Source organism: Accumulibacter sp., from assembly GCF_023806635.1.
In the GTDB taxonomy this organism is placed as follows: Bacteria; Pseudomonadota; Gammaproteobacteria; order Burkholderiales; family Rhodocyclaceae; genus Accumulibacter.
This window is the reverse complement of the sequence record NZ_JAMTDQ010000105.1, coordinates 1-54,227: the sequence shown is the minus strand read 5'-3', so window position 1 is coordinate 54,227 and position 54,227 is coordinate 1. Positions and strand designations below refer to the sequence as shown.

Annotated in this window: 53 protein-coding genes, 1 pseudogene, 1 CRISPR repeat array and 2 riboswitches; of the genes and pseudogenes, 39 read left to right on the top strand and 15 right to left on the bottom strand. The window is 66.2% G+C overall.

What is annotated here, in order from left to right:
* Positions 1-2 precede the first annotated feature (2 nt).
* Positions 3-4,721: a CRISPR direct-repeat array (repeat unit 36 nt; unit sequence GTCAGTAGCCAGCCCTGAAATCAAAGGGATTAAGAC).
* Positions 4,722-4,825: 104 nt separating this feature from the next.
* Positions 4,826-5,257: an IS200/IS605 family transposase gene (gene tnpA / locus NFW30_RS18315; RefSeq protein WP_295350698.1), complete on the bottom strand. Its 432-nt coding sequence runs from the start codon at positions 5,255-5,257 to the stop codon at positions 4,826-4,828.
* Positions 5,258-5,701: 444 nt separating this feature from the next.
* Between tnpA and NFW30_RS18310 the strand changes: the two genes are divergently transcribed.
* The 13 genes from NFW30_RS18310 to NFW30_RS18250 all read left to right on the top strand — a co-directional run bounded on the left by NFW30_RS18310 (position 5,702) and on the right by NFW30_RS18250 (position 18,096).
* Entirely contained in the window at positions 5,702-6,835 is a 1,134-nt protein-coding gene (locus tag NFW30_RS18310; RefSeq protein ID WP_295350701.1) for a hypothetical protein, read from the top strand.
* 259 nt (positions 6,836-7,094) lie between these two features.
* Complete coding sequence (locus tag NFW30_RS18305; RefSeq protein WP_295350704.1) at positions 7,095-8,237, top strand: hypothetical protein; 1,143 nt, start codon at positions 7,095-7,097, stop codon at positions 8,235-8,237.
* A gap of 189 nt (positions 8,238-8,426) precedes the next feature.
* Positions 8,427-11,336 (top strand): type III-B CRISPR-associated protein Cas10/Cmr2, encoded by a 2,910-nt coding sequence (gene cas10 / locus NFW30_RS18300; RefSeq protein WP_295350706.1) that lies wholly within the window; start codon positions 8,427-8,429, stop codon positions 11,334-11,336.
* A complete protein-coding gene (locus tag NFW30_RS18295; RefSeq protein ID WP_295350710.1) occupies positions 11,333-12,538 on the top strand; it encodes a type III-B CRISPR module-associated Cmr3 family protein in 1,206 nt (401 codons plus the stop codon). Before cas10 ends, NFW30_RS18295 begins: the two co-directional genes overlap by 4 nt.
* 57 nt (positions 12,539-12,595) lie before the next feature.
* Positions 12,596-12,721 (top strand): hypothetical protein, encoded by a 126-nt coding sequence (locus NFW30_RS18290; protein ID WP_295350712.1) that lies wholly within the window; start codon positions 12,596-12,598, stop codon positions 12,719-12,721.
* 14 nt (positions 12,722-12,735) lie between these two features.
* Positions 12,736-13,662 (top strand): type III-B CRISPR module RAMP protein Cmr4, encoded by a 927-nt coding sequence (gene cmr4, locus NFW30_RS18285; RefSeq protein WP_295350715.1) that lies wholly within the window; start codon positions 12,736-12,738, stop codon positions 13,660-13,662.
* Between the two features lie 2 nt (positions 13,663-13,664).
* Positions 13,665-14,018, top strand: a complete 354-nt coding sequence (gene cmr5, locus NFW30_RS18280; protein ID WP_295350718.1) for a type III-B CRISPR module-associated protein Cmr5 — start codon at positions 13,665-13,667, stop codon at positions 14,016-14,018.
* A 1-nt stretch (position 14,019) separates the two neighbouring features.
* Positions 14,020-15,294, top strand: coding sequence for a type III-B CRISPR module RAMP protein Cmr6 (gene cmr6, locus NFW30_RS18275; protein WP_295350721.1), 1,275 nt, complete (start codon positions 14,020-14,022; stop codon positions 15,292-15,294).
* A gap of 15 nt (positions 15,295-15,309) precedes the next feature.
* Positions 15,310-15,621, top strand: a complete 312-nt coding sequence (csx16, locus tag NFW30_RS18270; protein WP_295350724.1) for a CRISPR-associated protein Csx16 — start codon at positions 15,310-15,312, stop codon at positions 15,619-15,621.
* A gap of 203 nt (positions 15,622-15,824) precedes the next feature.
* Positions 15,825-16,190, top strand: coding sequence for a CRISPR-associated endonuclease Cas2 (gene cas2, locus NFW30_RS18265; RefSeq protein WP_295350727.1), 366 nt, complete (start codon positions 15,825-15,827; stop codon positions 16,188-16,190).
* 16 nt (positions 16,191-16,206) lie between these two features.
* Positions 16,207-17,226, top strand: coding sequence for a CRISPR-associated endonuclease Cas1 (cas1, locus tag NFW30_RS18260; protein ID WP_295350730.1), 1,020 nt, complete (start codon positions 16,207-16,209; stop codon positions 17,224-17,226).
* Positions 17,216-17,512 (top strand): CRISPR-associated endonuclease Cas2, encoded by a 297-nt coding sequence (locus NFW30_RS18255; protein ID WP_295350734.1) that lies wholly within the window; start codon positions 17,216-17,218, stop codon positions 17,510-17,512. Before cas1 ends, NFW30_RS18255 begins: the two co-directional genes overlap by 11 nt.
* A 428-nt stretch (positions 17,513-17,940) precedes the next feature.
* A complete protein-coding gene (locus NFW30_RS18250) occupies positions 17,941-18,096 on the top strand; it encodes a hypothetical protein (protein WP_295350737.1) in 156 nt (51 codons plus the stop codon).
* A gap of 229 nt (positions 18,097-18,325) precedes the next feature.
* Here NFW30_RS18250 and NFW30_RS18245 read toward each other — a convergent pair whose 3' ends face one another.
* The 3 genes from NFW30_RS18245 to NFW30_RS18235 form a co-directional block, all read right to left on the bottom strand.
* Positions 18,326-18,748: a putative toxin-antitoxin system toxin component, PIN family gene (locus tag NFW30_RS18245; RefSeq protein ID WP_295350740.1), complete on the bottom strand. Its 423-nt coding sequence runs from the start codon at positions 18,746-18,748 to the stop codon at positions 18,326-18,328.
* Positions 18,749-18,753: 5 nt separating this feature from the next.
* On the bottom strand, positions 18,754-19,026 hold the full coding sequence (locus tag NFW30_RS18240; RefSeq protein WP_295350742.1) for a ribbon-helix-helix domain-containing protein: 273 nt from the start codon (positions 19,024-19,026) through the stop codon (positions 18,754-18,756).
* A 190-nt stretch (positions 19,027-19,216) separates the two neighbouring features.
* Positions 19,217-19,936, bottom strand: coding sequence for a DUF4143 domain-containing protein (locus NFW30_RS18235; RefSeq protein ID WP_295350744.1), 720 nt, complete (start codon positions 19,934-19,936; stop codon positions 19,217-19,219).
* 427 nt (positions 19,937-20,363) lie between these two features.
* On the opposite strand from NFW30_RS18235, the gene NFW30_RS18230 reads away from it, so the two are divergent.
* The 11 genes from NFW30_RS18230 to NFW30_RS18180 all read left to right on the top strand — a co-directional run bounded on the left by NFW30_RS18230 (position 20,364) and on the right by NFW30_RS18180 (position 30,658).
* Positions 20,364-20,981, top strand: a complete 618-nt coding sequence (locus NFW30_RS18230) for a peroxiredoxin (protein WP_295350746.1) — start codon at positions 20,364-20,366, stop codon at positions 20,979-20,981.
* 15 nt (positions 20,982-20,996) lie between these two features.
* Positions 20,997-21,629, top strand: a complete 633-nt coding sequence (yfcF, locus tag NFW30_RS18225) for a glutathione transferase (RefSeq protein ID WP_295350749.1) — start codon at positions 20,997-20,999, stop codon at positions 21,627-21,629.
* A 49-nt stretch (positions 21,630-21,678) separates the two neighbouring features.
* Positions 21,679-22,080, top strand: a complete 402-nt coding sequence (locus NFW30_RS18220; RefSeq protein ID WP_295350752.1) for an MAPEG family protein — start codon at positions 21,679-21,681, stop codon at positions 22,078-22,080.
* 222 nt (positions 22,081-22,302) lie between these two features.
* A riboswitch (glycine riboswitch) is annotated at positions 22,303-22,389 on the top strand.
* A 3-nt stretch (positions 22,390-22,392) separates the two neighbouring features.
* A riboswitch (glycine riboswitch) is annotated at positions 22,393-22,495 on the top strand.
* 77 nt (positions 22,496-22,572) lie between these two features.
* Positions 22,573-23,661, top strand: a complete 1,089-nt coding sequence (gene gcvT / locus NFW30_RS18215) for a glycine cleavage system aminomethyltransferase GcvT (RefSeq protein WP_295350755.1) — start codon at positions 22,573-22,575, stop codon at positions 23,659-23,661.
* A gap of 48 nt (positions 23,662-23,709) precedes the next feature.
* The gene (gene gcvH / locus NFW30_RS18210) at positions 23,710-24,093 is read left to right on the top strand and encodes a glycine cleavage system protein GcvH (RefSeq protein ID WP_295350757.1); all 384 of its coding nucleotides are present in this window, start codon (positions 23,710-23,712) and stop codon (positions 24,091-24,093) included.
* A 27-nt stretch (positions 24,094-24,120) separates the two neighbouring features.
* Entirely contained in the window at positions 24,121-27,057 is a 2,937-nt protein-coding gene (gene gcvP / locus NFW30_RS18205) for an aminomethyl-transferring glycine dehydrogenase (protein WP_295350760.1), read from the top strand.
* A complete protein-coding gene (locus NFW30_RS18200) occupies positions 27,054-27,536 on the top strand; it encodes a glutathione peroxidase (protein ID WP_295350763.1) in 483 nt (160 codons plus the stop codon). Before gcvP ends, NFW30_RS18200 begins: the two co-directional genes overlap by 4 nt.
* Positions 27,537-27,617: 81 nt before the next feature.
* Entirely contained in the window at positions 27,618-28,244 is a 627-nt protein-coding gene (locus NFW30_RS18195; RefSeq protein WP_295350766.1) for a DUF2946 family protein, read from the top strand.
* Positions 28,241-29,032 (top strand): ferritin-like domain-containing protein, encoded by a 792-nt coding sequence (locus NFW30_RS18190; protein ID WP_295350770.1) that lies wholly within the window; start codon positions 28,241-28,243, stop codon positions 29,030-29,032. The genes NFW30_RS18195 and NFW30_RS18190 overlap by 4 nt, the downstream gene beginning before the upstream one ends.
* Before the next feature lie 125 nt (positions 29,033-29,157).
* Complete coding sequence (locus tag NFW30_RS18185; protein ID WP_034936959.1) at positions 29,158-29,430, top strand: hypothetical protein; 273 nt, start codon at positions 29,158-29,160, stop codon at positions 29,428-29,430.
* A 70-nt stretch (positions 29,431-29,500) separates the two neighbouring features.
* Positions 29,501-30,658, top strand: coding sequence for a multidrug effflux MFS transporter (locus NFW30_RS18180; protein ID WP_295350776.1), 1,158 nt, complete (start codon positions 29,501-29,503; stop codon positions 30,656-30,658).
* A gap of 140 nt (positions 30,659-30,798) precedes the next feature.
* Here NFW30_RS18180 and NFW30_RS18175 read toward each other — a convergent pair whose 3' ends face one another.
* The 3 genes from NFW30_RS18175 to NFW30_RS18165 are packed head-to-tail and all read right to left on the bottom strand — an operon-like array spanning position 30,799 to position 33,157.
* Positions 30,799-32,178, bottom strand: a complete 1,380-nt coding sequence (locus NFW30_RS18175; protein ID WP_363322125.1) for a sensor histidine kinase — start codon at positions 32,176-32,178, stop codon at positions 30,799-30,801.
* Positions 32,175-32,846 (bottom strand): response regulator transcription factor, encoded by a 672-nt coding sequence (locus NFW30_RS18170; protein WP_295350778.1) that lies wholly within the window; start codon positions 32,844-32,846, stop codon positions 32,175-32,177. The genes NFW30_RS18175 and NFW30_RS18170 overlap by 4 nt, the downstream gene beginning before the upstream one ends.
* Positions 32,846-33,157: a PepSY domain-containing protein gene (locus NFW30_RS18165; protein WP_295350781.1), complete on the bottom strand. Its 312-nt coding sequence runs from the start codon at positions 33,155-33,157 to the stop codon at positions 32,846-32,848. Before NFW30_RS18165 ends, NFW30_RS18170 begins: the two co-directional genes overlap by 1 nt.
* A gap of 214 nt (positions 33,158-33,371) precedes the next feature.
* On the opposite strand from NFW30_RS18165, the gene NFW30_RS18160 reads away from it, so the two are divergent.
* The 5 genes from NFW30_RS18160 to NFW30_RS18140 all read left to right on the top strand — a co-directional run bounded on the left by NFW30_RS18160 (position 33,372) and on the right by NFW30_RS18140 (position 36,822).
* The gene (locus NFW30_RS18160) at positions 33,372-33,746 is read left to right on the top strand and encodes a DUF1924 domain-containing protein (RefSeq protein WP_295350846.1); all 375 of its coding nucleotides are present in this window, start codon (positions 33,372-33,374) and stop codon (positions 33,744-33,746) included.
* Between the two features lie 42 nt (positions 33,747-33,788).
* Positions 33,789-34,319, top strand: coding sequence for a diheme cytochrome c (locus NFW30_RS18155; RefSeq protein WP_295350784.1), 531 nt, complete (start codon positions 33,789-33,791; stop codon positions 34,317-34,319).
* Between the two features lie 218 nt (positions 34,320-34,537).
* The gene (locus NFW30_RS18150) at positions 34,538-35,845 is read left to right on the top strand and encodes a ferric reductase-like transmembrane domain-containing protein (RefSeq protein ID WP_295350787.1); all 1,308 of its coding nucleotides are present in this window, start codon (positions 34,538-34,540) and stop codon (positions 35,843-35,845) included.
* A 306-nt stretch (positions 35,846-36,151) separates the two neighbouring features.
* A complete protein-coding gene (locus NFW30_RS18145; RefSeq protein WP_295350790.1) occupies positions 36,152-36,421 on the top strand; it encodes an AbrB/MazE/SpoVT family DNA-binding domain-containing protein in 270 nt (89 codons plus the stop codon).
* On the top strand, positions 36,418-36,822 hold the full coding sequence (locus NFW30_RS18140) for a type II toxin-antitoxin system VapC family toxin (protein ID WP_295350792.1): 405 nt from the start codon (positions 36,418-36,420) through the stop codon (positions 36,820-36,822). Before NFW30_RS18145 ends, NFW30_RS18140 begins: the two co-directional genes overlap by 4 nt.
* Here NFW30_RS18140 and NFW30_RS20125 read toward each other — a convergent pair.
* Genes NFW30_RS20125 through NFW30_RS20115 form a run of 3 tightly spaced genes read right to left on the bottom strand, consistent with a single transcriptional unit; the run spans position 36,797 to position 39,794 of the window.
* Positions 36,797-38,395, bottom strand: coding sequence for a DUF559 domain-containing protein (locus NFW30_RS20125; protein ID WP_363322124.1), 1,599 nt, complete (start codon positions 38,393-38,395; stop codon positions 36,797-36,799). The two genes, NFW30_RS18140 and NFW30_RS20125, sit on opposite strands and share 26 nt — an antisense overlap.
* On the bottom strand, positions 38,323-38,889 hold the full coding sequence (locus NFW30_RS20120; RefSeq protein ID WP_363322123.1) for a DEAD/DEAH box helicase family protein: 567 nt from the start codon (positions 38,887-38,889) through the stop codon (positions 38,323-38,325). Before NFW30_RS20120 ends, NFW30_RS20125 begins: the two co-directional genes overlap by 73 nt.
* Positions 38,886-39,794 carry a hypothetical protein gene (locus tag NFW30_RS20115; RefSeq protein ID WP_363322122.1) on the bottom strand — a complete coding sequence of 303 codons (909 nt, stop codon included), beginning with the start codon at positions 39,792-39,794 and terminating at the stop codon, positions 38,886-38,888. The genes NFW30_RS20120 and NFW30_RS20115 overlap by 4 nt, the downstream gene beginning before the upstream one ends.
* 723 nt (positions 39,795-40,517) lie before the next feature.
* Here NFW30_RS20115 and NFW30_RS18130 point away from each other — a divergent pair.
* Together NFW30_RS18130 and NFW30_RS18125 are read left to right on the top strand one after the other, a co-directional pair.
* Positions 40,518-41,519 carry an AAA family ATPase gene (locus NFW30_RS18130; protein ID WP_295350795.1) on the top strand — a complete coding sequence of 334 codons (1,002 nt, stop codon included), beginning with the start codon at positions 40,518-40,520 and terminating at the stop codon, positions 41,517-41,519.
* 40 nt (positions 41,520-41,559) lie between these two features.
* On the top strand, positions 41,560-42,348 hold the full coding sequence (locus tag NFW30_RS18125) for an alpha/beta hydrolase (protein ID WP_295350798.1): 789 nt from the start codon (positions 41,560-41,562) through the stop codon (positions 42,346-42,348).
* Between the two features lie 76 nt (positions 42,349-42,424).
* Here NFW30_RS18125 and NFW30_RS18120 read toward each other — a convergent pair whose 3' ends face one another.
* From NFW30_RS18120 to NFW30_RS18110, 3 genes are read right to left on the bottom strand one after another with little or no spacing between them, the layout of a single operon-like run.
* Complete coding sequence (locus tag NFW30_RS18120) at positions 42,425-43,864, bottom strand: LutB/LldF family L-lactate oxidation iron-sulfur protein (RefSeq protein ID WP_295350801.1); 1,440 nt, start codon at positions 43,862-43,864, stop codon at positions 42,425-42,427.
* The gene (locus tag NFW30_RS18115) at positions 43,861-44,529 is read right to left on the bottom strand and encodes an LUD domain-containing protein (RefSeq protein ID WP_295350804.1); all 669 of its coding nucleotides are present in this window, start codon (positions 44,527-44,529) and stop codon (positions 43,861-43,863) included. Before NFW30_RS18115 ends, NFW30_RS18120 begins: the two co-directional genes overlap by 4 nt.
* Positions 44,526-45,311, bottom strand: coding sequence for a (Fe-S)-binding protein (locus tag NFW30_RS18110; protein ID WP_295350807.1), 786 nt, complete (start codon positions 45,309-45,311; stop codon positions 44,526-44,528). The genes NFW30_RS18115 and NFW30_RS18110 overlap by 4 nt, the downstream gene beginning before the upstream one ends.
* A 269-nt stretch (positions 45,312-45,580) precedes the next feature.
* Here NFW30_RS18110 and NFW30_RS18105 point away from each other — a divergent pair, with 269 nt between their 5' ends.
* Positions 45,581-46,333: a GntR family transcriptional regulator gene (locus NFW30_RS18105; RefSeq protein ID WP_295350809.1), complete on the top strand. Its 753-nt coding sequence runs from the start codon at positions 45,581-45,583 to the stop codon at positions 46,331-46,333.
* A 22-nt stretch (positions 46,334-46,355) separates the two neighbouring features.
* Here the strand turns inward: NFW30_RS18105 and smpB are convergent, their stop codons facing one another.
* A complete protein-coding gene (gene smpB, locus NFW30_RS18100) occupies positions 46,356-46,802 on the bottom strand; it encodes an SsrA-binding protein SmpB (RefSeq protein WP_295350812.1) in 447 nt (148 codons plus the stop codon).
* A gap of 77 nt (positions 46,803-46,879) precedes the next feature.
* Here smpB and NFW30_RS18095 point away from each other — a divergent pair, with 77 nt between their 5' ends.
* Both NFW30_RS18095 and NFW30_RS18090 read left to right on the top strand, forming a co-directional pair.
* The gene (locus NFW30_RS18095; protein ID WP_295350848.1) at positions 46,880-47,323 is read left to right on the top strand and encodes a type II toxin-antitoxin system RatA family toxin; all 444 of its coding nucleotides are present in this window, start codon (positions 46,880-46,882) and stop codon (positions 47,321-47,323) included.
* Positions 47,316-47,630, top strand: a complete 315-nt coding sequence (locus NFW30_RS18090) for an RnfH family protein (RefSeq protein WP_295350815.1) — start codon at positions 47,316-47,318, stop codon at positions 47,628-47,630. The genes NFW30_RS18095 and NFW30_RS18090 overlap by 8 nt, the downstream gene beginning before the upstream one ends.
* A 10-nt stretch (positions 47,631-47,640) precedes the next feature.
* Here the strand turns inward: NFW30_RS18090 and NFW30_RS18085 are convergent, their stop codons facing one another.
* Positions 47,641-48,099, bottom strand: a complete 459-nt coding sequence (locus NFW30_RS18085; RefSeq protein WP_295350819.1) for a DUF4124 domain-containing protein — start codon at positions 48,097-48,099, stop codon at positions 47,641-47,643.
* 62 nt (positions 48,100-48,161) lie between these two features.
* On the opposite strand from NFW30_RS18085, the gene guaB reads away from it, so the two are divergent.
* From guaB to NFW30_RS18060, 5 genes and pseudogenes are all read left to right on the top strand, one after another.
* The gene (gene guaB, locus NFW30_RS18080; protein ID WP_295350823.1) at positions 48,162-49,619 is read left to right on the top strand and encodes an IMP dehydrogenase; all 1,458 of its coding nucleotides are present in this window, start codon (positions 48,162-48,164) and stop codon (positions 49,617-49,619) included.
* A gap of 58 nt (positions 49,620-49,677) precedes the next feature.
* Positions 49,678-51,243, top strand: a complete 1,566-nt coding sequence (guaA, locus tag NFW30_RS18075) for a glutamine-hydrolyzing GMP synthase (protein ID WP_295350826.1) — start codon at positions 49,678-49,680, stop codon at positions 51,241-51,243.
* A 393-nt stretch (positions 51,244-51,636) separates the two neighbouring features.
* Positions 51,637-52,197 carry a hypothetical protein gene (locus NFW30_RS18070; RefSeq protein WP_363322121.1) on the top strand — a complete coding sequence of 187 codons (561 nt, stop codon included), beginning with the start codon at positions 51,637-51,639 and terminating at the stop codon, positions 52,195-52,197.
* 790 nt (positions 52,198-52,987) lie between these two features.
* Positions 52,988-53,613, top strand: a pseudogene (gene ycaC, locus NFW30_RS18065) (isochorismate family cysteine hydrolase YcaC).
* A gap of 79 nt (positions 53,614-53,692) precedes the next feature.
* A partial coding sequence (locus NFW30_RS18060; protein WP_295350829.1) for an antibiotic biosynthesis monooxygenase occupies positions 53,693-54,227 on the top strand: 535 nt, incomplete at its 3' end.

Sequence of the window (54,227 nt, the reverse complement as noted above, 5' to 3'; positions counted from 1 at the left end):
GGGTCAGTAGCCAGCCCTGAAATCAAAGGGATTAAGACCATGCCGCCACCAGCCGGGTAACGGCAATAATCTGTCAGTAGCCAGCCCTGAAATCAAAGGGATTAAGACAGTTTAATCTTCGTTGCCATATTTCAATCCTCCGTCAGTAGCCAGCCCTGAAATCAAAGGGATTAAGACACTGCGGCCACTCTTGCGCCTGCGCGTAAATGCGGTCAGTAGCCAGCCCTGAAATCAAAGGGATTAAGACCGGCACAGATCCAAACTGCTCATTCCATTCCCCTCAGTCAGTAGCCAGCCCTGAAATCAAAGGGATTAAGACACGGTGTCGATGAGCGCGTACACCAGCACGGTGACGTCAGTAGCCAGCCCTGAAATCAAAGGGATTAAGACGTGCGTTTTCCCGATACCGCAAATATCAGTCAGTAGCCAGCCCTGAAATCAAAGGGATTAAGACAAAATGCGCACCGCGGTTGCGACGCTCATCTGGGTCAGTAGCCAGCCCTGAAATCAAAGGGATTAAGACCCTCATCGCAGACCGCATACTCGCGGTCGAACTGTCAGTAGCCAGCCCTGAAATCAAAGGGATTAAGACCATTACGCTCGCGACCGCCATACCGACGGCGGCAATGTCAGTAGCCAGCCCTGAAATCAAAGGGATTAAGACGCCGGTGAAGTAGTTCATGTTGCTCCTTTCTCTGTCAGTAGCCAGCCCTGAAATCAAAGGGATTAAGACCGGTTACGTTGTCCGGCATAAGGATTTTGCCCGTCAGTAGCCAGCCCTGAAATCAAAGGGATTAAGACGAAACAAAAACTTTGACCAAACCTCGCGCTGTCAGTAGCCAGCCCTGAAATCAAAGGGATTAAGACAACCCTTTTCCGTTTCGTGAACATGAAACTACCCGGTCAGTAGCCAGCCCTGAAATCAAAGGGATTAAGACCCGTCACCAGACCCTCTCAGCTACATTAGCCGTCAGTAGCCAGCCCTGAAATCAAAGGGATTAAGACCTCTTTTCTTTCCCCTCTCAGCGCCGTCAAACCTTGTCAGTAGCCAGCCCTGAAATCAAAGGGATTAAGACTCGCCGACACGATGCATGGAGTGCCGGCCTCGGGGTCAGTAGCCAGCCCTGAAATCAAAGGGATTAAGACTTAGGTTAAGCATTGTCGTCTCCTTGCTCGAAGTGTCAGTAGCCAGCCCTGAAATCAAAGGGATTAAGACATTGCGGCCATTCCTGCGCCTGCGCAAAAATGCGCAGTCAGTAGCCAGCCCTGAAATCAAAGGGATTAAGACTAGTGGTCTCGAATCTCATCTCAATCTCCTTGGTGTCAGTAGCCAGCCCTGAAATCAAAGGGATTAAGACGTATCAACGATCGACCCAACGCACGGCAGCCGTCAGTAGCCAGCCCTGAAATCAAAGGGATTAAGACAAAGGAAACGCTGTCAGGTGATTGACATGCGCGAGGTCAGTAGCCAGCCCTGAAATCAAAGGGATTAAGACTAACCTAACCCCTCACATGATCGCCGTGCATTCGTCAGTAGCCAGCCCTGAAATCAAAGGGATTAAGACGCCCCTTTCTTTCCCGTTGCCAGCGGTTCCTTTCTGTCAGTAGCCAGCCCTGAAATCAAAGGGATTAAGACGCCGACACGATGCACGGCACGCCTGCTTCTGGCAGTCAGTAGCCAGCCCTGAAATCAAAGGGATTAAGACCCGTCTTGCCTCGGCTGATTGCGCCGCTCGGGCGGTCAGTAGCCAGCCCTGAAATCAAAGGGATTAAGACCGGTGCTACACGGGCAATATCGCCCATGTTGTACGTCAGTAGCCAGCCCTGAAATCAAAGGGATTAAGACGCGATCAACGAGGTCGCTGTGGTTGAGTTCGCTGCTGTCAGTAGCCAGCCCTGAAATCAAAGGGATTAAGACTGTTGTACTGCTCCGCCAAAATGGCGGCATCTGTCAGTAGCCAGCCCTGAAATCAAAGGGATTAAGACGAGCTGTGCGGGTACGCCTTCGGCTTTCTCCTTTCGTCAGTAGCCAGCCCTGAAATCAAAGGGATTAAGACCGGGTCAGAACGCCGTCGCTCACGCTGCCACCAGGTCAGTAGCCAGCCCTGAAATCAAAGGGATTAAGACCGATCAACGAGGTCGCTGTGGTTGATCATTTCCTGTCAGTAGCCAGCCCTGAAATCAAAGGGATTAAGACGTGCTGATCCCCGGCTTGCTGGTCGGCGCTTTTTCGTCAGTAGCCAGCCCTGAAATCAAAGGGATTAAGACCATCGCCGACACGATGCACGGGGAGCCATCCTCGGGTCAGTAGCCAGCCCTGAAATCAAAGGGATTAAGACCGGTCAAACTTTGTCGCTGTGAATGGTGCGCTCACAGGTCAGTAGCCAGCCCTGAAATCAAAGGGATTAAGACCCAAAAGCCCTGTTCCACTCCGGTTGCAGTTCGCGGTCAGTAGCCAGCCCTGAAATCAAAGGGATTAAGACAATAGGATTTTGTCCCAAATCTCGCGTGTCTCGCGGTCAGTAGCCAGCCCTGAAATCAAAGGGATTAAGACACGCCGTGAGATGGCGAGCAACAGCAGCTTTGTGTCAGTAGCCAGCCCTGAAATCAAAGGGATTAAGACGTGCCTTTCGGTTCCGTGACTTTGTGTTGGAAGTCAGTAGCCAGCCCTGAAATCAAAGGGATTAAGACGCTTTCTGCTGCGCGATTTGCTCGGCGGTTTTCGTCAGTAGCCAGCCCTGAAATCAAAGGGATTAAGACGTCTGACCCGCTGACCTTGCCCGGTTCAACCGGGTCAGTAGCCAGCCCTGAAATCAAAGGGATTAAGACTCGCAAGGAACTTGATCGTTCGCTCGCGTGGATTGTCAGTAGCCAGCCCTGAAATCAAAGGGATTAAGACCGTAACCGCAGGAGCCTTCTTCAGACCGGTAATGTGTCAGTAGCCAGCCCTGAAATCAAAGGGATTAAGACTCGGGGCGTACTCCCATACTGTTAAATCTCGTCAGTAGCCAGCCCTGAAATCAAAGGGATTAAGACGCTCGCGAAGGCGCATTGCTGTACGCTGTCGCGTCAGTAGCCAGCCCTGAAATCAAAGGGATTAAGACTTTGCGCGCCATTGCCGCCCAAAAGCATGGGCGTCGTCAGTAGCCAGCCCTGAAATCAAAGGGATTAAGACTCGCCGGCGCCGGCGAATGTCGGAAGGGCAACGGGTCAGTAGCCAGCCCTGAAATCAAAGGGATTAAGACAGGTGAATTTGCCACGTCGTCGGCGTGACGACGTAGTCAGTAGCCAGCCCTGAAATCAAAGGGATTAAGACCTCGTCGAACTGCTCGATGTACAGCGTCCTGATGTCAGTAGCCAGCCCTGAAATCAAAGGGATTAAGACCTTCTGGCCGGGGTTGAGGCCGTCGTACTTGGCGGGTCAGTAGCCAGCCCTGAAATCAAAGGCATTAAGACAATCAAACTGGTCATCAATAAACTGCAGGGTTGGGTCAGTAGCCAGCCCTGAAATCAAAGGGATTAAGACCGATATTTCGCAAGCGGGGAATCATACTCCAGCACGTCAGTAGCCAGCCCTGAAATCAAAGGGATTAAGACCTGCCAGATCGCGCTGATGCGGGAAAAGCTGGGTCAGTAGCCAGCCCTGAAATCAAAGGGATTAAGACAACGTCGCGCACACCTGCCGCGCGCTCGGCGGCCGTCAGTAGCCAGCCCTGAAATCAAAGGGATTAAGACCCGGGAGCGAGTAACCTTACCTGCGATTACAGCCTGTCAGTAGCCAGCCCTGAAATCAAAGGGATTAAGACGCTTCCCTTGGACCCGTCCGGCATTCGCGACCGTCAGTAGCCAGCCCTGAAATCAAAGGGATTAAGACGAGATGAAGCTGTCGCGTGCAGCATCTCTGTCTAGTCAGTAGCCAGCCCTGAAATCAAAGGGATTAAGACGAGTGTTCTTTGATTGCCTTGAGAGTTGTGTAGATGTCAGTAGCCAGCCCTGAAATCAAAGGGATTAAGACTCGCCTTCCAACTACGCCCAAACGCTGCGGCGTCGTCAGTAGCCAGCCCTGAAATCAAAGGGATTAAGACTGGTCATTGTGTTTTCTCCTAAAAGGACCCGCAAAGGTCAGTAGCCAGCCCTGAAATCAAAGGGATTAAGACCCGAAGGCGGTGACTTCCTTGTTCGCCTTCATGACGTCAGTAGCCAGCCCTGAAATCAAAGGGATTAAGACCCATGTAGATAAGCCCTTGCACGAAGCTCTGCGGTCAGTAGCCAGCCCTGAAATCAAAGGGATTAAGACTTATCCTTGACGCCCCATTTCTGGCGTGCGCAAAGTCAGTAGCCAGCCCTGAAATCAAAGGGATTAAGGCGCCAGCGGCGCGAGGATCAACACGTCTCCGCCGGTTTCGTCAGTAGCCAGCCCTGAAATCAAAGGGATTAAGACGCTATCGTGTATGCTAGGTCTTTTGGATCTCCGTCAGTAGCCAGCCCTGAAATCAAAGGGATTAAGACTTCAGCCCGGTGATGTAGCTTGCCCATGCTGCCGGGGTCAGTAGCCAGCCCTGAAATCAAAGGGATTAAGACTGCGCGCTGCCCACGCGGCATCACAGCGGGCGAGCGGTCAGTAGCCAGCCCTGAAATCAAAGGGATTAAGACGCTATCGTGTATGCTAGGTCTTTTGGATCTCCGTCAGTAGCCAGCCCTGAAATCAAAGGGAGTAACCATCCCCCGGCAAAGCCGGGGGCTTTTATTATGTGAGCCGCTCAAAGCGGCTAGACAGGGTCGCTAACGCGACCCTGACTCTCTTCCGCCACCTAAAGGTGGCAACTCAGCGCCACAGGCTCAGTTGATCCAGTCGCTTGTCCTCCTGCTCCTGGTCTCGGATGTACTCCCGGATCAACGTCTCGTCTCGACCAACGGTCGAGACGAAGTACCCTCTTGCCCAGAAGCTCTGGCCGACGAAGCTTCTCTTCTGCTCACCGTACACTCGGGCCAAGTGAATCGCGCTCTTGCCCTTGATGTACCCCACCACATGCGACACCGCGTACTTCGGGGGAATCGAAATCAGCATGTGTACGTGATCCTGCATCAGATGCCCCTCTTCGATCCGACTCTCCCTCTGCTCTGCCAGTTTGCGGAACACTTCCCCGAGGTGGCGACGCAGCTGCTCATACAGCGTACGCCGTCGGCACTTCGGGATGAACACTACGTGATATTTGCACTCCCACTTCGAGTGGCTTAGGCTTTCAGACTCGTCCATCGGGATTCTCCATAGTCGTGTGCTTGGCGGCTCACGGCTTGAAGTTTCCTGATGGACTCCCTGAAATCTCAAACTTCTCCAGTCCCCCGGCAGAGCCGGGGGATTTCCCATTCTTGGTTAAGACTTCGGACCTGTCTGCTTCACTTGGGAAAGGAGCGCCAAACGATCAGCGGGAGGGCGAGAGTACCCAGGCCGAATGTCTGCTGGGAATCGGCGCCCGACATGTTTCGGCACAGACGGGCGTCAGAGTCCGGTCAAGTCAGCTATGGAGCCGGTGTGAATTCACCGTCCCCGATTCCAGACTGCAGGCTGCCGTCTGGAAGTTCAGCGACTGCCGCTTGAGGGAAACGCGGCAGTGGCTCGCTCGATCGCAAGCTTGCCGCGGCGGACAGTTTCGTCGCTTCGTGGTGTCATGTCGTCTCTCGAAATCAACCGGAGACTCCTATGCACCTCGATCTCGGTCTCATCGCCAAGTCCTTTGCCGACGCGTCACAGTTCTGCGGTCACGAAGAGGTCATTCACGCCATCGTGCACCACCGCCTGAGCCAGTCCGGCATTCCGGCGACGCAGCTCATGCGCGAGTTCCCCCTGGAAGCCGGAAAGACGGATCTGGTCGTCCTGGGTCCGCACGGCCATTCCGCCGACAAGACGGCGCTGGTGCCGCGCGTCGCGATCGAAGTGAAAGGCGGCGCCTACGGCGACCGCAACGCGCTCCGGGATCGCATCGATGCCCGCGGTCACTGCGACGACATGGCCAAGCTGCAACCCGCGGCCGCCCGAGGTGTGGAATGTTGGTTCATGTGTGTGGACATGCCCGAGCTTGGCCGGGCCGTCGGCTCGATGAAGGCGAGGCTGATCGCCGAGCGCTGCATCGCGCATGGGTTGAACTTCGCCTACCACTGCCAGGGCGAGCCCTCCTGGCTCGCTGCCGGGCCTGCCACGCCGCTCGCACACTTTCCGCTTCCACCGGTTCCACCGACGTCGCGCCGCGCCGGTATCGACTTCCTGCTGAACGCAGGCGAGACGCGCCTGCGTCCGCTCGCGAAGGCTCTGCTCGCCGCAGGTGGTCACGAAGCCAACCTCGCCACCGTACTCTACGGCTTCCTGCGCGAAGCCGGCTTCGGCGTGCACCAGCTCTCGCTCGAGACCTACTTCTCGTTCGCCGCCGAAGCCGGCAACCGCATGCAGCGGCGACCGGATCTGGCCGTCTTCGACGCCGGTTTCGACGGGCGCTTCAACCTGTACCGGGGCGGCGACCGGCACCGGTCGAACGATGGGCACAAGCTGGCGCACCTGGAAGCCATCGTCGAGGTCAAGGGCGGTGCGGCAATCGACCGCAAGTCCAGCAACGCTGTGCTTGCCGATTACCGCAAGGACATCGACAAGCTGGCAGCCTGGCGTGACAGAATCTCGGCGATCGGCGGCGTGCGCCCGCTGGCGCTCTTCCTCGGCGTGGACGGCAGGCCGGGTGGCCTGCCCGAATCCGCCCACGCCGAGCTGAACGAACGTTGCCAACGCGGCGGTGTGTCGCTGCTGCTGATCAGCGGCCGGTCCATCAGGGTCGGCGGAGTCGCGTGAAACCGCCAGGAAGCTTTGCCGCCATCGAAGATCCGGAGCGTGTGCGCCGTGCGCCATCCTTCTCCCGGCGTGACTTCCTCTACCGGAAGATCGCCCGCTTCAACGGCCTGCCGGAGCTCCCGGGCGGCCACGCGGGCGATTGCCAAAGGCTCATGCAGGTGCCGGCAACGGCTGCAACCACTGCTTGCGACGGAAATGGCAAACAGCACATCGTGTCGTCCTGGCAGCAGTCCTGGGGACCTGCAGCAAGCTTGCGAAGATGAACGGCCACGCCCGATTCATGCATAATGCTGATATGGACGGGAGACAGACCATGAAGACGCTCGAATACAGCCTCCGCTTCAACACCCCCGCCTTCCTCGGCAACGCCGAGCAGCAGGGGCAATGGCGCACGCCGCCGATCAAGGCGCTCCTGCGGCAGTGGTGGCGGGTGGCGTGGGCCGCGGACCACGGGTTTCGTGTCGATGTGGCCGCGATGCGGCGCGAGGAAGGGCAACTGTTCGGCGTCGCCAGCGATGGCGATGGAAACAGCAGGCGCAGCCTGGTGCGGATGCGGCTGGGCGACTGGAGGATGGGCCAACTGCGCGTCTGGGCAGGCCCGGACTCGCCCGTTTCCCATCCGGAGGTAAAGAACCGGGACGGCCGCCAGACCCCGGTGGGCTCCCAGCTCTATCTCGGCTACGGTCCCCTGGTGTTCCGTCAGGGAACCGCGCTCAAGGCCAACGCCGCGATCCAGGCCGGCGAGGCAGCCACGCTTGCCATCGCCTTCCCGACGACGCACAGCGGCGCCGAGTTGCGGCGCCTGCTCGAAGCGAACGCGCCTCGTCTCCAGCATGCCCTCCGCCTGATGGATCGTTATGGCACCCTGGGCGGCCGCAGCCGCAACGGCTGGGGATCCTTGGCCCTGCTCGCCGCTCCCACCGGGAGCGACGGAGCAACGCAGGCCGCGCCGGCTCCGCTTCGCCCGTGGCGAGACTGCCTCGGTACAGACTGGCCGCACGCCATCGGCCGCGACGAACGCCCGCTGATCTGGCAGACGCCGCCGTTCAGTGACTGGAAGGCACTGATGAGGCGGCTGGCGGAGATCAAGATCGGCTTGCGCACCCAGTTCGCCTTCACCACCGGCAGGAACGCCCGGCAGGTCGAGCCTCGTCACTGGCTGAGCTACCCCGTTACCAACCACTCGGTGGTGGCCTGGGGCAACAACGCCCGCCTGCCCAACACCCTGCGTTTCAAGGTGCGCGCCACCGCCGACCAGAGACTGGTCGGCGTGATCTTCCACGTCCCGCATCTGCCGCCCGCTGCATTCCGCCCGGATCCGCGGGCCATCGAGAACGTCTGGGCCCAGGTGCATCGTTTCCTCGACGCCCCGGCCCAACAGCTCACCCGCATCCCGGAGTAAGCCATGACCTGCAACGACTTTCTCTGGCAAGCCAAACTCGCCGCGCGGCTGCACGATCCGGCGGAAAAGGCCCTCGTCCTGCTGCGCGACCCGGCGGGGCACGAGAACGGCACTTCGAAGGCGCTCAGCCGGCTGCTCGCCATCGGTGCAGAAGCGCTGCCCGAGACCATCGACCCCGACAACGACGAAGTGCTCGCGCGCGTCATCTTCAAACGAGGTCTCAAGTCCGCCATTTACCGCCATGTGCAGCGCGCCGACTGGTGGGCCGCCGCCGCCGACCGGCCGCAGTGGCCGATGCAGGAACTGACCGTCGAGACCCGAACCGGCGAGCTGAAGACGATCAGGGTCGCCGCAGGCGCCCAGGTGCGCTGGACCAACCAGCCAGTGCTGATCCACCCGCTCACCGGCACACAGTTCGACCTCGGCAGACACGGCGGGCTTTCCGACACCGACTTCCACGACATCAAGCAACGCAGCTTCGATCACTTCTCCAGGCTGCTGGCCAGGCTCGGCGGCAAGGATGGCGAGGAAGACCTGCGCAAGACCCTGCTCACCTTCTGGCGCTTCGGCCCGGAACTCGTCGAGGACGAGGACTTCGGCAAGCTGGGCGCCCTCTGGGGACTGTTGCCGGCCGACACCCGCATCCCCGACCATTCGATCTGGGATCATCTGGATCTCACCTCCGCCTTTGCCGGCGCCTTTGCGGCCGATCCGAAGGGTGAGGCGGCGCTGCTGGCGCTGTCGATCGGCCCGGTGCAGGGCTTCATCGCCGCTGCGCGCAAGATGGACGATCTCTGGGCGGGGTCGCACCTGCTCTCGCGGCTGGCCTGGGAGGCCATGCGCCCGCTGTGCGAAGAATTCGGGCCGGACGCCATCCTCTTCCCCCGCCTGCGCGGCATTCCGCAGGTGGATCTGTGGCTGCGCGACGCCATGGACCTGCCCGATTCCCTATTCACCGGCTGCGAGTGGATGCAGGGCGGAACCGACGCCAATCCGCTGTTTTCGGCGGCACTGCCGAACCGCTTCGTGGCCGTGGTGCCGGCAGTCCGGGCACGGGAGATCGCCGGGATGGCTGGCAGCGCCTTGCACGAGTGGATGCAGAAGCTGGGCGCGGACGTCGTTTCGCGCCTGCTGCACGAGGCCGGGCTCGATGCCGAAACCGCCACGCCTTACGCGCAGATGACGGAGCAGCTCGCAGGCTTCCCCGAGGTGCACTGGGCGGCCGTGCCCTTCTCCCTGATCCAGCCGAGGAACGCCGCCAGGCAGACCGACCTGGACCTGAGCGCCCTGTCCGCCAGCATGGCGCCGTTCTTCGGCGCCCGGACGGGAGACGACTGCGGCTTTCTCGCTACCCCCGCCTGGCAGGCGCTGCAGAAGGAGATCGACTGGGGCGACGGCACCAGCTTCTTCGCTCCCAACCCCGGCGTCCTCTACCCGGCGGTGTATGACCTCGCCGAGCGGGTCCTGGCCGCCGCCAAGGCCACACGCACCTTTGCGCCGACCGAACAGCGGGGTTGGCGCTGCTCGATGACCGGCGAAGCCGAATGGCTGACGGACGATCCCGACCTTCTGCGGATGCCCGCAGGCCAGCGCAAGAGCCGCAAGGACAAGGCGTTCCAGGATGGGAAACACGCCGCAACGCTGTGGACCCGGATCGCCGAACAAAGGCCGGCCTGGGCCAGAAAGGGTGAACACCTCTCCGCCCTGCCCGCCATCAAGCGCCTGTGGCCGACAATCTTCGCCGAAGAGGTGGGCCAGGCGCTGGCGGCCGGGGAACGCGGCGAGCGGGCGCGCGTCGACCGCTTCGTCGTCTCCACCCACACCATGGCACTGGCGCATCAGATCGACCAGTGGCTGGAAAAGGGCGGCCTGACTGCCGGCGGGCTGGATACGGGCGGAACGGACCCCGTCGCCCTGCCGCGCCGCCTGATGCGCCGCCACCGGGCCAACCCGCGGGCGCTGGAGGACGCCAAGCGCATCCCCGGCCTGCTCGAAGCGGCGCGCGACGCCGAGGACGACGCGGCCCAGGAACAGGCGCAGCGGCTGGTGCGGCGGACGCTGGCGCAGGGCACCGCCACCGCCGGCCCCTCGCCCAAGGGGGGCGGAGAACAGGAAATCCGTCTGGAAACCTACTACGCCCTTCTGATGCTGGACGGTGACCGCATGGGCGCCATCCTCGCCGGCGACGACCGGACCCGTTGCGCCATCCCCTACCGCGAGAGCTTCCACCCGCAGGTGCGCAAGGGGTTCGACGAACACGCCGCGAAACAGCCCCTGATCCGCCGCTACGGCCAGCAGAAGCGCCCCGTCTCGCCCAACCGGCACTTGGCCATTTCCGTCGCCCTCAACGATTTCTCGCAAGTCGTGGCGCGCCACGTGCTGGAGGAGGAGCGCCTCGGCCGGGTAATCTACGCCGGCGGCGACGACGTGCTGGCGATGCTGCCGGTGGCCGATCTGCTGCCGGCCATGCAGCGGCTGCGCCAGGCCTATTCCGGCCATGACCCGGACCACGAAGGCGGCGTCTGCGAGGGCCTGACCCTGCATCAGGGCTTCGCCGCCCTGCGGTCGAAACGCGGCCTGCAGGTCATGCGCATGATGGGCGAGCGCGCCACCGCCTCCTGCGGCGCGGTCATCGCCCACCATCAGGCACCGCTGTCGGCTGTCATGCGCGAACTGCGGGCGGCGGAAAGGCGGGCCAAGGCCGAGGGCGGACGGGATGCCTTCTGCGTCACCGTCATCAAGCGTTCCGGCGGAGCGCTGCAACTCACCGGCAAGTGGGGCGAGCCGCTCAAGCTGCTCAACGAACTGATCGACTTCCTGCGCGACGAAGGGACTTCCCGCCGCGCCGTGTACCACAGCCTGGAATGGCTCAAGGGGCTGCCCGATCCCGGCGGCCGTACCGACATGCTGGAGAGCCTGCTGGCCTATCAGCTCGCCCGGCAGTCAAGCGGAACGGCCGGTGCCGCGGCGCCCGGCCTGGCCAGACGGCTGGCCGATCTGACCGGCAAGCAAGCCGGCGACGGCCTGAACTGGCTGGCAAACTTCATGACCGTGGCCGAATTCCTGGCCCGCGAAAGCCGCGCCGGAGGTGAGGCATGAAACCCGTGGAGACCCGTTTCCTGGAACCGCTGGATGTGCTTTTCCTGCGTGGCAACAAGCTGTTCGGCGACCCCGGCAGCTTCGGCGAATCGCTGGTGCCGCCCTGGCCCTCGGTGGCGGCGGGAGCGATCCGCTCGCGCATGCTGGCGGACGCCGGCGTCGACCTGGCGGCCTTCGCCCGCGGCGAGATCGACCATCCGGCGCTGGGTACGCCGCAACGGCCCGGCGATTTCGCCGTCACCGCCTTCCACCTCGCCCGCCGCCATGCCGACGGCAGCGTGGAGGCGCTCGTTCAGCCACCGGCCGACCTGGTCATCGGCGAAGCGGATGCTGGTTCGACGACAATCCGCTCGCTCACCCCAATCCCGCTCCTGCAGGCAGGGGGGTTGCAGTGCTCCGCCCCCCTGCCCCTGCTGCCCGTGCTGGCCGAAGCCGAGCGGAGCAAGCCGGCCGGCGGCTGGTGGCTGACCGAGGCCGGCTGGCGCAGATACCTGGCGGGTGGAACCCCGAACGCCAGCGATCTCGCCAGATCCTCCGAGCTGTGGGCGCTCGACCACCGGGTTGGCGTCGGCCTCGACGCGGCCACCCGCCGCGCCGCCGACGGACGGCTGTTCTCGCTGCAGGCGGTGGCGATGACCAAGCGCGGGCACCGCATCGGAACGGAAAAAGGAACGCGGAAGGCGATTCTTGCCGACTACGACGTGGGTTTTCTCGCCACCATCAGCGGCGCCACGCCACCGGCGGACGGCCCCGTGCGCCTCGGCGGCGATGGTCGCGCGGCGGCCATCCGTTCGGCGACGGCCACCCTGCCCGAGCCGGACTTCGATGCCATCGCCGGCGCCGGCCGCTGCCGCATGATCCTGGCCACCCCCGGCCTGTTCACCGGTGGCTGGCTGCCGACCGGCAGCACGCAGCAGGCTGACGGCAGTCACCGCTTCGAGCTGTACGGTGTCCGGGGCCGCCTGGTCTGCGCCGCCGTGCCACGCGCCGAAGTCATCTCCGGCTGGGATCTGGCGCAATGGCAGCCGAAGGCGGCCCAGCGGGCGGCCCCGGCCGGCAGCGTCTGGTGGCTGGATGAGCTGGAGGCGACGACCACGGCCCTGCGCAAGCTTGCTGCCAAGGGCTTGTGGGGCGATCCCTGCGAAGATGCCGCGCGTCGCGCCGAAGGCTTCAACCGCATCGCCCTGGCCGCCTGGAAATGAATGAGGGGAGGACATGGGCGCGCTGCCGCTCCTGAAAGCGGCGGCCAGGGAATGCCCATGAAGTTCAACACCAGCGCGCGCACCGCCCAGGCCCTGCTCTTGGTCGAAAGTGCGCCGCATCACAAGGATCCGCTGATCCGCCTCGTCGTCAACCTGCTGCCCGCCAGCGACCCGAGTTCCTGAAGGGAGACCCCGCCATGTTCGAAAAACACGCCGCCATATTTCTCTACGCCGTCAGCCCCGTCCACATGGGCGCTGGCCAGGCCGTGGGAGTCATCGACAACCCGATCCAGCGCGAGCGCCACATCGGCCACCCCTGTTTCGCCGGCTCCGGCATCAAGGGAGCGGTGCGACATGGCTTCGAGGCTCTGGCCAGGGGGACGAAGCAGGACAAGCCGCTGAACGAAGTCATCAAGGTGCTGTTCGGGCCGGATGCCGGCAGTTCGGATCTGCACGCCGGCGCCGTCAGCTTCGGCGACGCCCAGCTCGTCGCCCTGCCGGTGCGCAGCCTCAGGGGCGGTTACGTCTACGCCACCTGCCCGCAGGCGCTGGCCCGCGCCCGCAGGCTCCTGGGGCTGATCGGCATCAAGGCCGACTGGCCGCCGCTGGCCGTGAGCGAAGGACAATGCCTGCTGGCCAACCCGGCGCTGTTGTCCGGCGACAGGCTGCATCTCGAGGCCTTCGAGTACGCCGCCCGGGAAAAGGACTCTGCCGGCGCCAGGACCATCGCCGCCGACCTGGCAGCCCGGGCCTTGCCCGATGGCGAGGGCTACACCTTCTTCCGCGACAAGCTCAGGACCGATCTGGTGGTGCTTTCCGACACCGACTTCGCCTATTTCGCCGGCAACGCCATGCTCGTCGAGCCGCACGTGCGCATCGACGCCGACACCGGCACCGCCAGCGAAGGCGGGCTGTTCTACAGCGAAAACCTGCCGCCGGAGTCGCTGCTCGTCGCCCCGATGCTGGCGAGCCGGACGCGCACCGGCAAGGGCAAGGATTCCGAATCTCCTGCCGAAGTGGTGATGAGCCAGATCAGGGCCGTCATCGACGGCAAGCTGCTGCAGATCGGCGGCGACGTCACCACCGGACGCGGCCTGGTGGTGGCGAAAGTGGTGGAGGGCTGATCATGGCGACACTGGAACAGCAACGCGCCCAGGACGCCTGGGAGAAATGTGCCGGCTACACGAAGGAACACGTCAATGTCGCCAAGGGGCTGCCCGCGCTGATCATGAACAGCGGGCTGATGCAGGTTCTCGCTTTCTGTCACGACAAGGGCGGTGCGAACGAGGCGGTGGCGCAGCATTTGCGGGCCTGGCTCGGGCAGCGATTCAAAGGGGTGATCCGCGACCCCGGTTTCGAGCCGCTGATGCAGGCGCTGATGAACGCGAGCCCTGCCGACTACCAGGCCATCACCGCCGAAGCCTTCGCCTGGCTCAAGTGGATGCGCCAGATGGCGGCCGCCCGCCGGGGAGGAAACTGAGATGCCGATCGCCGCTGTGCCCGCCTATCTGGGCAGTGACTTCAGCGAAGCCTCGCCGGCAATGCGCTTCGGCATGTATCTCAAGCTCTGGGGCATAAACCGGCGCACCCATGCCACACTCTGGTCCACTCAGGACCTCGACTACGAAGTCCGGGGGCAGAACCGCGAGGAGCGTGAAGTCCCGAAGGAGAACAAGGTCGCCGCCCTGGCGGAGGCCAGGGGCTTGCGGCAGCGCGACCGACAGGCCATGACCGCACTGGCCACCCGCCAGTCGCTCGTCGCCGCAACGCTTCCCGCCGCCAGCCTGCTGCGCCTCGACGCCTTCGCACAGGCACCGTTCACCACCGGCCTGGGCAACGAGCACCCGCTGGAAAACGGCTTCGCCTTTCTCAGCCCCTACGGCCTGCCCTACCTGCCGGGCTCCGGCGTCAAGGGCGTCCTGCGCCAGGCGGCGCGGGAACTGGCTTCCGGCGAATGGGGAGAGCCGCACGGGTGGAGTGAAGACCAGACCTTCGTCCTCAACGCCGGCAAGCAGCGCATCCGGCTTTCCCTGCTCGACGCCCTGTTCGGCCTGGAGTCCGGCGACGGCGACAGCGAGCACGTGCGCGGCGCGCTCGCCTTCTGGGACGTCATCCCGCAGATCAAGGGCGACAGTCTGATGGTCGAGATCATGACCCCACACCAGTCGCACTACTATCAGCAGAAGCGCGATCGCAGAACCGGCGACAGCACCACTCCCCACGACTCCGGGCAGCCCACCCCGATCAGCTTCCTGACCGTGCCGCCCGGTTCCACCTTCACCTTCTTCGTCACCTGCGACCAGTCGCATCTGCAGCAGATGGCCCCGCAACTGACGGCAGCCGACCCGGACAGCGGCAAGCCGCGCTGGCACGAGCTGATGACCAAAGCCTTCGAGCATGCCTTTGCCTGGCTGGGCTTCGGCGCCAAGACGGCGGTCGGATACGGTGCGATGGCGAGCGAAGCCATGCGCCAGGCCCGGCGTCCTCCGGCGGAGCCGCGCCCGGAAGGGGACCAGGACTCGATCGGAGAGGCCGAAACCGTTCCTTGGTCAGGCGCCCGGCTGAAGTACAACCAGCGGAATGGCACGCTCAGCGCCGAGAAGGACGGCAAGGCGGCCCATGCGCACGGCGAAAAGGGCAAGGCGCTGCTGGCCAGCCTGCCCAGTGAGCTTCGCAGAAAGGTCGAGGGCAACCAGTTCTGCAAGGTGACGGCCCATGTCTCGGGAAGCGTCCTCGTCCGTGCCGAGAGCGGCTGACCATCCTGGGCGGCCATGACCACCCTCTTCATCACCCGCCACCCCGGTGCCGTCGTCTGGGCGGCCCGCCGCGGCCTGAACGTCGGCCGGCAGATCGCCCACCTCGACCCGGCCAACATCCACCCCGGTGATGTCGTCATCGGCACCCTGCCGGTCAACCTGGCGGCCGAGGTCTGCGCGCGCGGGGGGCGTTTCTTCAACCTTTCGCTGGATGCACCGCCCGAGGCACGGGGACAGGAACTGTCGGCCGACGACCTCGAGCGCTACGGCGCGCGGCTGGAAGAATACATCGTCGCGAAACCGGGCCGCCCGCAGGGTCCGTCCTGAACGGCAGCCGCGGCACGCCACCGGCACGCGTCTGGCCCACCGCGCTGCCGGCGCACGGAGCCGAGGTGCGAAGCCTGCCCGTGACGATGCCAGCCGCGCGGCCATGGTCGCCGCGGCGTCGCGCGCCGCCCGCAAACGGTGCGTCGGCGTGCCGACCCTGAACGCCATCGGCTGACCACCGATCATCAGGCGGGCGCGCGCAGGTGCCGCGTTGCACCGGTGCCCCTGCCGGCAAGCTTGCGGCAGCGGACAGCCGCGGCTGCGGCGAATATCGTGGCGCCATGAGCGATGCGGCGCGAACCCTCTACCTGGTCTGCTACGACGTCTGCGACTCGGCCCTGCGCCGGCGCGTGCAGAAGTACCTGACGGGCTACAAGGTGGGTGGTCAGAAGTCGTTCTTCGAGTGCTGGCTGACCGCTGCGGAGTTGCGCGAGGTGCGGGCGACGCTGGCGAACCTGCTCGACCTGGCGGAGGACCGGGCCCATATCTTCCAGCTTGATCCGCGCATGCAGCGCGACCTGCTTGGTCTCGCGACCGAACCGGTCACCGACTGCATCCTGATCGTCTGAGCGAGGGAACGAAGCGATGTCAAGCCTGTATGTAGACCGGCGCGGAGTGACGCTGAAAGCCGATGGCGAGGCACTCGTCTTCTACGAAAACGGCGAGCGTGTCGGCACGGTGCCACTGGCGCCGCTGTCGCGCGTCTTCCTTCGTGGCGACGTGACGGTATCGTCGTCGCTCCTCGGCAAGCTCGGCGAACGGGGCATTGGAGTGGTGGTCCTCTCCGGGCGTAAGGCTGTGCCGACGATGCTTCTGGGGCGCCCGCACAACGATGCCGCCCGGCGAGTGGCACAGTATCGCCTGTCCCTCGATGCTCACTTCTGCCTGCGTTTCGCGCGTGCCATCGTCGAAGCGAAACTGCGGGCGCAGGCAGCTTTCCTCGGGGAACGCCGGGATAGCGAGCCGCGCTCGCGCTACCTGCTGACCCTTTCGCTGAAGCGCCTGACCAGCAGCATCGCGGCCGTCGACCAGCAGGCGACGATCGGATCGCTGCGCGGACTCGAAGGCGCCGGGGCAGCGGCTTACTTCGAGGGTTTCGCCGACCTCCTCCCCGAGCGGCTGCACTTCAGCGGCCGTAACCGGCGGCCGCCGCGCGACCCGGTCAACGCAGTCCTCTCTCTCGGCTACACGCTGCTGCACGCGGAAGCCGTTCTCGCCCTCTACGGATCGGGACTCGACCCCTTCGTCGGCTTTTACCACACGCTCGACTTCGCACGCGAATCGCTGGCTTGCGATCTGGTCGAGCCGCTGCGCGTCGAGATCGACCAGCATGCACTGATGCTGTTTCGCTCAGAAAAGCTGCGGCCCGAGGACTTCACCCACAGCGATGCCGGCTGCCTGCTCGGCAAGGCTGGCAGGGCACGCTTCTACGGCGAATGGGAGGCGCTCGCGGCGCGCCTGCGCAAACTGCTGGCGGAGAGCGTCAGCGATGTGACGGCGGCGATCGGCGAGGCGGCGGCTGGCGCGACGACCGCGGTCGCCAGCAGCGGGGCGCACCCGCCTGCGGCAACCGCTGCGCCGGCCGGCGACGGCGATGGCTTCTGAACTCGCCTTCGTCATCGGCTACGACATCAGCGACCCACGGCGATTGCTGCGCGTGCATCGCGAGATGTGCAAGCACGCGACGCCGCTCGAGTACAGCATCTTCCTCTTGATCGGCAGCGAGAACGACAAGAAGCGCTGCCTGCTCGAGATCGAGTCGCTGATCGCGCCGCAGGAGGACGACGTCCGCTGCTACGCGCTGCCGGCGCGCGGCTTCCAGGGCCGTATCGGCCGCGCGAGCCTGCCTGAAGGGATCGTCTGGACGGGGCTGCCGGCGGCGATCGCGTGAGCGGTCCCGGCTGTGGCGGCGAACATGGCCGGAGCGCGCCGCAGCCGGCGGCAAGGCGAACGTCCCGCCGCCCCGAAGGCCATCCCCCGCGACCCGGGGCAACCGGATGGCGCCGCACGCAAGGGCCGACCCCAGGGCCGCTTGCCGGCCAACCCGGGCGACATGCGCTATCCTGTCGCGGTCGGTCAGCGCCGCGAGTGCCTGGATCCGGCAGCGGACACCAGGCGCGGCCGCGCGTCGTCGAAAGGCCTCCAGTCTGAAAGTCGCGTATGCAACTCACGAACCTCCCCCTTCCCCTCGCGAGGGAGGGGAAGGGGGAGAGCGAAACGGTCATGACTTCCATGATCGGGGTGCCTGGACAAATCATGACCGTTTGCCTGGCTATCGACGCCCCTGCAAAGTGAGTCGACCAGGGCACGCGCCGCGGCATGGTCGTTCAGGGCAACCGACTGAATCTGCCGGGCGCCGCCGTGCACATGCCCGTCGAAATCGGCCAGTGCGCGCTGTTCGAGCGCGGCATCGATCTGTCCAGCAGGCAGCGGAATTCGACCGGCGTCAGGGCTGCGGTTGCCGGTGCCCACTGAAGATCAGCCCAGTCGACAACCTGCAGCGACCAGGGCTCGCGCACATGGCATTTCGCCAGGGCGCTGGTATCGATATGAGCGGTCAACAGCGATCTTCCCGGTCTTCGGCGAGCAGGGCTTCACTGGGGATCGTCTGCAACGGCTGGCTGGCCAGAAAGTCGCGCAGCGACCCCAGGCCTGGTTTGGGCGGGTGGATCGGCAAGAGTTGCTCTTGTGATAACGGAGCGCGTCATAGGCTTGATGCCCGCAGCAGATCAAGAGCGCCGCGCGCTGTCAGGATGCGTATTCCCTGGTGACGGCCGAGCGCAAGCAGGTCGCGCTTGTCGCCTGTAACGAGGATGTCGGCCTGCGCGGATTGCGCCATCGCCAACAGGAAGTTGTCGTAGGGGTCAGGAGAGACGTCCACTGTCGGCAGGTTGCCCACGACGGTCGCCAATCGCCGGAGATCGTTGACCAGTCGCCCCGCCTCGGCCGGGTGAATGCGGAAGCGGATGCCTTCGCGGCGAGTGACGCGGCGGATTTCCTCGACTTGCAGTTCAGATGTGATGAGCGCGAAGCGCCCGTCGCGCCACGCCTCATAAAGCTGGTCCGGGGGTGTTCCTCGCGTGATCAGCGCTGCAACCAGAATGTTGGTGTCAAGGATGAAACGCATCCCAACTACGACGCCTTTGGCGCGGTCGGCCACATTTCGTTGCGCACGGCCGCACAGGCCTCGTCGATCGCCGCCTGCAGGTCGCCGACATCGACATCGGCGTTGCGGGCTTTCACACCCTGAACCGCCTGGTCGAGCATCCGCCAGCGAACGGCGTCCTCGATGAACTTCGACAGATCACCCTTGCGCATCCCTTGGGCACCAAGGAAGGCGCGCAATGCCATGTCAGTCTCGCGAGAGAACGTGACGGTCAGCCGGGTAGTTTCTTCGTTGGACATGTTTCTGCCTCACCGCTTAAGCATCTATACGTCCAGGAACATAGCATCTTGACAACATGAGCGCAATAATGCTTGTGTGCCCTGCCCCACCCTGAACAGTCTGCCGGCACACGCTTCCGTCCGGCCGTGCCCGTCATCTGCGGGATACCGGTTTCGATGAAGTATGGGCTCTTCAAGAACGGTCTGTTCGTCACTGATCGAAGCGCTGCCCGGAGGCGACTTGCTGCTCTTGGCGATCAACCTGGCGGAACTCGAATTCGGCGTCATCGCGCCAGAAGTGAAGCTCCTCCGGGTGCAGCCCGTTGCGGCGACGCTTGAGGAATTCGCTCACCACCCAGGTTTCGAAGAGCGGCCCGAGCAGGCTGCCGACCGCCAGTTCCGGGGCGCCGCGCACACCCGCCAGCCAGGCGGCGAGACCCGGGTCGAGGAGGTAGAGTCTTGGCGTCCTGGTCAGACGCTTGCCGAGATTGCGATGAAAGGGTGTGAGCCGGGTCGCGATGTAGCTCGCTTCCAGCACGCCGATCCAGGCATGTGCGGTGTTATGCGTGATGCCGCAGTCGGCGGCAAGCGCGGAGAGGTTGAGCAGCTGGCCGCTGCGCGCGGCGCACATGAGCACGAAGCGGTGAAAGTGGTCACGCTCGCGCACCTGCAACAGACTGCGCAGGTCGCGTTCGACATAGGTGGCGAGGTAGTCGGAAAACCAGACGTGCGGTGGGATGGCGCGGTCGTGCAGCGGTGGATAAAAGCCGCGCGGGTCGGTGGCGGCGAGCGCGCGCACGTCGGGGTCTTCCAGGCTGGCGTAGGGCTTGTCCGGAAATGTCGCACGGGCGAGCGTGGTCTTGCCGGAGTGACGCGGTCCGGTAATGGCGACGATGGGATAGTAGCCTGCCAGGTCGATGAGAATTGACAATCTGCAGGATGGCACGTGTCCCCCAGCCCAAGCGGCGACGCTCGCTCGCACGAGCATGCCTCGGAGCCTTTCTCGCCCTCCACGGATCGGGACTCGACCCCTTCGTCGGCTTCCACCATCCCCTCGGTTTCACCCGCGGGTCTCGAGTACAGCATCTCCCCGTTCCAGCGTTCGCGGCTGCGCCACGCGCGCGGCGCCGTGGTCGGCTCGACGCGCGGGCCGTCACGACGCCGGCTGCCGGCAGCGATCCGGTACTCCGACCCGCGCCGGCAACAATGCGGTATCCTGCCGTGGTGGGTCGGCCACCCGGTTGGGTCCGACCGACCGCCATGCGGACGCGCTCGAGGCTTTCCCGGCTCATCGCAGCGCCGGCCGACGCGCGTGGCGTCGAGCGAGCGAGGAAGAACCGGCACGACAGAGATGCCCGATGAACACGAACCCGTTTCCCCTGCCCGACAACCTGCCGGTACCGACTGATGACGGTGCTGCGGCCCATCTCGCGGGTTCGCCGTTGCCGGAGCTGAGCCTGGCCGCCACCGACGGCGCGCTGCTCAACCTGGCGCAACGGGCGGGGCGCTGGGTGCTCTACGTCTACCCGATGACCGGTCGCCCGGGCGTCGCGCTGCCCGACGGCTGGGACGCGATCCCCGGCGCGCGCGGCTGCACGCCGCAGTCCTGCGGTTTCCGCGATCACTTCGCCGAGTTGCAGGCGCTGCACACCGGCGTCTACGGCCTCAGCACGCAGGACAGCGCCTACCAGCGCGAGGCGCGCGACCGGCTGCACCTGCCTTTCGAGCTGCTCAGCGACAACGGGCTGCGCTTGAAATCGGCGCTGCGGCTGCCCACCTTCCGCGTTGCCGGCATGGAGCTGTACCGGCGTCTGACGCTGGTGGTCGACGACGGACGCGTCAGCACGGTGTTCTATCCGGTCTTTCCGCCGGATCGCAATGCGGACGACGTGCTGGACTGGCTGCGGGCGAACCCGCGCAGCGCCCCGTCGCCGTCGGCGGCCGCTGCCGCCAGCGCCCGAACCCTCTCCTCCTGACCGGAGTCGCCGACCATGCTCCTCTACGTCGATGTCCAGTTTGCCTCACCCTATGCCTTGTCGGCCTTCGTCGCCCTGCACGAGAAGGGACTGCCGTTCACCATCGAGACCCTCGACCTCGCCGCCGGCGACCAGCAGCGGCCGGAGTTCGCCCGCCTGTCGATCAGCGCGCGCGTGCCGACGCTCGTCGATGGCGACTTTGCCCTGTCCGAATCGTCGGCGATCGCCGAATACCTGGACGAGATCCATCCGGGACCGGCGCTCTATCCTTCTGCGCCACGCGCCCGCGCCCGCGCGCGGCAGGTGCAGGCGTGGCTGCGCAGCGATTTCCTGCCACTCCGGCAGGAACGCTCGACCGAGGTGATCTTCTACGGCCCGACACCGCAGCCGCTTTCCGCCGCCGCCGAGCGCTCGGCTGCGCGGCTGTTCGCCGGCGCCGGCGAGCTGCTGGCGCACGGCGGCGACCATCTCTGCGGCGACGACTGGTGCATCGCCGACGTCGACCTCGCGCTGATGCTCAACCGGCTGCTGCTGAACGGCGATGCCGTCCCCGACGCCCTCGCCCGCTACGCGACGCGGCAATGGCAGCGGCCGAGCGTACAGTCGTGGGTGCTGAGGGAGCGGCCGGCGCCCCCGGTGACGACGTGAGCGGCGCCGGACGGCGCCATCGGCAGGCAATTCGTTCCAGGAGGCCCCATTGAACGCGAACATCGTTCCGACCTATGCCGCGCTGCTGGCGCTCTTCTTCATCGCCCTCAGCATCCGCACGCTGCGCCTGCGGCGCCAGCTCCGCATCGCCATCGGCGACGGCAGCAACCCGGCGATGTTGCGGGCGATGCGCGTGCATGCCAACTTCGCCGAGTACGTACCGCTCGCGCTGGTCCTGCTCCATTTCGTCGAGGCGCAGGGGGCGCAGGCGATGCTGCTGCACGGCCTGTGCCTCTGCCTGCTGCTCGGACGCGTCGCGCATGCCTTCGGCGTCAGCCGGACGGCCGAGAACTTCAGCTTCCGCGTCACCGGAATGGCGCTGACCTTCACGACGATCTTCTTTTCATCGGCCTGGCTGCTGCTCGCCTCGGTTCGCCAGCATCTGGCCTGAGAGCGGGGAATGACGAGGGCCTCCCCAGCTTTCCCCGCGCCGGGCGGTCGGCGGACATCCCATGCTGGCAGAGGTTCGCCAGCCCTCCCGGCTCCCAGGGCGTCGCGGCTTCCCACAGCGTTTGCTGCCGCCCGGCCGGCCGGCGCACCCGGGGCAGGCCAACGCCGCAGGTCTTCGGCGCCGGCGATGGCTTGCAGCCGGGGTTGGTCGCGCGCTATAGTCTCGCCGCGAATGGGAGAGCACGGCACTGCCGTCGCCGAAGGCGCAATCCACCCGGAAACGCTCAGGCAAGAGGACCGTTCGTGCAATGAACTCTGGAGAGCGGCGCCCGCTTCTGCAGGACGCCCACCGATGGGGCCAGGACGACCGTGCAGCAGCGTGTCGGCCAGACAATCTCTCAGGTACATGGACAGAGGGGTGGACTCGAAGCGGGTTCGCCCCTTTCCCGTTTCTGGAATCCACTTCAACACATTCCTGTCAGAGATTGATACGATGCAGAAAACTGTCCTGAACGAGGAGCACCGCCGGGCTGGTGCGCGAATGGTCGATTTCGCTGGCTGGGACATGCCGCTCCACTATGGTTCGCAGATCGAGGAGCATCATGCCGTGCGCCGCGATGTCGGCATGTTCGACGTCTCGCACATGTGCGCCGTCGACATCCGGGGCAGCGACGCACGCGCCTTCCTGCGGCGGCTGCTGGCGAACAACGTCGACCGCCTGCAGCTTCCTGGCAGGGCCCTCTACAGCACGATGCTCAACGAGGCCGGCGGCGTCATCGACGACCTCATCGTCTACCATCTCGCCGAAGACGACTTCCGCGTCGTCATCAACGCCGCGACCGCCGCCAACGATCTGCGCTGGATGACGGCCCGCCGCGACGAGTGGGGCCAGGCGGTGACGATCAGAGCGCGCCGGGAAGGCGCGGACGGGCTCGCGATGATTGCCGTGCAGGGCCCGCAGGCGAGGCAGAAGGTCTGGCAGGCGCTGCCCGAATGCCAGCCGGCCAGCGCTGCCCTGAAGCCTTTCTTCGCCGCCACCGTCGGTGAGCACCTGATCGCCCGCACCGGTTACACCGGCGAGGACGGCTACGAGATCACGCTGCCGGCGGCGCAGGCCGTCGGGCTCTGGAAGCGCCTTGCCGAAGCGGGCGCCCGGCCCTGTGGTCTCGGTGCGCGGGACACGCTGCGCCTCGAGGCGGGAATGAATCTCTATGGCCAGGACATGGACGAGAGCGTGTCGCCGCTCGACGCCGGGCTAGCGTGGACCGTCGACCTCGCTTCGCCGCGCGACTTCGTCGGCAAGGCGGCGTTGCTGGCGAAACCGCAGCAGCACCGCTTCCTCGGCCTGCTGCTCCTCGAGCGCGGCGTCCTGCGTGCCCACCAGCGCGTCGACAGCGCGCATGGCCCGGGGGAAACCACCAGCGGCAGCTTCTCGCCGACGCTGCAGCAGTCGATCGCCCTCGCCCGCCTGCCGCTGGCCGCCGCGGTCGGCGACGTCGTCCACGTCAGCGTGCGCGACAAGCCGTTGCAGGCACGTGTCGTCAAACCCTGCTTCGTCCGGAACGGCAGCGTCCTCGTTTGATCCCGACCTGGCAAACGCCAGCCCTGCTTCCACTCATCAGGAGAAACAGTGAACATCCCCACCGACCTCAGGTACACCCGCAGCCACGAATGGGTCCGCGTCGAAGCCGACGGAGCGATCAGCGTCGGCATCACCGATCATGCACAGGAACTGCTCGGCGACCTCGTCTTCATCGAGTTGCCCGAGCCGGGACGCGAACTGGCCGCCGGGCAGGAAGCCGCCGTCGTCGAATCGGTCAAGGCGGCGGCCGACGTCTACGCGCCGCTGACGGGAACCGTCATCGAGAACAACGCGGTGCTGGCGGATTCGCCCGAACTGGTCAATCAGGACGCCTACGCGGCGTGGCTGTTCAGGATGCGTCCGGCGAGCATCGCCGAACTCGACGGCCTGCTCGACGCGGCCGCGTACCAAGAGATCGTTGCCGCCGCCTAGTCGCCGCGCGAACCACCGGAAGACACCATGGACGCCACCCCTCCCGCGCCGCCGCTGGCGGCCCTCGAACGGCGCGACGACTTCGTCGGCCGGCACATCGGCCCGAACGCCGGCGAGATCGCCAGCATGCTGGCCAGCATCGGCGTCGCCAGCCTCGCCGAACTCGTCGCGCAGACGGTGCCGGCGGCGATCCGCCTGCCGGCGCCTCTGCCGCTTGCCGGACCGCGCAGCGAGATCGAGGCGCTGGCCGAGCTGCAGGCCATCGCCCGCCGCAACCAAGAGCGGCATTCGCTGATCGGCATGGGCTACGCCGACAGCGTGACGCCAGCGGTCGTGTTGCGCAACCTGCTCGAGAATCCGGGCTGGTACACCGCCTATACGCCCTACCAGGCGGAACTCGCGCAGGGCCGCCTGGAAGCGCTGCTCAACTACCAGCAGATGGTGATCGACCTCACCGGCCTCGAACTCGCCAATGCCTCGCTGCTCGACGAGGCGACGGCGGCTGCCGAAGCGATGAGCATGGCCCGCCGCGTCAGCAAGTCGGCGTCGCAACGCTTCTTCGTCGACGCCGCGTGCTTCCCGCAAACCGCCGACGTGCTGCGCACCCGCGCCACCTGGTTCGGCTTTGAACTGGTCTTCGGAACGGCCGCCGAAGCGGCCCGGCACGAGGTCTTCGGGGCGCTCCTGCAGTACCCGGACGATGCCGGCGAGGTCGCCGACCTCAGCGCACCGATCGCCGCCGTCAGGGCACGCGGCGGCGTCGTCGCCGTCGCCTCCGACCTGATGGCGCTGGTGCTGCTGCGCTCGCCCGGCGCGATGGGCGCCGACATCGCACTCGGTTCGGCGCAGCGCTTCGGCGTCCCGCTCGGTTTCGGCGGCCCGCATGCCGCCTTCTTTGCCACCCGTGACGAGTACAAGCGCGCCGTCCCCGGCCGCATCATCGGCGTCTCGGTCGATGCCCGCGGCAAGCGCGCGCTGCGCATGGCACTGCAGACCCGGGAACAGCACATCCGCCGCGAGAAGGCGAATTCGAACATCTGCACCTCGCAGGTCCTGCTCGCCAACATCGCCGGCATGTACGCCGTCTACCACGGCCCGCAGGGGCTGCGCAGCATCGCCAGCCGCATCCACCGCCTCGCCGCGCTGCTCGCCGCCGGCTTGCGGGAGGCCGGGATCGAGCTGGGCAGCAGGCATTTCTTCGACACCGTCAGACTGCGGCTCGCCGGCCGCGTCGCCGCGCTCGTGACGGCCGCCGCCGACGCCGGCTACAACCTGCGGCCGGTTTCCGCCGACGTGCTGGCGATCGCCATCAACGAGAAGACGACGCGTGCCGACATCGGCGCACTGATCCGGCTGATTGCCGGCGTCGACGCCGACCTCGACCGGCTCGACGAGCAGCTGCGCCGTGCCGACCCCTTCCTGCCGGAGTCGCTTCTGCGCCAGGATGCGATCCTGACCCACCCGGTGTTCAACAGTCACCATACCGAGCACCAGATGCTGCGCTACCTCAGGAGGCTGCAGAACCGGGATCTGGCGCTCGACCATTCGATGATCTCGCTTGGCTCATGCACCATGAAGCTCAACGCCAGCAGCGAGATGATCCCGATCACCTGGCCGGAGTTCAGCGACATCCACCCCTTCGCGCCGCTCGATCAGGCACAGGGGTACCTGCGGATGATCGCCGATCTGGAAGCCTGGCTGCGGGCGATCACCGGTTTCGACGCCATCTGCCTGCAACCGAACTCGGGCGCGCAAGGCGAGTACGCCGGACTGGTGGCGATCGCCCGCTACCATGCGAGCCGGGGTGAAGGCCGGCGCAACGTCTGCCTGATCCCGAAGTCGGCGCACGGTACCAATCCCGCCACGGCCCAGATGTGCGGCATGCGGGTGGTGGTGGTGGACTGCGACGACTCCGGCAACATCGATGTCGCCGACCTGGCGGCGAAGGCGGCGCAACATGCCGCCAACCTCGCCTGCCTGATGATCACCTATCCGTCGACGCACGGCGTCTTCGAGGAAGCGATCAGCGAGGTCTGCGCCATCGTGCACCGGCATGGGGGCCAGGTCTACATGGATGGCGCCAACCTCAACGCGCAGGTCGGACTGACCTCGCCGGCGCTGATCGGCGCCGACGTCAGCCACATGAACCTGCACAAGACCTTCTGCATCCCGCATGGCGGTGGCGGCCCGGGCATGGGCCCGATCGGTCTCAAGGCACATCTCGCGCCGTTCATGGCCAACCACTGCGTGCAGCCGGTCGCCGGCCCGCACCGCGGCCAGGGAGCGGTTGCCGCAGCGCCCTGGGGCTCGGCGTCGATCCTGCCGATCTCCTGGATGTACATCGCGATGATGGGCGGCAGCGGTCTGACGCGGGCGACCGAGGTGGCGATCCTCAACGCCAACTACATCGGCACGCGTCTGGCTCCGCATTACCCGGTGCTGTACACCGGCAGGAACGGCCGCGTCGCGCATGAGTGCATCCTCGACATACGCCCGCTCAAGGCGGCCACCGGCGTCTCCGAGATCGATATCGCCAAGCGCCTGATGGACTACGGATTCCATGCGCCGACGGTCAGCTTCCCGGTGGCGGGAACGATGATGGTCGAACCGACCGAGTCGGAAGCGAAGGGCGAACTCGACCGCTTCATCGCCGCGATGATCAGCATCCGCCACGAGATCCGGCAGATCGAGAATGGCCACTGGCCGGCCGACGACAGTCCTCTGAAGCGCGCGCCGCACACCCAGGCCGACATCGTGGACGAGACGTGGCAGCGGCCCTACAGCCGGCAGCAGGCGGCCTTTCCGCTGCCCTGGGTGGCGGACAACAAGTTCTGGCCGAGCGTCAATCGCGTCGACGACGTCTACGGCGACCGCCACCTGTTCTGTTCCTGCATGCCGGTCGACGAGTCCGACGAGTCCGCGGAATCCGAACCGGTCAACCACAGCAGCGGAGTGAAGACATGAGTACAAGCATCCACGGGTTCAGCGCCGAGCTTCTCGGCGGCGGCATGCAGCCACTCGCCGACTATGCCGGCAAGGTCCTGCTGATCGTCAACACCGCCAGCCAGTGCGGCTTCACGCCGCAGTACGCGGGGCTCGAAGCGCTCTACGAGCGCTACCGCGAGCGCGGTCTGGTGGTTCTCGGATTTCCCTGCAACCAGTTCGGCGCGCAGGAGCCGGGCGATGCCGGCGAGATCGCCAGTTTCTGCCAGAAGAACTACGGCGTCAGCTTCCCGATGTTCGCCCGCATCGAGGTCAATGGCGACCGCGCCCACCCGCTCTACCAGTATCTGAAGAAAGCGGCGCCGGGCCTTCTCGGCAGCGAGGCGATCAAGTGGAACTTCACCAAGTTCCTCGTCGATCGCGCCGGCGACGTCGTGCAGCGCTACGCGCCGGCCACCACCCCGGACAGCATCGCCGACGACATCGAGAAGCTGCTGTGAACTGCCACCTGCGGCAGACCCGCGCCGACTTCGGGTGGCAGTCTCCGGCGCGCGCACTGCTGCCGGGCGACGACGAAACGCATGCACCGCGCTGAGTCGACGCCCGGTTCGGCGCCGCTGCGGACTCCCGACCTCGGCGCCATGCTGCGCTGGCCGAATGTGCCGGCGTGCTACGGCTGGCTGGGACTCGATCGCCGCGGTCGCTGGCGCCTGCGCGGCGAAACGCTCACCCATGCCGGCCTCGTTGCCTTCCTCGACCGGCAGTACGGATGCGACCGGCACGGCAATCATTTCGTCCAGAACGGCCCGCAGCGCGTCTACGTCGAGCTCGAATACACCCCCTGGGTGGTGCGTCTGGGCGCCACCGGCCAGCTCGAGACGCACATCGGCACCGCGGTCGACGAGATTCGCGGCGCCGCGATCGACGAACACGGCAACCTGCTGCTCGAGATTCCCGAGGGCGTTGCGCTGCTCTGCGACCACGACCTCGCTGCGCTGCACGACTGCCTGCAGCTGGCGAACGGGATGCCGGCCGACGACGCCAGCGTGCTCGCCGCCATGGGCGCAGGAAACGGCGAGCCGAGCGCGCTGACGTTCTCATGGCGCGGCAGACGGCTGCCGGTGCGTTCGCTCCGCGAGGCCGACGTCGCGCGACATTACGGCTTCGTCGCCGCACCACGACCCGATGACGCGGAGGAACGGCGTTGAACCCGCGGCAACTCGCCCTCGACGCTCTGCTGCTCGGCGACCCGGCGCTGAAGTGCGCCGCCGTAGACGCCATGCCGCTGCCGGCCGGCGAGCAGACGCCGGCCGAGCCGGACAGCAGCCGCTTGCGGCACGAAAGCCTGCCTGGCCGCGGCGCGCGGCCGCTGCTGGTCGCGCCGGCGCAACTGGCGCAGCGGCCGGTCAGCACGCTTGCCGGACGTGCTGCGCTATTCCACTCGCTGGCACATATCGAACTCAACGCCGTCAATCTGGCGCTTGACGTCGTCTGGCGCTTCGCCGGCATGCCGGGTGACTTCTACCGCGACTGGATCGGCGTCGCGCGGGAGGAGTCGCAACATTTCCAGCTGCTGCACGAGCATCTGCGGGCGATGGGCTACGCTTACGGCGACTTCCCGGCGCACGACGGGCTGTGGGAAATGGCCGAGAGAACCCGTGACGACCTGCTGGCACGACTCGCGCTCGTGCCGCGCGTCCTCGAAGCGCGCGGCCTCGACGCCGCGCCGCTGATCCGCGACAGGCTTCGCCATGCCGGCGACGAGCACGGCGCAGCACTGCTCGAGATCATTCTGCGCGACGAGGTGACGCATGTCCGCATCGGCAACCGCTGGTACCGCTGGCTCTGCGAACGGCGCGGCCTCGACCCGCTGGCCTGCCAGGCCGAGTTGGCCCGACGCTACCGCGCACCGCGCCCGCGCGGCCCGTTCAACCTCGCCGCGCGGCGCGCCGCCGGCTTCGACGAGCAGGAACTGGCGGCCCTGCAAGCCGGATGAGGGACTGCCGGCGCGGCGCCGGGTCTGCCATCGCGGCGTCCCGGATGCGGCGGCCGTCCGCCTCGGCCAATGTCAATCACGCACCGGCGGCATGCCGTCCGGGCTTTACTGGAGCGAGTCCTGCCATGCGCTATCAGGTTTTCATGGAAGAAGAGGAAGGAGCCGAAGGTTCTGGCGATCTCGCCAGCTTCGACACGCTCGAGGGAGTGTGGGAATTCATCGGCAAGCATCTGCCGACCGGCGTCTACAGCGATCGCCGCCTGGTCTGGGTCAAGGACCGCGAGGCGAACGGCGAGGTGTCCTTCTCGGTCACCTCCAGCCTGTGGACCGAGCATTGCGAGACACCGCTCGCCTTCGCGCGCTGCTTCAAGATGTTCCTCGATTTCCGGCACCCCTAGGCGTGCGTGCAGCAGGCTGCAGGCGCCACCGCCGGCCGCCGTGCTAGCGACGCCGCGCCCGTCAGCCAGCTTGGCGCTGCTGCTGACCACCCTGGTTGCCCTCGGCCCACTGTCGACCGATCTCTACCTGCCGGCGCTGCCGACCCTCGCCCGGGTCTTCGGCAGCGACGCCGCCGCGGTGCAACTGACGCTGTCGGTCTTTCTCGCCGGCTTCGCCTGTGGTCAGATCTTCTACGGCCCGCTGTCCGACCGCTTCGGACGCCGCCCGGCGCTGCTCGGCGGTCTGGCGCTCTACTGTCTCGGCTCGCTCGGCTGCATCTTTGCGCCCGACATCACGACGCTGGTCGGCGCCCGCTTCGTACAGGCGCTCGGTGCCTGCGCCGGGCCGGTGATCGGGCGCGCGATCGTGCGCGACATCTGGGGAGCCAGCGAGTCGGCCCGCATCATCGCCTACATGGGCAGCGCCATGGCCCTCGCACCACTCGTCGGGCCGACGCTGGGCGGCTTTCTCACCATCCTCTTCGGCTGGCAGTCGAATTTCGTGCTCCTCCTGCTGATCGCCTCGCTGCAGCTCCTGGTCGTCGCGCGCGCCCTCGGCGAGAGCAACCTCCAGCGTGACCCGGACGCCACCAGGCCGCGACGGATGCTCGGCAACTTCGCCGAACTGATGGCCAACCGGGCCTATCTCGGCTACCTGCTCACCTTTGCCTTCTCCTACAGCGCGCTCTTCGCCTTCATCTCGGGATCGTCCTTCGTCCTCGCCGAGCGGCACGGGCTGACGCCGCAGGTCTACGGCATCTGCTTCGGCAGCGTCATCGCCGGCTACCTGATCGGCTCGCTGATCTCGGGGCGACTGGTGCGACGCCTCGGCAGCGACCGGCTGCTCCTGATCGGCGCCGGCATCGGTGCCCTCGCCGGCCTCGGCATGGCACTGCTCGAGTACGCCGCAGTCCGCACGCTCGCCGCCATCCTCGTACCGATGTTCTTCTGCACCATGGGTACCGGCCTCGTCATGCCGAACGCGATCGCGCGTGCACTCGCTCCCTATCCGGCGATGGCGGGCTCGGCGTCGGCGCTGATGGGCTTCGTCCAGATGAGCGTGGCGGCAGTCGTCGGCATCGCCGTCGGCCACGGACTCGCGGGCGGCGGCGCGGCGCTGGCGACAGCGGTCGCCATCTGCACCCTGCTCGCGCCGGTTTCGTGGTTCCTGCTGCGCCGGAGCCCTTGACCGGCCGGCACACCCGGCGAGCCGCGCGCCGCAACCGCGGTGGCGGCAGCGCGCAGCGCATCGGCTCGGCAGCCAGAAGCAGGCACGGGGCACGCGTGGCGATCGACCGGGTAACGAGGCCCGATCTGTCCCTGAGCCGTTCAGCCATTGGCCGGCAACAGGAGCGTTGCGCGCAATCCCCCGAGCGGCGATCTGGTCAGCGACAGCCGACCGCCATAGAGGTGAGCCAGTTCGTCCACGATCGCCAGACCGAGACCGGCTCCCGGCACTCGCTGATCGGCACGTACACCGCGCCGCAAGACACTCTCGCAGTGCTCTGCCGCGATACCGTCGCCATCGTCATCGATGTCGATGCGAATGCCGTCTGCGGACCTGGACACGTCAATCACAACCCGCCGCCGAGCCCACTTGCAGGCGTTGTCCAGCAGGTTGCCGAGCATCTCCTGCAAGTCGTGCAGTTCCACGCGGACACCCCAAGCAACGGTCGGCGGTTCCATTTCGAGTTTCAGCTCGCATCCGGCGTGAAGTTGGCGCATCGTTCGCATCAAGCCGTCGAGCGCTGCCGGCAATGAGGTGTTGAGCCCCGGTTGGCTGACCGCGGCTGCCGCCTGTGCTCGCGCGAGGTGGTAGTCGACCTGGCGACGCGCGACCCCGACCTGCTCTGCGACCAGCCGTGCAAAATCATCCTGCCGCGCATTCGCGGCGTTGGCGAGCACACTCAGCGGGGTCTTCACGGCATGTGCCAGGTTGCCGGCCTGCGTTCTCGCCCGTTCGACGATGCTGCTGTTCTGGGCCAGCACGCTGTTGAATTCCTCGACCAGCGGAGCGATCTCGGCAGGATGGTCGTCCACCAGATGCTGCGCCTCGCCCTTGCGGATCCGTTCCAGGTCTTGCCGGAGGCGGCGCAGCGGCGACAGGCCGACGCCGACCTGGACCAGCACGGCGAACGCCAGGCCGAGCGCCAGGACGCCGAGCGACAACCACAGCGCGCCCTGGAAACGGGCGACCGGTTCGTCCATCTGCGCCTCGTCGGCGGCAGCGATCAGCCGGAATCGATGCGGCGTACCGTCGGCGCCGTCCTCGATGGCGATCGTCCGTTCGGCCATGCCGAGCATGCGCCCCTGCGGCCCGGCGATGCGGTGTTGGTGCACCTCGCCGTCGGCAGGCGTGTCCTGCGGCACGACCAGCACGCGATCCCACAGCGAACGCGAGCGCAGGACGCCGGCGCCGACGCCCCCGACACCAACGACGCCATCGACCTGCCAGTAGGAGCCGGAATAGGGACGGCTCAGGCGCGGGTCGCCGAGCGGCAGGGCGAGGCTGGCGCGACCTTCGGCGTCGAGGGTGAGATGCGCCGTCAGCTGGTCGAGCTGGGTGCGCAGTTCGGCGTGGAACTGCCCTGCGACGTGGTCGCGGAACAGGTTGCCGAGCGCCCAGCCGGCGGCGACGATGGTCACCGTGATCCACACCAGCGTGCCGGCGACCAGGCGAATGCGCAGCGAGCCGCGCCGGCGCATCATGTCGGCCCGCCTGGCGCCGCCAAACGATAGCCGAGTCCACGCACGGTCTCGATCATGCCGGCCGGCAGCTTCTTGCGCAGACGTGCGATGAAGACCTCGACGGTGTTCGAGTCGCGGTCGAAATCCTGCGCGTAGATGTGCTCGACCAGATCGCTGCGCGAGATCACCTCGCCCTGGTGGTGCATCAGGTAGGCGAGCACGCGGAATTCGTGGCCGGTCAGCGCCAGCGTCTGGCCGTCCGCCAGCACGCGGCCGATGCGCGTGTCGAGCACGAGCGGGCCGCAGGCGATCTCGGCGCTGGCGTGGCCGCCGGCGCGGCGGATCAACGCCCGCAGTCGCGCCAGCAGCTCTGCCATGTGGAAGGGTTTGGCCAGGTAGTCGTCGGCACCGGCGTCGATGCCGGCCACCTTCTCGTGCCAGCTGTCGCGCGCGGTGAGGATCAGCACCGGCATCGTGCGGCCGGCGGCGCGCCACTTCTTCAGGACGGTGATGCCGTCCATGCGCGGCAGCCCGAGGTCGAGAAGGACCGCATCGTACGTTTCGCCGTCGCCGAGGAAGTGGGCGTCGATGCCGTTTTCGGCGCGATCCGCGACGTAGCCCGCCGCCGCCAGCGCCTCGACCAGTTGCGCCTGCAGCGTCGGCTCGTCCTCGACCACCAGAATGCGCATCAATGCTTCTCCCTGTCCTTTTCGCGCGAGCGGCTGCCGAGCACCGTGCCGTCGCGCGCGTCGACCTTGAGCCGGATCAGCGCGCCGCCGCGCTGCAGGAGCTTCAGCTTGTAGATCCAGCGCGCATCGCGCTCACGTTCCAGCTCGACGTCGATCACCTGCCCCGGATGACGCTGCTCGACGCGCTCGAGCACCCGCGCCAGCGGCAGGATCTCGCCCGCCTCCAGTGCCTGCCGGGCGCGGTCGTGGTCATGGTCGTCGCTGGCGTGGGCGACGGCGGGCAGAGCCAAGCACCAGGCGGCGCAGGCCAATGCTCGCCAGTGAGAGGAGAACGCTGGGGTCATTCGCGTGGCGGCAGTCGTGGTCGAGGGCTCATTTCTATCCTGGTCGAGCTTAACCGAAGATGAACGCACGGTTCAGCCTTCGTTCAGCCGTCGGCTGTCATCGTGGCGTCATCATCCGAGCGAAAAGGAGTTCGCCATGAAGCCGATCACCGTCCTGCCCGTACTCGCCGTGGCTCTCGTCATGGCCCTGCCCGTGGCCGCCGCCGGCCCGCGCGACGACCAGCTGGCTGCCTACGCGGCAGCTGCCCGTGCGGCCAACCCGGCCTTCTCCGGCTTCTCCGCAGCGCGCGGCAAGACCCTGCACAGGCAGAACTTCGCCGGCGGCAAGCCGGAGTCGCCGGCCTGCACCGCGTGCCACGGCAACGACCCGCGCGGTGCCGGCCGCACGCCGGCCGGCAAGGTCGTCGAGGCGATGGCGCTGTCCGCTTCCCCGGCACGTTACAGCGACCCGGCCAAGGTCGAGAAGTGGTTCAGGCGCAACTGCAACGAAGTGCTCGGTCGCGAATGCACGCCGCTCGAGAAGGGCGACTGGCTGGCATTCATGCTCACCCAGTAGGCCGCGATGCCACCGCTCTCCATGGACAGGAAGGAACCCGTCATGAACCCGAAACCTCTGGATACGGCCCGTGCGTTGCCGCTGCGTCCGCTCGTCCTCGGTGCCGTCGTGCTGGCTTTCTCGGCCATCGTGCTCGGCCGCGCGCAGGCCGGCGGCAGCCACTACTTCCCGCCGGTGGCCGATCCTCTCGTCAAAGAAGAGTGTGGCGGCTGCCACATCGCCTTCGCGCCGTCGATGCTTCCGGCTGCTTCCTGGCAACGAATGATGGCCAGCCTGAAGGACCACTTCGGCGACGACGCCGCGCTCGATCCGGCTGTCGCCGCGAAGATCGGCGAGTATCTGGTGAGCAATGCCGGTGACCGCGGCGGCCGGCGTTACGGCGACAAGCTGCTGCGTGGCGCCATGGGGACGACCTCGCCCGCCAGTGCGCCGCTGCGCATCACCGAACTGCCGAAATGGCTGCGCGAGCACCGCAAGGTGCCGGACTGGGAGTGGAGGCACCAGGAAGTGCGCACGCGCGCCAACTGCACCGCCTGCCATGCCGATGCGTCCAGGGGCTACTACGACGACTGATCGCCCGCCGACGACCCCATCAACACCGATCCGTGGCCGGTGCTCCGGCCGCTACGAATGGAGGACTCCATCATGACGAACGGCGCGGGATACCCCTTCGCAGGTGCCTGCCACCGACGGCGTGCGCGCGCCGGTATGCAGCAAGCGCCGCTGCCGCGACGACCTGCCGACCCCGCCGGCCACGACTGCGCCGGCGCCGGTCCGCTGAGGAGCCTGCGATGAAGATCCTGCTGGCGGGACTCTGCATGCTGGTACTCGCCGTCTGGGGCTGGGATGTCGGGCAGGCGACCTTGCCCGCGACAGCGCATCCGTGGTGGATCGCCCGCCAGGAACTGCTCTACCTGAGCGGCCTGCTGTCGCTCGCCCTGATGTCGCTGGCGATGCTGCTCGCGACGCGTCCGGTCTGGCTGGAGGCGCCGCTGGGGGGCATGGACCGCATCTACCGGACGCACAAGTCGGCGGGTATCCTCGGCATCGGCCTGGCAGCGGCGCACTGGCTGGTCGAGATGGGCGACGACATCCTCAAGTCCGTGATCGGACGCGAGGGGCGTCTGCCGAAGGAAAAGTACGCCGGCTTCATCGAAGTCCTGCGCGACCTCGCCAAGGACATGGGCGAATGGGCGATCTACGCCGTGCTGCTGATGCTGGCGGTCACTCTGTGGCGCCGCTTTCCCTATCGCGCCTGGCGCCTCGTGCATCGCGCCATGCCGGTGCTCTATCTTGTCCTTGCCTTCCACGCCATACTGCTCGCCCCGCGCGACTACTGGCAGCAGCCGGCCGGCGCGCTGGTCGCCGCGCTCGTCGCGGCCGGCAGCTACGCTTCGTTCCGCGCGCTGGCCGGCGGCATCGGCCGCACGCGGCGCCACGCCGCCACGCTCGTCACCATCGAGCAGGCGGCGCCAGAGGTGACCAGCGTGCGCTGCCGCGTGGACGACGACTGGCCCGGCCATCGCCCCGGCCAGTTCGCCTTCGTCACCTTCGATGCGCGCGAGGGCGGGCATCCCTTCACCATCGCCAATCCTGACGGCGGCGACGGCACGCTCGGCTTCCAGATCAAGGCGCTCGGGGATTACACCGGCACGCTGGCGCGACGACTGGCGGTCGGCCAGCCGGTCAGCATCGAAGGCCCCTACGGCTGTTTCGACCTCGACCGCTGCGACCCGCGGGCGCGACAGATCTGGATCGCCGGCGGCATCGGCGTGACGCCCTTTCTCGCCTGGCTGGAAGCCCTGTCGCGCAGGCGCGCCAAATCGCCCGTCGCCGAAATGCACTACTGCACCCGCGACGGCGCCACCGATCCCTTCGTCGGCCGGCTGCAGGAGCTGTGCGTGCAACTGCCGTCTGTCCGCCTGACGGTGCACGACGCGCGCGCCGGCGACCGACTGCAGGCCGAGGCGCTGGGCGATGCGGCGGGCGCCGAGGTCTGGTTCTGCGGGCCGAGCGGGCTCGCCGAGACCCTGCGTGCGGGACTGGTGCGCCTGGGCCGGCGGCAGCGCTTCCATCAGGAAGCTTTCGACATGCGCTGACCCTGGTGCATGCGATTTCGCGCCTGCACGGACACATGCCCGGCCGGCCCTGGCACGCTGCAGCAGAAACCACGATGATTCACCCCACGAGTGGGATGGGAGATTCAACCGAACCAGCGTCGACAAGCGACTGGCTCGACTGGACCGGTCGCGCCGATTCGCCATCGCTCGCTGGCGCAAGAGTGTCAGGTTCGCGCCAGCGACCGTGACCGGGCAACTCGACCATCCGGCGACGATTCCAACACCTCGATGGCGCTGTCAGGGTGTATATTCTTACGCTCCGTCTTACCCGACCGACTACTCGCCATGGAAACCGTCAAGCTTTCGACCAAGGGCCAGATCGTCATCCCCAAGGGCATCCGCGACATTCACCATCTTGCGCCGGGCACCGAATTCGCCATCAGCTTCGTCGGCGAGGAGATCCGGCTCAAGCCCCTGCCCGCGTTCCCCCCCGCCAGCGTCGCCGACGGCCTGGGTTTCCTGGCGAAGGCTGGCCAGCCCTCGCTGAGTGAAAGCGAGACCGAGGCCGCCGTTACCGCCCAGTTACTGGCAGATGACGAGACGACGAAAGGATGATCGCCCTCGACACCAACCTCCTGGCCCGCTACCTGCTGAACGACGACAAACCCCAGGCCCGCGCTGCGGCGAGGCTACTTTCCGGCAAGGAAGACTGTACCGCCCCTCCCACCGTGCTGCTGGAACTGGCCTGGGTGCTCAAGGCGAATGGTTGCAGCCGGGAGGACATTGCCCGCGGCTTGCGGCTTCTGTTCGGCCTGCCCAACTTCCGCCCCCTGCAATTCGAGGCCGTCTGCCGCGCGCTCGACTGGTTCGATCGCGGCATGGACTTCGGCGACGCCCTGCACCTGGCACTCTCGGCACCGGCCAGCCGCTTCGCCACCTTCGACAAAGGCTTCGCACGCCAGGCCCAAGCCCAGGGCGCGAGCGCGGAAGTCATCTTGATTGACGAGGGTTCATGACTTCGAGTCCCAAAGGCGGAGAAATGCAGAATCCGGCCCGACTGCTCTTCGCGCATCTGCAGGCCCTGCTCCCGGAGGTTGCTGAGGAAACATGCTTGCAGTGCGTGGTGGGCGGAAATCCGCGGCGGCGACATTCCGCCCGACGCAGGAGCACACCGGAGTGGGCGATGACGCGCTGCGCCTGCAGGCGAACCTGTGGTCCGGCAAAATCGAGATGTTTGCCGACATCCTCGGCGAGAAAGCGCAGCACAACGTAGCCGTTCTTCTGCAGCAACGCATCCTTGCGCCGGTCGCGGCGGTGGGCTTCGCGGTCGGCCAGGTGCTGCGGGCCATCGATTTCCACCGCCACCCGCTCCGCAGCCGCCAGCAGATCGACCTCCATTCCGCCACGCCCGTCGAAGGGAATCGGCAATTCGACGTTGAGACGAAACTTGCCGGCGGTGTCGGGAAGCGTCTGCAGGCGCCGATGGAGGAAGGCTTCGCTGGCACTGCGCGCCCGGTCGGCACCGGTCGACTCCGGCTTGAACGTGCAAGCGACGTCCGCGAACAGCTCGCCGAGCGGCGCGTCCACCCCATCGCGCAGCAGGCGCTGGAGGCTGGCGGCGTAATCGCGCTTCCATTCCACTTCGACCGGCAACGGCACCTCCGGCGGCCAGCCGGGCACCGCGCTGGCCGGCAGCAGAATGGAGTACCCGACCGCTTCGTAGCCCTTGCAGCGCCGGTCGAACATCCGCGCCAGCATCGGCACATTGAGATCGGCGTAGTCGTAGATGCGGACCTCCCGCTTGCTGTCGTGCAGGCGATGCAGACGGCCGGCATACTGGGCAATCGTTCCGCGCCACGAAACCGGCAGCGTCAGGAGCAGGGTGTCGAGACGAGCGTCGTCAAATCCCTCGCCGAGGTAGCCGCCGGTCGCCAGGACGACCCGTTCTTCGCTCTCAGGGATGGCCACCCGTCGCGCGCGCGCATCCTGCAATTGCCGCCTGCCCATGCCGCCGCGCAGGACCACGAGGCGGCGCGCGATCGGCGACAGTCGCTCGGCCAGTCGTTCGATATGACCGGTTCTCTCGGTCAGCACGACCGGCGAACGTCTCTCACGAACTGCCGCCGCAACGTCGTCGACGATCAGCCGATTTCGTCTTTCGTCGGCGACCAGATCCTCGCAAAGATCATGGAACTGGACGCGCAGGTCGGGGTTCCCGGCGCCGGGCGGACGGAAAGCCGTCGGACGCACCCAGACATTGTGGCTGAAAGGTCGCTGTGCTGCCTGTTCGCGCTCGCTGACTCGATGGCGGACCGGTCCGCACTGCATGAAGACCATCGGGTGGTGCCCGTCCTTGCGGGTCACGGTCGCCGACAGGCCAAGGACATACCGGGCCTTCGCCCGCCGGACCAGCTGCTCGAAGCTCGATGCCGGCAGGTGATGGCATTCGTCCACGACCAGATGCCCATATTGCCCGACGCGGTCATCGACCACGCCGGCGCGGACGAGGCTCTGGATCAGCGCCACGTCGAGCGTGCCGTTCGGCCTGTTGCGGCCGCCGCCGATGCGGCCGATGGCCTTGGCCGGCAAGCCCAGGAAGCTTGCCAGTCGTCGACCCACTGCTCCAGCAGTTGCTGGCGGTGCACGAGCACCAGCGTGCTGACGCCTCGCCTGGCGATCAGCCACGCCGCGACGACGGTCTTGCCGAAAGCGGTGGTCGCCGCGAGAACGCCCTGGTCGCGGCCGGCCAGGGCCCTCGCGGCGACCGCCTGCTGCGGCCGCAAGGTGCCGTCGAACGTGACGCCCAGCGGCACGCCGGGGTGGCGCTCGTCGCGCACGATGCACTCGATCCCGAGGCTGCCGAGCAGATCCTGGACTTCGTCCAGGCAGCCGCGTGGCAGACCGATGTGCAGCGGATGCTCCTCGGCGCAGGAGATCACCCGTGGCAGGCCGAAGGTCGGCAGGCGCATCGCCTGCGCCCGGTAGAACTCCGGATTCTGGAACGCCGCCAGCCGCAGCAGACGATTGCGCAAGGCGGCTGGCAAACCCTCCCTGGCGAGATAGATCTCGTTGCCGAAGATCAATTCCAGTCTTCAGGCAAAGGCCCGACGATCGACGCTTCGGCTCGGCAGCGCGAGGGCGGCGCGGTCCATGGTTCTGCGTCGCCTTCCTGGTCTTCGTCGAGCGCGGGAAAGCGAACTCCCACGACGCGGCCGCGTTGCTCGGCGGAGCGGACGATGGACTCTGCCTGCGCATGGGTGATCCTTCGCATGGTCGAGAGAAACGCCCACTGATCCGGCCAGGGAAGCAAGCGTTCGTCGAGGAACACGCTGTCGTCGCTCTCCCGCGGGCGCTTCTGCAGCGGCAATGCGATCAGGTTGCCGAAACCGCCCTTGGGCAGGGCGTCCTGGTTCGGAAACAACCGGTCGTACGAATCCAGCCCGACTTCCGGTCGTCGTTCCATCGTCTCGGTGAGGATGTGCGCACCGAGCTTCCTCGCCAGAACAGCCGGCAGGACCTCGGCGAAGAACAACCACAGGTGGCCGCCGTTGCCCGAGCGCGATCGCTCGACCGCTGCCGGCAGCCCGAATCGTCGGCAGGCCTCGCGAACGGCACCGATGTCTACACGCCAGCCCTCCTTGTCGAAGTCGATGGCAAGAAAGACGCAGGTCTCGTCGAGCAGCATCGGGTAAAGGCCAACGACGAACTCGCGACCACGCTCGTCTCGGCCCGTCAGCTGCTGGCGAATGGTTTCGTCGCTCAGCGGCAGGAATCGCCGACTGGGGCAGTCCTGGCACCTGACCGCCCGTTCGTCGCACAGCCCACGCGCCCACTCGTTCGCGCAGGCGGGGCCGTAACCCGTCTTGCCGGTGCGCAGGCTTGCGAAACGGCGCGCATAGAGGTCGTCCCGGCCCCGGAAGAGCGACCGGAACAGGGTGATCTTGGCGACTACGTTGGAGTGCTGCGTGACTGCGGCATCGGCGCTCATGGGGTGAAACGAACGGCCATGGGCAACCCTGACGAGGGTTGGTGCCCCGTTCGCGGGTGGTCAATCGGGTTTGCGCGCAGCACCGCCAGGCCCGGGAGCCCTGCAGTTCCGGACTGGCGGTTTATGTCGTTTGCCGGGAGCGTATGGTCATCCCTGCGAAAGCGGGAATGACGGAACTCCAGGACGGTTTGTGGTGGCAACGCCTGGAATTCGCCTTGTCACACTCGGTCCAGGTCTAAAAAGCGAGTTTCATATACTGTCACCGAATTGCGGAGTGATGCCGGCGCGTGGTCCGCCGCTGTGGGAGATGCAGGACAGTGGATCGGACGCCATCGATCCGCAAGCACAACCCGCACCCGACTACGGCTTCGATCAGCGCATCGCGTGGTAGGGCACAAGACGAACAGACGCGCTCGTCCGCGGCGGCTCAAGGCGAGTCGAAGTCTGGAAGACCGCTTGCGAGCTCATCCCGAGCTGCGGGCGAAGACGGAGTCGTTGTTGGCGGTGGTCGATCGAGAACGCGGCCGGCGATGCCAGGAAGGCGGCGGAGGCGGAGCGGCGGGTGACGGCAAGACCAGCCGGGCCCAGTTGTTTGCGCCAGAGCTGCCCGCCCGCCGCCATTTCACCGTAAGATAGCCAAGAGATGGCGATTCGAGACCGGGGGGCCCGCCCGCCGCCGGCGAATCGTCGAATGACCATCATGCGCATCCGGGGTGCAACAGCTTGCTCGCCAGAGAAACGACACCCAGCAGCATCGTCAGGTACCTCGACGAGTACGTCATCGGCCAGGATGAGGCCAAGAAGGTGCTCGCCGTCGCGGTCTATTCGCACTACCGCAAGATCGCCACCCTGCGCAATGAGCAGGGGACGATCGCCAAGAGCAACGTGCTGCTCGTCGGCCCCTCGGGAACCGGCAAGACGCTGCTCTGCGACACCCTGTCGCGCCTGCTGAAGGTGCCTTTCGTCACCGCCGACGCGACCTCTCTGGCGCAGACCAAGTACGCCAACGAGGAGATCGAGGCGGCGCTGCAGCGGCTGCTCGACAAGGCCGATGGTTGCATCGAGGACGCGCAGCACGGGATCGTCTTCATCGACGAGATCGACAAGCTGCGCTCGCCGAACGCGGCGGCGGGCAGCAGTTCGGGCGAGAGCGTGCAGCACGCGCTGCTCAAGATCATGGAGGGCTCGCCGGTCAAGCTGAAGGACAACCGCTACATCGACACGGCAAACATCCTGTTCATCTGCGGCGGCGCCTTCGTCGGGCTCGAAAACATCATGGCGCGGACGCATGGCTTCGGTTTCATCGCCACCTCGGCCGACGACAACCAGAACATCCTCGACCGGCTCAACAAGCGCGTCAAGCCGACCGATCTGTTCGAGTTCGGACTGATTCCCGAGTTCACCGGTCGCCTGCCGGTGATCGCCCGGCTGCACGAACTGAGCAAGCCGATGCTGGTGCGCATCATGAGCACGGCCCGGAATTCGATCTACCGCCAGTACATCGAGATCTTTCGCGACGAAGGCGTCGAGCTGAGCATCGGCCCGCGAGTGTTCGAGCAGATCGCCGAACTCGCCATGGAGTACAAGACCGGCGCACGCAGCCTGCGTGGCATCTTCGAGGAACTGATCACGCCGATCCTCTACCTGATTCCTGACAACCCGGGGATCTGCAAGGTTGAAATCTCCTCACTGTTTGAAGACGCCCGCTATTTCCGGCGCAAGTGACGACTGCCAGGTGTCTGCCGGCGCCCGGCGCTGGCCGGGCATGCGTGCCGTCGCCCTCTGCATCCTGTCCTATCTGCTCGCCTGCACGGGAATCGCCATGTTCCAGAATCATCTGCTCTACTTTCCGCAGCGCGCCGGCCTCGGTGAGATGACCGCCGGCGGCCTCGCTCCCTGGCCGAGCGGCGAGGACTTCCGCGGACTGCTGGCCGAACCGTCCGGCCCGGCGCGCGCGACGGCGATCGTCTTCCACGGCAATGCCGGGCACGCCGGCCACCGCCAGTTCTACAGCGATGCTCTGGTGCCGCTCGGCCTGCGCGTGATCCTCGCCGAGTATCCGGCCTATGGACCGCGCGCTGGCGAGCTTGGCGAGGCGAGCCTGGTGGCCGATGCCGAAAGGACGATCGCTCTCGCGCATGAACGTTACGGCGGACCACTCCTGGTGATCGGCGAATCGCTCGGGGCCGGCGTGGCAGCGGCCGCCAGTGCCCGGCAACGCGAAGCGATCGGCGGCCTGCTGCTGTTCACGCCGTGGGACAGGCTGGAGCATGTCGCCAGCCACCACTACCCGCTCCTGCCGGTCAGGCTGCTGCTGCGCGACCGCTATGACAGCAGCAGCCATCTCGCCGACCTGCGCCGGCCGGTGCTGGTCGCCGTCGCCGTCGATGACCGCATCGTCCCCGCGCGTTTCGGCCGCGCGCTGTACGATGGGCTGCCACAACCCAAGCGCCTGGAGCTGATCGAGGGAGCCGATCACAACGACTGGTTCTATCGGCTCGACGAAAAGTGGTGGCGACAGGCGATCGATTTCCTGCTCACCGCGCGCGACTGATCGCTGCCGCGGATTCAGGCCGCGGCGTCGACAGCCGGCCGCCGGGCGGCTGCACCGTGGAACGGTCCAGGCACGCTCAGCGCCGTGTCCTCGCCGCCATCTCCTCGTGCAGCGTCCTTCTGGCCGGTCGCAGCGGCGTTCGGCTCTGCGTCCATCCCGACTGGCGCGACGGCGTCAGCACGCGCAGGCGGGTCGCCAGCCAGCCGAAAGCACGGTAAAGCAGCGGACGGGTATAAAGCGCGGCCCAGCCTGCCCAGACGGCATCCATCAGGAGATTGCGCGCCGCCCCCTGGCCGAGCAGCGGCTGCTGCCCGAGGCGCGCGTCGTGCTGCGCTTCGCCGCGCAAGCGGACCAGCAGCTCGGGAATCGGGATGCGGACCGGACAGACTTCGCCACAGGCGCCACAGAGGCTGGAGGCGGTCGGCAGGACGTGCGTCGCCGCCAGTCCGAGCAGGTGCGGCGAGATGATCTCGCCGATCGGGCCCGGGTAGGTCGTGCCATAGGCGTGGCCGCCGATCCGGGTATACACCGGGCAATGGTTCATGCAGGCGCCGCAGCGGATGCACTGCAGCGTGGCGCGCAGTTGCTCGTCGGCGTAGGCCTGCGTGCGCCCGTTGTCGACCAGGACCAGATGGACTTCGCGCGGCCCATCCTTCTCCCCCGCCTTGCGCGGCCCGCTGATCAGGTTGAAGTAGGTGGTGATCGCCTGGCCGGTCGCCGAGCGGGTGAGCAGCGCGAACAGCGGGGGTACGTGTTCGAGCTTCTCGACGACCTTCTCGATGCCGGTGATCGCGATGTGCACGTCCGGCACGGTCGTACACATGCGACCATTGCCCTCGTTTTCGACCAGGCACAGCGTGCCGGTCTCGGCCACCGCGAAGTTGACTCCCGAGAGCCCGATCTCGGCAGCCATGAACTTCTCGCGCAGCACGGCGCGGCCGATGCCGATCAGCTCGTCGACCGAATCGGTGTAGCGCGCACCGGGGACCTTCTCGGCGAACAGGCGGGCGATCTGCTCCTTCGTCTTGTGGATCGCCGGCATGATGATGTGCGAGGGTTTCTCGCCGTCGAGCTGGACGATGTATTCGCCCATGTCGCTCTCCAGCGCCTCCATGCCGGCGTCGGCCATCGCATGATTGAGTTCGATCTCCTCGCTGACCATCGACTTGCCCTTGACCATCAGCTTCGTCGCATGCCGACGGGCGATGTCGATGATGATCCCGTTGGCCTCGGCCGCGGTTTCGGCCCAGTGCACGTGGACGCCGTTCTCGGTCAACCGGCGCTCGAGCAGTTCGAGCAGTTCCGGCAGGCGCGCCAGGCTGTACTTGCGAATGTGTTCGGCGAGCGCGCGCTGACGCTCGAAGGCCGGCGCGTCCGGAAACTGCGCCGCCCGCTTGCCGATCAGGAAATCCATCGCGCCGCGAAAGCTGCGGCGCAGGTGCTGGTCGGCAACCGCCGTCGCCGCGCGCTCGCGGAACTCGCTGGCGGGAACGAAGTGCAGAGGCTGTGAGTTCATGGCAGATCCTCCCCGTCGAGCAGCAGGACGACCAGTTCCTTCGGCCCGTGCGCACCGTAGGCCAGCGTCACCTGGATGTCGGCGGTCTTCGACGGCCCCGAGACGAGCAGCGCGTTGGTCGGCAGGTTGCCGCTCCAGTCCTGCGCGCCGATCGCCGCCAGCAGGTTGGCATGGATGTGGTCGGCATCGAGGAGCGCGAAGTGGATCGGCGGCACCAGCGACAACAGGCGCGGCTCGCTGGCGTCCGGCCAGATGATCAGCGTGCCGGTCTCGGCGATGCCGCCGCGGGTCGAGGTCAGGCTGGCATCGATGTCGCGAAAGAGCTCCGTCTTCCACTCCTCGACCGGCCGGTCGTAGCAGCGCAGGCCGGCGATCCCGCTGCCGGCGAGCGCCGCGGCGTGCCTCTCGCCATGCAGCAGCGAGCGCACGCCCTTCGCCAGGCACAGCTCGCGCAGCGTCGCCGGCCAGTCGTCGCGGCTGGCACGCACGACCTCGCCGCGCCAGAATGCCATCTTCTCGCAGAACAGCCGGATCCGCTCGCCGCGATCGGCGGTTCCTGCCGCAGCGCCGGCGGCCGCCTGGAAACCCCAGACATCGGGCGGCACGGGAACCGCTCCCTGGGGCGCCTGCCGCAGGCGCTGCAGAATGTGGTCGCGGGCGCTCACCGCGGTTCTCCGGCGCCCGCGCCGCAGCGCTGCCAGAGAAAGCTGGCCAGATGCTGCCCCTGCAGGCTGCCGCCCCTTTTCTGCAGCGTATGGTTGAGGTTGAGCATGCAGCCACAGTCGGCGGAAACGAAGGTCGTCGCCCCCGTCTCCTGCAGCGCATCCACCTTGTCGCCTGCCATCGCCCCCGAAATCGCCGGGTGCTTCAGCGAAAAGGTGCCGCCGAAGCCGCAGCATTCCGCTTCGTGCGCGTGGACCACGACCTCCACCGCCGGCAACTGGTCGAGCAGTGCACGCGCGTGCAGGTGCGTACCCATCTCGCGGCGAGCCGCACACGAGGTATGCAGGGCGACGCGCTCGCGCGGCCCGTGGTCGCTGAGGCGGACCCTCGCCACCTCGAGCAGGAACTCCGACAGCTCGAACACGCGATCGGCAAGCGCCTGCGCCTCGGCCTGCAGCAGCGGGTCATCGGCGAACATCTTCGGGTAGTGGTGGCGCATCGTGCCGGCGCAGGAACCGGAAGGAACGATCACCGGCCACGGCTCGGGAAACAGCCGCAACTGGGCCAGCGCAACCGCCCGCGCCTGGTCGGGAAAGCCGCTGCTGTGCGCCGGCTGCCCGCAGCAGGTCTGGTCGGCGGGAAAGATCACCTCGATCCCCTCCCGCTCGAGCAGCCGGACCGCATCCAGCCCGGCCTGCGGGCAGAACAGGTCGATCAGGCAGGTCCCGAAAAGGTACACCCGGGCCGGCTTTTCGGGATACCGGCGGTGCTCGCTTCCATCCATGACACACTCCTGCATGAAGACTGCGGCGAAAGTGGTAAGACCACTTACCGTTACCTTACGGTCGCTGCGGCCGTTTGTCAATCCTGGTCACGTCCTCGCCACATCAGGATCGGATTCATTCCCTGTCGTGCGGCTGGCCGGAGGCCGACGCGGTATGCGTTGTCCGGCATGTGGCCTGCCGACCGTCGTGCACTCACGGACAACTGGTCAGACCAGCGGCTTCCTGCAATAATCCGCTCCCGATGCCCAGAGGATCCGAGAGCCCGCGCATGACCTACAGCAAGCTGCAGCTGCCACGCATTCCCGATGCCATCGCGCATCAGCTCGAGACAAGGATCATCGAAGGCTCGCTCAAGCCCGGCGACCGTCTGCCGGCGGAACGCGAGCTGGCGCTCGAACTCGGCGTCTCGCGCCCCTCACTGCGCGAGGCGATCAAGCAGCTCGTCTCGCGCGGGCTGCTGGTGAGTCGCCACGGGGGCGGCACCTTCGTCACCGACCGACTGACGACGGCCTTCACCGATCCCTGGCAGCGGTTGCTCGAGCAGCACCCCTTGCTGCACGACGACATCCTCGAGTTCCGCCACCTGCTGGAAGCGTCCGCCGCCTCTCTGGCGGCGCAGCGGGCGACGGACAGCGATCTGCAGCGTCTCGACCAGGCGTACCTGTGCCTCGACGCGGCGTATGCCGGCAGTGACCGCAGCGCGCAGGTGGCTGCCGATGTCGCCTTCCATCTGACGATCGCCGAATCGGCGCACAACGCCGTCTTCGCCCACCTGCTGGCAAGCATCCTGCGCCTGCTGCACGAACACGTGCGCCACACGCTGCAGGAAATGTCGGTCAGCGTGGAAACCGGCCGGCAATTGATGCGCCAGCACGCAGCAATCCGCGACGCGATTGCCGGCCGCCAGGCCGAGGCTGCCCGCCTGGCGGCCGAGGCGCACATCAACTATGTCCGGCAGCGGCTGATCGACGCGGCGCAATCCGAGCAGCGACAGCAACGATCGCTGCGCCACCTGAGCTGAACGCCAGCCCGCGCCAGCTGGGCTAGACCTTGACCCGCATCAGGCGCGCCTTCTCGCGCACCCAGTCGCGCTCCTTCTCGGCCTCGCGCTTGTCATGCTGCTTCTTGCCCTTGGCGAGACCGATCTCGACCTTGATGCGGCCGCGCTGCAGGTGCAGGTCGAGCGGCAGCAGCGTGTAGCCGGCGCGCTCGACCTGGCCGATCAGCCTGCTGACCTGCCTGCCGTGCAGCAGCAGCTTGCGCGTCCTGACCGGGTCCGGCCGGACATGTGACGACGCCGCCAGCAGCGGTGTGATGTGCATGCCGAAGAGGAAGACCTCGCCGTCCCGAAGGACGACGTAGGCTTCCTTGATGCTCGCCCGGCCGGCGCGGATCGCCTTCACCTCCCAGCCCTCGAGAACGATGCCCGCCTCCAGCTTCGATTCGATGAAGTAGTCATGAAAGGCCTTCTTGTTGGCAACGATGCTCATGCGGCCGTATCTCGGTTGGGCTGGTTCCGGAGTGCTAGAATCGGTGATTCTACAGGATTCGCGAGGTGTGGCAGACGATGGCCATGGTCAAGAAGTCGGTGCTGATCGAGCATTCATCGCAACGGATGTTCGATCTCGTCGATCGTGTCGAGGACTATCCGCAGTTCCTGCCCTGGTGCAGCCAGACCCACTGCGAATTCCGTGACGAGCGGCGGACGGTCGCGACGTTGCACATCAACTACCGCAGCGTCCGCTCGCACTTCACGACGGCAAACGACAAGGAGTCGCCGTTGTGGATGAAGATCACGCTGGTCGATGGACCGTTTCGCCGCCTCGACGGGTTGTGGCGATTCAAGCCACTGACCGCCGGCGCCTGCAAGATCGAGTTCCAGCTCTCCTACGAATTCTCCAGCCGCATGTTCGAGAAGGTCATCGGCCCCGTCTTCAGCCAGATCGCCAACACCTTCGTCGAGGCTTTCATCCGCCGTGCCGACGAGATCCACGGGGCACCGCATGGCTGAGATGCTGAGCATCGAGATCATCTACGCGCTGCCGACGAAGCAGCAGCTGCTCACGCTCAGGCTACCGGCGGGCAGCACCGTGCAACAGGCCATCGACGCCTCGGGGCTGCTGCAGAAATACCCGGAGATCGACCTGAAGACGAACCGGATCGGTGTCTTCGGCAAGCTCAGCAAGCCGGACGCCATCCTCCACGACCGCGACCGCGTCGAGATCTATCGGCCGCTGATCGCCGACCCGAAGGAGGTCCGCAAGCAGCGCGCCGCTGCCGGCAAGGTGATGAAGAAAGGCGCTGGCGACGGCGAATGAGCGAGAACGGCTACTTGCAGTCGCGCTGCAGGTCGTCGCGCATCCGCGCGGTCACCTGCGCCCGCTCGCTGTCGTCGATGGGATAGCGCCCGCCCTTGCCGTCTGGCAGGAAGATGCGTTCGCCCGACTCCAGGCTGCGCAGTTGCTTGCGCGCCGCCTCGCAGTCCTCGCGCCTTCGCGCATTCGCCCGCTGCTCGTTCTCGCTCTTCTCGGCCGCATCGCGCGCCTCCTGCTGCCGCTTGCGGAACTCCATGTCGCGATCGGCCAGCGTCTTCGCCGGCGTTGCCGCCGGCTCGCTCGGCGGCGACGGTGGTGCGACCGTGTCGATCCGGCGCAGCTGCCGCACCGGACCAGACGGCGGACGATCCGAGATCACCGTCCTGTTCTGTTCATCCTGCCACTGATACACCTGCGCCTGGGCAGCAAGTGCGGTCGCCAGGGTGACAGCGGCAAGAGCAAAGCGTTTCATGGTCAGCGAGCCGTGGAGGAGCACGCTGTATAATACGTTTTTGTGACCTCGGATCAAAGGCCATGCGTGTAATCCAAAGGGCGCTGACGTTCGACGACGTCCTTCTCCTCCCCGCCCACTCGACGATCATGCCGCGCGATGTCACCCTGAAGACGCGCCTGACACGCAACATCAGCCTCAACCTGCCGCTGGTTTCGGCGGCGATGGACACCGTCACCGAAAGCCGGCTGGCGATCGCCCTGGCGCAGGAGGGCGGCATCGGCATCGTGCACAAGAACCTCAAGCCGAAGGCGCAGGCAAAGGAGGTCGCGCGCGTCAAGCGTTTCGAATCCGGCGTGCTGAAGGATCCGATCACCGTGCCGCCGACGATGTCGGTACGCGACGTCGTCGCCCTGACCCGGCTGCACAGGATCTCCGGCGTACCGGTGGTCGACGGCCAGGTCGTCGTCGGCATCGTCACCAACCGCGACCTGCGCTTCGAAACCCTGCTCGACCAGCCGGTGAGCAACATCATGACGCCGCGCGAGCGACTGGTCACCGTGCACGAGGGAGCGACCGTCGAGGAAGGCAAGGCATTGATCCACAAGCACCGCCTCGAACGGGTCCTGGTGGTCAACGATGCCTTCGAGCTGCGCGGGCTGATCACCGTCAAGGACATCATCAAGACCACCGAACACCCCGATGCGAGCAAGGATGCAGGGGGCCGGCTGCGCGTCGGCGCCGCCATCGGCGTCGGTCCGGGCACCGAGGAGCGCGCCGAACTGCTCGTCGAGGCCGGTGTCGACGTCCTCGTCGTCGACACCGCGCATGGCCACTCGCAAGGGGTTCTCGACCGCGTCCGCTGGGTCAAGAGGACCTTCCCCGACGTCGAGGTGATCGGCGGCAACATCGCCACCGCCGATGCTGCGCGCGCCATGCTCGACCACGGTGCCGACGGCGTCAAGATCGGCATCGGCCCGGGCTCGATCTGCACGACACGCATCGTCGCCGGCGTCGGCGTGCCACAGATCACGGCCATCCAGATGGTGCAGGAAGCGCTGCGGGACAGCGACGTGCCGATGATCGCCGACGGCGGCATCCGCTACTCCGGCGACATCGCCAAGGCGATCGCCGCCGGCGGCGACGCCGTCATGCTCGGCGGCCTGTTCGCCGGCACCGAGGAGGCCCCCGGCGAGGTGGAACTCTATCAGGGACGTTCCTACAAGTCCTACCGCGGCATGGGGTCGATCGGCGCCATGGCAGCCGGAGCTGCGGATCGCTACTTCCAGGACACCGCCAACCTCGACAAGCTGGTACCCGAAGGAATCGAAGGCCGCGTCCCGTACAAGGGCTCGGTGCTCGCCGTCATCCACCAGTTGATGGGCGGTCTGCGCTCGTCGATGGGCTACCTCGGCTGCCGCACGATCGCCGAGATGCACGAGCGCGCGCGCTTCGTCGAGATCACTTCCTCGGGCGTACGCGAATCCCATGTGCACGACGTACAGATCACCAAGGAAGCGCCGAACTACCACGTCGATTGAGCAGGAACCGACGACCAACGGGCGGCGGCGAGCCGCCCGCTGCTCTTGAGGCCGCAATATGTCCCACCAGAAGATCCTGATTCTCGATTTCGGCTCGCAGGTCGCACAACTGATTGCCCGTCGCGTGCGCGAACAGCAAGTGTACTGTGAGTTGCATCCCTATGACGTCGGCGAGGATTTCGTCCGCGACTTCGGCGCGCGAGGCATCATCCTTTCCGGCGGGCCGAACTCGGTCTACGAGGTCGAGGACTTCCGGGCGCCACCTGTCGTCTTCGAACTCGGCATCCCGGTTCTCGGCATCTGCTACGGCATGCAGACGATGGCGACGCAACTCGGTGGTCGCGTCGAAAGCGCGCGGCGGCGCGAGTTCGGCTATGCCGAGATGCGTGCTCGCGGCCATTCGGCGCTGTTCAGCGGCATCGAGGACCGCCGCAACGACCACGGGCACGGGCTGCTCGACGTCTGGATGAGCCACGGTGACAAGGTCACCGAGCTGCCGCCTGGATTCAGCATCATTGGCAGCAACGAATCGACGCCGATCGCCGCCATGGCCGACGAGGCACGCCGCTTCTACGCCGTGCAGTTCCACCCCGAGGTGACGCACACGCTCAAGGGGGCGGAGATCATCGGCCGCTTCGTACGCGACATCTGCGGCTGCGGGCACGACTGGAACATGCCCGACTACGTCGTCGAGGCGGTGGCGCGGATTCGCGCGCAGGTGGGCTCGGACGAAGTCATCCTCGGCCTGTCGGGCGGCGTCGATTCATCGGTGGCCGCAGCACTGATTCACCGTGCCATCGGCGACCAGCTGACCTGCGTCTTCGTCGACAACGGGCTCCTGCGTCTCTACGAGGCCGAACAGGTCCTGCACACCTTTGCCAGCAACCTGGGGGTTCGCGTCGTGCACGTCGATGCCGCGGCGCGTTTCATGTCGCAGTTGCGTGGCGTCTCGGACCCGGAGCAGAAGCGCCGGGTCATCGGCCGCGAGTTCGTCGAGGTCTTCCAGGACGAGGCCGCACGCCTTGCCAATGCGCGTTGGCTGGCGCAGGGAACGATCTACCCCGACGTCATCGAGTCGGCGGGAGCGAAGACGAAGAAGGCGCACACCATCAAGAGCCACCACAACGTCGGCGGCCTGCCCGAGACTCTCAACCTGACGCTGCTCGAACCACTGCGCGAGTTGTTCAAGGACGAGGTGCGCGAACTGGGGATCGCCCTCGGCCTGCCGCACGAGATGGTCTACCGTCACCCCTTCCCCGGCCCCGGCCTCGGTGTGCGCATCCTTGGCGAGGTCCGGCCCGAGTACGCCGACCTGTTGCGGCGCGCCGACGCGATCTTCATCGACGAGTTGCGCGCCGCCGGCTGGTACGAAAAGACCAGCCAGGCTTTCGCCGTCTTCCTGCCGGTGCGCTCGGTCGGCGTCATGGGTGACGGCCGTACCTACGAGCACGTCATCGCCCTGCGGGCGGTCGAGACACAGGATTTCATGACCGCACACTGGGCAGAGCTGCCGCACAGCCTGCTGGGCAAGGTCGCCAGCCGCATCATCAACGAGGTGCGTGGCGTCAACCGCGTGGTCTACGACATCTCGAGCAAGCCACCGGCGACGATCGAGTGGGAATGAGATGGCTTTCCCGAGCGCCCGGAGTCTTGCAGCACCCCGTTGCTTCTCGGCCGACCGGGACTGATCAGTCAGCGATCCGGTACCCGCAAGGTGAGCGCGACGTGGTGTGGTGTCCTGGGCTCATGAAGCGAGGCACCGAATCGAGAGTCGGCGAGAGGTCCGGCGAGCGAAGCGGCGCCGACACGCCAGCACCCGGCGGGCTGATGGGTTCATCCCACCGCCGTGCCACGCAGTTGAAGAGAAACGCGCTCCCGCCTGGAGCCGGCATCCTCGTCGATTGGACCTCGGCACCTGGCGGACGACAGCCGTCGAACCGCGACGCGTGATGACCCAGGACCGGACACCCAGCAGGGTCCGTACGTACGGCACCACCACCGAGACAAAGGAGTGACCATGGTGAACAGAGTTGTCGAAAAGCTGAAGGAAGAGCTTCTGGCCGTCTTGCCGCCAACCGCCTTTTTCCTGATCGCACTGCACATCATCGGCTTCGTCAGAGCGCTGATGACCCAGGGGACGGGTCTGCCGGTCACGTCGTCGGCCCAGATCGCACTCGCCGCGCTGATCATTGGCAAGGCCGTCCTGCTCGCCGATCTTTGGCCACCGATCAACCGATTCCCGGAAAAGCCGCTGATCTACAACATCGTCTGGAAAACCGTCATCTACTACGCGGTTGCAAGCTTCATCCATTACCTGGAGCGACTCTACGACTTCGCCAGGGAGGCCCACGGAGTCCTCGCGGGCAACGAAAAACTGCTGTCCGAAATCGTCTGGCCGCACTTCCTGGCGCTACAGATCATCCTCCTTGTCGTGATCCTCAACTACTGCGTCATCCGGGAACTCGGCCGGGTGCTCGGTGAAAGACGCATGCTTCGGATCTTCTTTCAGCAACCCGCCGCCGGGAGTCCATGCGGCCAGTGCCAGGGCGGTGAGTGCCTGGAGTCGAGCACCGGGTAGCTGGTGTGCGGCCAGGTACGCCAGCGCCGCGGGATTCGGGGTGTACGCATCGTGCCCGGCGCGAAGCCAGTACAGACCATCTCAAACATCCCATACCCATACCTTGGGCTTTCTCGTCGGGGTGCATCAGGAAGTCGTTGCTTCTTCGTGTGGCGGATTTTTCTGCCCTTGTGCAGTGCCATGATGGTTCGCCCTTGGTGGTTCAGCCTCTTGCTTTTGCGGGGCGATCGGACGCAGGTTCATCCGCCAAACGAGAACCGGCAACAAGGCGACAGGCGAGAGCTACGTCACCTACCGACTGGTGCGCACCGAGGGGACTGGGGGTGTTGGTGGCGGTGAGAAACCGCGGAAATCTGGCGGCGAGAGGCGCGGGTCAGCATGGCTGGGAGCGCGAACATGCCGCGCTCACAGCCATGCCGCAGCGTACCCGTCCGTCCGCCGCGTCAAGGGTTTGCTGCGCCGGGCTGGCGCCCGCCCTTGACCCGGATCCGGGACGGCAATTTTCGTGCCCGATTTCTTGGCGGCGCCAGGTTTCCGCGGTTCTTGGCCGGAGTTGACACCCCCCGCACGAGCCGCCCCCAGACCATGATCAGGTGCCAGGTTGACAGGATTGCACCGCTGGCTGCCCGATGCTCCCCCCTGAACCGGAAATCAACCAGGGCTCGCCGGACGCCGACGAAATGGTTGACTAAATCCGTCGGAATATCTAAGTTTACCAGGCCGCAACGTGGAGCGATGTTCCATCGTGGCAACGTCACCCATTCCCCAGAGTGCCAACAAGGAGAAGTACATGAGCAAGCCCTACGTCAAACTCGACAAGAACAATGCCGCCGTGCTGCTGGTGGATCATCAGGCAGGTCTGCTGTCGCTGGTTCGCGACATCGAGCCCGAGCGCTTCAACATAACGTGCTGGCGCTGGCCGATGCTGCCAAGTATTTCGGGCTGCCGACCATTCTCACGACGAGCTTCGAGGATGGCCCCAACGGCCCGTTGATCCCCGAACTCAAGGCACTGTTCCCCGATGCCCCGTACATCGCACGTCCCGGCCAGATCAACGCCTGGGACAACGCCGACTTCGTAGAAGCGGTGAAGGCCACCGGCAGGAAACAACTGCTGATCGCTGGCGTGGTGACCGAGGTATGCGTCGCTTTCCCGGCGTTGTCCGCCTTGGCGGAGGGGTACGAGGTATTCGTCGTCACCGACGCCTCGGGCACCTTCAACGAAATCGCCCGCGACTCCGCATGGAACCGCATGTCGTCAGCAGGCGCCCAACTCATCAACTGGTTCGGCGTGGCCTGCGAACTGCACCGCGACTGGCGCAACGACGTGGAAGGTCTGGGTACGCTGTTGGCCAACCACATCCCTGACTACAAGAACCTGATGACCAGCTACTTCACCTTCCAGGGCGGCAAGTAGGCTGAAAGCATGAGCAACTGGTGCCGGGTCGTCCCGGCACCAGCACCACGATGCGCAATCTTCCGTGGAGCGTGTTCGCATGAATCCTTCCCCGCCGACCGATTCGACCGCCGAAGCCGTCACCGGCATCATCGTGCATCGCCCGCGTGCCGACGCCCGCGAGGAATACGAGCGGTGGCTCATCGACATTCGCGAAACCTGCCGACGGTTCCCTGGCTACCTGTCCACCGACGTCATTCGCCCAGTGGCCAATCAGCCGAACTACACCGTGATCATTCGCTTTGCCGGCATCGAGGCGCTCAGAGCGTGGATGCTGTCCCCAGAACGTCGCGACCATCTACAGCGAATCGAGCATGCCCTGGAGCAGGCGGACCGTTACGAAATCCGCACCGGGCTGGACTTCTGGTTCACTCCACCGACGCTCAAGCCGCCCAAGCCATGGAAGCAGTATTTGCTCACACTGTCGGCGATCTTTCCGCTGACTGTGATCGTGCCTTGGGCCCTGGCACCGCTGCTGGGTGGCCTGCCCATGCTGGCGACCAAGGCGATGATCGCGGCCGTCATCGTGGCACTCATGGTTTACGTCATCATGCCGCGCTACACCAGACTGGTGT

Coding starts and splice junctions, on each gene's coding strand:
- tnpA (WP_295350698.1), bottom strand. CDS start 5,257: ATGGACGAGTCTGAAAGCCTAAGCCACTCGAAGTGGGAGTGCAAATAT.
- NFW30_RS18310 (WP_295350701.1), top strand. CDS start 5,702: ATGCACCTCGATCTCGGTCTCATCGCCAAGTCCTTTGCCGACGCGTCA.
- NFW30_RS18305 (WP_295350704.1), top strand. CDS start 7,095: ATGAACGGCCACGCCCGATTCATGCATAATGCTGATATGGACGGGAGA.
- NFW30_RS18295 (WP_295350710.1), top strand. CDS start 11,333: ATGAAACCCGTGGAGACCCGTTTCCTGGAACCGCTGGATGTGCTTTTC.
- NFW30_RS18290 (WP_295350712.1), top strand. CDS start 12,596: ATGAAGTTCAACACCAGCGCGCGCACCGCCCAGGCCCTGCTCTTGGTC.
- cmr4 (WP_295350715.1), top strand. CDS start 12,736: ATGTTCGAAAAACACGCCGCCATATTTCTCTACGCCGTCAGCCCCGTC.
- cmr5 (WP_295350718.1), top strand. CDS start 13,665: ATGGCGACACTGGAACAGCAACGCGCCCAGGACGCCTGGGAGAAATGT.
- cmr6 (WP_295350721.1), top strand. CDS start 14,020: ATGCCGATCGCCGCTGTGCCCGCCTATCTGGGCAGTGACTTCAGCGAA.
- csx16 (WP_295350724.1), top strand. CDS start 15,310: ATGACCACCCTCTTCATCACCCGCCACCCCGGTGCCGTCGTCTGGGCG.
- cas1 (WP_295350730.1), top strand. CDS start 16,207: ATGTCAAGCCTGTATGTAGACCGGCGCGGAGTGACGCTGAAAGCCGAT.
- NFW30_RS18255 (WP_295350734.1), top strand. CDS start 17,216: ATGGCTTCTGAACTCGCCTTCGTCATCGGCTACGACATCAGCGACCCA.
- NFW30_RS18250 (WP_295350737.1), top strand. CDS start 17,941: ATGGTCGTTCAGGGCAACCGACTGAATCTGCCGGGCGCCGCCGTGCAC.
- NFW30_RS18245 (WP_295350740.1), bottom strand. CDS start 18,748: ATGCGTTTCATCCTTGACACCAACATTCTGGTTGCAGCGCTGATCACG.
- NFW30_RS18240 (WP_295350742.1), bottom strand. CDS start 19,026: ATGTCCAACGAAGAAACTACCCGGCTGACCGTCACGTTCTCTCGCGAG.
- NFW30_RS18230 (WP_295350746.1), top strand. CDS start 20,364: ATGAACACGAACCCGTTTCCCCTGCCCGACAACCTGCCGGTACCGACT.
- yfcF (WP_295350749.1), top strand. CDS start 20,997: ATGCTCCTCTACGTCGATGTCCAGTTTGCCTCACCCTATGCCTTGTCG.
- gcvT (WP_295350755.1), top strand. CDS start 22,573: ATGCAGAAAACTGTCCTGAACGAGGAGCACCGCCGGGCTGGTGCGCGA.
- gcvP (WP_295350760.1), top strand. CDS start 24,121: ATGGACGCCACCCCTCCCGCGCCGCCGCTGGCGGCCCTCGAACGGCGC.
- NFW30_RS18200 (WP_295350763.1), top strand. CDS start 27,054: ATGAGTACAAGCATCCACGGGTTCAGCGCCGAGCTTCTCGGCGGCGGC.
- NFW30_RS18195 (WP_295350766.1), top strand. CDS start 27,618: ATGCACCGCGCTGAGTCGACGCCCGGTTCGGCGCCGCTGCGGACTCCC.
- NFW30_RS18185 (WP_034936959.1), top strand. CDS start 29,158: ATGCGCTATCAGGTTTTCATGGAAGAAGAGGAAGGAGCCGAAGGTTCT.
- NFW30_RS18175 (WP_363322125.1), bottom strand. CDS start 32,178: ATGATGCGCCGGCGCGGCTCGCTGCGCATTCGCCTGGTCGCCGGCACG.
- NFW30_RS18170 (WP_295350778.1), bottom strand. CDS start 32,846: ATGCGCATTCTGGTGGTCGAGGACGAGCCGACGCTGCAGGCGCAACTG.
- NFW30_RS18160 (WP_295350846.1), top strand. CDS start 33,372: ATGGCCCTGCCCGTGGCCGCCGCCGGCCCGCGCGACGACCAGCTGGCT.
- NFW30_RS18155 (WP_295350784.1), top strand. CDS start 33,789: ATGAACCCGAAACCTCTGGATACGGCCCGTGCGTTGCCGCTGCGTCCG.
- NFW30_RS18150 (WP_295350787.1), top strand. CDS start 34,538: ATGAAGATCCTGCTGGCGGGACTCTGCATGCTGGTACTCGCCGTCTGG.
- NFW30_RS18145 (WP_295350790.1), top strand. CDS start 36,152: ATGGAAACCGTCAAGCTTTCGACCAAGGGCCAGATCGTCATCCCCAAG.
- NFW30_RS18140 (WP_295350792.1), top strand. CDS start 36,418: ATGATCGCCCTCGACACCAACCTCCTGGCCCGCTACCTGCTGAACGAC.
- NFW30_RS20115 (WP_363322122.1), bottom strand. CDS start 39,794: ATGAGCGCCGATGCCGCAGTCACGCAGCACTCCAACGTAGTCGCCAAG.
- NFW30_RS18125 (WP_295350798.1), top strand. CDS start 41,560: ATGCGTGCCGTCGCCCTCTGCATCCTGTCCTATCTGCTCGCCTGCACG.
- NFW30_RS18120 (WP_295350801.1), bottom strand. CDS start 43,864: ATGAACTCACAGCCTCTGCACTTCGTTCCCGCCAGCGAGTTCCGCGAG.
- NFW30_RS18110 (WP_295350807.1), bottom strand. CDS start 45,311: ATGGATGGAAGCGAGCACCGCCGGTATCCCGAAAAGCCGGCCCGGGTG.
- NFW30_RS18105 (WP_295350809.1), top strand. CDS start 45,581: ATGACCTACAGCAAGCTGCAGCTGCCACGCATTCCCGATGCCATCGCG.
- smpB (WP_295350812.1), bottom strand. CDS start 46,802: ATGAGCATCGTTGCCAACAAGAAGGCCTTTCATGACTACTTCATCGAA.
- NFW30_RS18095 (WP_295350848.1), top strand. CDS start 46,880: ATGGCCATGGTCAAGAAGTCGGTGCTGATCGAGCATTCATCGCAACGG.
- NFW30_RS18090 (WP_295350815.1), top strand. CDS start 47,316: ATGGCTGAGATGCTGAGCATCGAGATCATCTACGCGCTGCCGACGAAG.
- NFW30_RS18085 (WP_295350819.1), bottom strand. CDS start 48,099: ATGAAACGCTTTGCTCTTGCCGCTGTCACCCTGGCGACCGCACTTGCT.
- guaB (WP_295350823.1), top strand. CDS start 48,162: ATGCGTGTAATCCAAAGGGCGCTGACGTTCGACGACGTCCTTCTCCTC.
- guaA (WP_295350826.1), top strand. CDS start 49,678: ATGTCCCACCAGAAGATCCTGATTCTCGATTTCGGCTCGCAGGTCGCA.
- NFW30_RS18070 (WP_363322121.1), top strand. CDS start 51,637: ATGGTGAACAGAGTTGTCGAAAAGCTGAAGGAAGAGCTTCTGGCCGTC.